Raw genomic sequence first — 56,734 nt, forward strand, 5'->3', positions numbered from 1 at the left:
CGCGGGCTCGACGGCGACCGGTTCGTGCTCTACGCGGACCGGTGGGTCGACCTCGTCAACGGCCTGGTGCTGGTCGCGGTCACCGCCCTGCTCAGCTGGTCGCTGCTCGCCGGTGCGGTGCTGCTGTCCGTGCTCGTGGTCAGCGCGGCGTGCGCGTTGGTCGGCCGGCCGGTCGCCGGGCGGTCCGCCACCCGGTCCGCGGCGGCGCGTGCGGGGTTCGGCCGGTCGCTCGTGTCCGCGCTGGACGCCGCGCGGACCGTGAAGCTCGCCGCCCGCACGCCCGAGGTGCATGCGCACCTGCGGTCCGTGGACGCGGGCCGGGTCGAGGCCGCGGTGTTCGAGCACCGGGTGCAGGCCGTCCTCGACGGCGTGCCGATCGTCATGGTCCAGGCCGGCGTCGTCGCCGCGTGGGGCGTGTTCCTCGCGGGCGGCTGGGACCTCGGCAGCACGCTGCTCGTGGCCGGCGCGGTCGCCGGGTTCAACTGGTTCGGGCAGGTCGCGGGCGCCGTCATCACCGAGGCACCCGGCACCCGCAGCTGGCAGCGGATCACCGCGGAGCTCGCCGGCGGCGCCGACCTCGCCGCGCTGCCCGACGACGTCGACCTGGCCGCCGGCACCGCACCCCGGCCCGCGCCGGACCACCGCGACCGGCTCGACCGCCTCGAGGTGCGCGGGCTGTCCGCCGTGCACGACGACGGGACCATCGGCGTCAGCGGCGTCGACCTCGCCGTCGACCGCGGCGACCTGGTGCTGCTGCTCGGGCGGGTCGGCGCGGGCAAGTCGAGCCTGCTCGCCGCGCTCGCCGGGCTGATGGAGCACACCGGCCGCGTCGTCTGGAACGGCACCGAGGTCACCGACGCGCAGACGTTCCTGCGCCCCGGGCGGGTCGCGCACGTCGCCCAGGTGCCGCGGGTGCTGTCCGGGACGTTCGCGGACAACGTGCGCCTCGACCACCCCCGTGACGTCGCCGGACCCCTCGACGCCGCCCGGCTGACCACGGACGTCGCGGAGGCCGGCGGCCCGGACGCGCTCGTCGGGCACCGCGGTGTCCGGCTGTCCGGCGGCCAGGTGCAGCGCCTCGCGCTCGCCCGAGCCCTCGCGACCGACGCGGAGCTGCTGCTCGCCGACGACGTGTCCAGCGCCCTCGACGCCGCCACCGAGATCGAGCTTCTGGCAGTCCCTGCGCGAGCGCGGCACCACGGTCATCGGCTCGACGTCCAAGCGCGCCGCGCTGTCCCGGGCAGACCGGGTCGTCGTGCTCGAGGACGGGGCGGTCGCGGCCGTGGGACCGTGGACGGATCTCGCCGCGCGGTGGGGCCACCTGGCGGGCTGAGACCTGGCAGGGTGGCACGTGGCGCGCCGGGGACCCGGCAGGTCGGGAGCACGGGCGCGGGGCTGGTCGACGACGAGGGGGACGGCATGGCGGAGCACGAGGACCGGGACCGCGGCGACGACCACCCGACGTCGGACACGCGGCTGCCCGGCGAGCGGCCCGGGCTCAACGGCGACCCCCTCGGTGCCGCCTTCCGCGACGGACCGCGGCGCCGGCCCAGGGCGTCGGCGCGCAGCTGCTGACCGCCCTGCCGTTCGTCGTGCTCGCCGTGGTGGTCCTGGTCGTCGCGACGCGCTGACCGGCCCGGTCCCGCGGGTGGTCCGGCTGGGTAGCCTCGGGCCATGACGACGCTCATCGCCGAGGACCTGCTGCTCCTGCTGCTCGACGACGTGAAGGGCACCCCCACGTCCTCGTACCTGGACACCGCGCTCGGCGGCGCGCTGCTGGTCGAGCTCGCGCTGGCCGAGGCCGTGCACGTGCAGGAGCGGACCAGCGTCTGGTCGTCGGCGAAGGTCCTGGTCGACCCCGGTGCCGCCGTCGCCGACCCGGTGCTCGGCGCGGCCCTGACCCGCGTGGCCGAGCGGGAGCGGTCCGCGTCGGACCTGGTCAACCGCCTGGGCAAGGGCGCGAAGGACGCGCTCGCCGACCGCCTCGTCGAGCGCGGCCTGCTGACCCGGCACGACGACCGGGTGCTCGGGCTGTTCCCGCGCACCCGGTGGCTCGCGGCCGACACCCGCCACGAGGGCGCGGTCCGGGGCGCGCTGACGGCCGTGCTCGTCCAGGGGCTCGCGCCCGACGCGCGGACCGGGGCGCTCGTCGCGCTGCTCGCGGCCGTCGACAAGGCCCCGTCCGCCGTCGACCACCCCGGCGTCCCCGCGCGGGAGATCAAGCGCCGGGCCAAGCAGGTCGCGGAGGGCACCTGGGCCGCGAAGGCCGTGCAGGACGCGATCGCGGCGTCCGTCGCGGCGATCACCGCGGGCATCACGGCGGCGACGGTCGCCACGACGGCATCGTCCTGACGCTGCCCGCCCGGGCGGACGCGCCGAGACAGGACGTCCGCGCCGAGATCGGGCCGCGGGAGGCCCTGCTTCGGCGCGGGAGTCCGGTCTCGGCGGTGACGCCCGGCAGCAGTGCCGAGACAGGGCGTGCGCGCCGAGACAGGACCCTGCAGCGCCCGATGTCGACGCGCAGGTCCTGTCTCGGCAGCCGACCGGCGGCTGCGGGCTGACGACCGCGGGCTGGCGGGCAGCCGGCGCCCGCGGGGGTCAGGGGAGGAGGGACTCGATCGCCTGGACGACCTCGGGGGCGTCGGGGAGCGTGCGGGGGCGGAAGCGGCGGGCGCGGCCGTCGGGGGCGACGAGGAACTTCTCGAAGTTCCAGGTGATCCGCCCGGCCTTGCCGTCGTCGTCGGGGACCTGGGTGAGCTCGGCGTAGAGCGGGTGCGCGTGCCGGCCGTTGACCTTGGCCTTCTCGAGCATCGGGAACGTGGTGCCCCAGGTGGTCGAGCAGTACTCCTCGATGGCCTCGGCGGAACCGAGCTTCCTGGAGGAACTGGTTGCTCGGCACGCCGACGACCGTGAACCCCCGCGGGCCGTAGGCGCTGTGCAGGGCCTCGAGCTGCTCGTACTGCGGGGCCAGGCCGCACCGGGAGGCGACGTTGACCACCAGCGCCACCCGGCCCTCGGTGATCGCGCCGAACGTGGTGTCCTGACCGCGGAGCGTCCGGACCGGGATGTCGTCGAGCTGCATGGCGGCGACGCTAGCAGCGTCGGCCGGGCGCGGCCTCAGGGGTGGATCCACCCGGGGAGCAGCGGGGCGACGACGGTCCCCACGCCGACGACGCCGGAGACCACCGCGACGACCCCGGCGGCGAGCAGCGCGTCACGGCGGTCGAGGGGCACGGGCCGCCAGAGGGTGCGCGGCCCGCCGGAGAGCCCGCGCGACTCCAGGGCCAGAGCGGTGCGCTCGGCGGCCCGGACGGAGACGACCAGCAGGGCGAACGCGCAGCGGCCGAGGTCGGCCGGGCCGGTGCGGGGTCGGCCGTCGCGGCCCAGCGGCGCCCGGACCAGGTGCGCCGCGCGGATGTGCGCCCACTGCGCGGGCAGGGCGGCGAGCATCCGGTGTCCGGCCAGCAGCGCGTACGCGTACCGGGGGCTGAGCCGGGCGTGCTGCGTGAGGCTGACCATGAGGGCGCGCGGGGGCGTGCTGGCGAGGAACCCGACGGTGAGCACGCCGATCACCAGGCCGCGCAGCGCGAGCGCCGTGCCGATCACCAGGCCCTCGTGGGTGATCCGCACGGGCGCGCCGGTGAGCACCGGGGTGCCGGGTCGGCTCAGGGCGTTCACCAGGACGAGGCCGACGCCGAACGTCCAGAACGGCACCTGCGCCGTGAGCAGCGCGCGACCACGGACCCCGGCGGCGGCGCGCACGACGACCAGGCCCAGCAGGTACAGCGCCAGCAGGGTGACCGGGTCGAGCAGCAGCAGCGTCGCCAGCGAGACCCCGAGCAGCACCGCGGCCTTGACCGTGGGGTTGCGGGCCGCCAGCGCGCTCACGGGGCGACCCCCGCTGGCGCGTCGACGCCGCGCAGCGCCCGGTCGTCGAGCTCCCGCAGCGCGTGCCGTAGCTGTCCGAGGTCGTCGACCGCGTCGGCGAGCCAGCGCAGCACCCGCGGCACCCGCAGCCGGGCGGCGTCCAGCAGCCCGGGGTCGCGCAGCAGCGTGAGCGGCCCGACGTCCGCGATCAGGCGCCCGTCGGTGACGACCAGCACCCGGTCCGCGGTGCCGGCGACCGCCCGCAGGTCGTGGCAGGAGAACAGCACGCCGCGGCCCTGCGCCGCGGCGGCGGTCAGCGCCCGGAGCGCCGCGACGGTGCCGTGCCGGTCGAGACCGAACGTCGGCTCGTCGGCGAGCAGGAACGGCCGGTCGTGCACGAGCGCCGCGGCGAGGCCGAGACGGCGCTGCTGCCCGCCGGAGAGCTGGTGCGGGTGGTGGTCGGCGTGCCCGGTGAGGTCGAACCGGTCGAGCACGTCGGCGACCCGCGCGTCCGTCGCCGGCCCGCGGGGCAGTCCGGCGGCGACCTCGGCGCGCACGGTCGTCCGGGACAGCTGGTGCTCGGGGTTCTGGAGGACCAGGCCCGCGCGGGGTCCGGTCACCGTGCCCGCGGCGGGGCGGGCGACCCCGGCCAGGCAGGCGAGCAGCGTCGACTTGCCGCTGCCGTTCGGGCCGACCAGGGCGACCACCTCGCCGGCCCGGAGGGTCAGGTCGACGTCCTGCAGCACGGGGGCGACGTCCCGGCGGCGGCGACCGGGGGCCGGCGGGGGAGCGACGGCCAGCCCGCGGGCGACCAGCGTCGGACCGGCACCGCGGGGGACGACCGCCGACGCGGGTGCCCGGGCCGCGAGGTCCAGCACCCGCCGCTGGTGCTCGGGCGACCCGACGGGCCCGCCGAACGCCGCGGCGAGCTCCACGTCGAGCGGCAGCCAGCAGCCGCGGGCGAGCAGGTCGGCGCCGGCCCGGCTCGCGACGTCGGCGGCGGGGCCGTCGTGCGTGATGCGGCCCTGGCGGTCGAGCACCACCCACCGCCCGGGCAGGCCGGCCAGCCCCGCGTCGCCCGCGAGCTCGTCGAGCCGGTGCTCGACCAGGACGCAGCCCGCCCCGGTCCGGTCCCGGGCGGCGGCCAGTGCCGACCGGACCGCCGCGACCCCGTCGGCGTCGAGCATCGAGGTCGGCTCGTCGAGCAGCAGCAGCGCGGGCCCGGGCGCGAGGGCCGCGGCCAGGGCGACCCGCTGCAGCCTCTCCGCCGGACAGCCCGTCGGTGCGCCGGTCGCGCAGGTGCGCGGCGCCGGTGACGTCCAGCGCGCGGTCGACCGCGGCGCCGATCCGGTCGGGGTCGACGCCGAGGTTCTCCAGCGGGAACGCCACCTCCTCGTCGACGTCGGGCAGGCACACGCCGGTCTCGGGGTCCTGCGCGAGCACGCCGACGACGTCGGCCAGCCCGGCGACGGTCGTCGTGGCGACGTCCCGGCCGGCGACGCGGACCCGCCCGGTGACCCGGGCCGGCACGACGTGCGGGACGGCGCCGTGCAGGCAGCGCAGCACCGTGGACTTGCCCGCCCCGGACGGCCCGAGCAGCAGCACCTGCTCCCCGGGCGCGACGCGCAGGTCGACCGGCCCGACGCCGTCGCCGGTCGCGAACACCGCCTCGAGCGCCTCGGCGTGCAGGACCGGCACGGCGTCGTCGGTCGCGGCGTCAGCGGTCACGACGCACCACGGCGGGTTCGAGGTCCCGCTCCGCGCGGACGATCGCGAACCCGTCCAGCACCCCGGTCCGGCGCAGCGCGTCGACGAGCACCTTCGCGAGCAGCCCGCCGAGCAGCACCCCGGACGCGACCTGGAGGCCGAGCCGCAGCAGCAGGATGTCCTGCCCGTACCAGCCGAACCGCACCGCCGACCAGGCGAACACGAGCCCGGCGCCGAGCGCGCCCGACACCGCGAACCGCGCCCAGCCGAACCGCCGGTACCGGCCCAGCGCGAACGGCAGCTCGCTGCCGAGCCCCTGGATCGCGGCGGCGACGAGCAGCAGCGGACCGACGGGGGAGCCCAGGAACACCACCTCGACCACCGACGCGATCACCTCGGCGAGGATCCCGACGCCGGGGCGGCGGATCACCGCGACGGCCACGGGCGCGACGATCAACCAGCCGCCGAGCAGCACGTGCTGCGCGAGGTCGCCGGCCGGTCCCATCAGCACCGCGAGGGCGTTCCACGCCTGGACGAGCGCCCAGTACAGGAAGCCGAACACGACGCCCAGCATCACGAGCAGCACGATCTCCTTGAGCTCGAGACGAGCCCGCCGGGTCGGCCCCGGCCCCGCGTCACGCACCGGCGTGGGACGGGCTGTTGAGCGACAGGGTCAGGTGGCTCGTGACGTGCTGCACGCCGCGGCCCACCGTCGTCCACGCGCCGACGACGGCCTCGAGCACCGCACCGAGGTCGCCCTCGAGGCGGGTGACGAAGTGCTCCGAGGCGCGGACGGTGCCGCCCGCCCGGGCGAGGGCGATCGCGGCCTCGATGTCGCGCATGTGGTCCGGCTCGACCCCGGCCCGGACGTCGTCGGCGAGCGGGTACAGCGCCCACTCGGCGGCGGCGAACCGGCCGGTGCGCCGACCGGTGGGCGGCTCGACACCGCGAGGTCCGGCGCCGCCGGGCAGGTCGCACCGGACCTCCCCGGGGCAGCCGCGGGACAGGTGCACGGTGACGGCGGCGTGCTCGCCGGACGCCGCGACGGCCTCGGTCAGGTCGGTCAGCCAGCGCAGCAGGTCGGCCTCGTCGCCGCCCGCGTAGGTGCTGACGTCGCCGGTGCGCAGGACGAGCCCGGCGGGGTCGGCGGCGGCGAGCGCGCCGCGGATCACGTCGACGTAGCGGTCGGCCATCACGGCGACCGTGACGCGCGCGCCGACGCCGAACCGCACCGGGTCGGCGGTCAGGTCGGCGGCCGGCCCGGCGATCGGCCCGGCGGCGCGGGCGAGGGTGGTGGGGGCGGTGTCGGTCATCGGCGTCCTCCGTGCGTCGGTCAGCACGGGAGGACGGCGGACGGGTGCCCGGCGCCCTGCATTCGCTTCCTGCGCTGGCATGACCCAGATCAGGTTCAACGGTCGGAGTTCGAGTACTCCCTCTCAGCCCGGCTCACCGGACTCCCGTGCTTCGACCGGAACGCTAGCACCCGGCCGCGCGCACGAGCAGGGGTCAGACCTTCCCCTGGATCAGCCGGTGCCAGTAGATCTGCGGCTCGAGGTACCGGTCGAACAGCAGCAGGCTGCGGCGCGGCCGGGCGAGCTCGGGGAACGGCAGGGTCGGCAGCGGGCGGCCGTCGCGGTCGTGCTCGGCGAGCAGCAGGTGCCGCAGCGAGGTGGTGACGGGCGCGACCGTGTAGCCGTCGTAGCGCCGCATCCCGCCGCGGGTCCGCCGGGCCCGGATGTTGCGGGCGACGACCGGCACCTGGCGGCGCAGCGCCCCGCCGGAGGGCACCGTCGCGACCGCCGCCGCGTCGCCGAGCCCCCACACCCGCGGGTGGGTGCGGTGCTGGAGGGTGCCGGGGTCGACGTCGACGAAGCCCTCGGCGTCGCCGAGCCCGCTGTCCGCGACCCACGCCGGCGCGCGGTGCGGCGGGGCGAGGTAGAGGGCGTCGTAGGGGAGGGTCGCGGGGCCGTCGTCGCCGGACACGTGCAGCGCGCGGTCGTCGGGGTCGACGGCGTCGAGGCGCACGCCGGTCCGCACGTGGACGCCGAAGTCCGCCGCGGCCGCGCGCAGCTCGCGGTCCGCGCGGGCGTGCTGCACCAGGTGCGGGGCCTCGACGAGCAGGTCGACGCGGATGTCCCCGAGCACGCCGGTGCGCCGCCAGTGGTCGGCGGCGGCGAACAGCGGCTTCAGCCCGACCGGGGCGCACGGGGTGTGCCGGTCCGCGATCGCGAACACGGCGCGGCCGGCGGTGAGGGCGGACAGCATCGTCCAGGTCCGCTCGGCGAGCTCGGGCAGGTCAGCTCGTCGCGGCGTGCGGGGTGGCGACGGCCGCACGGGACCCGGGGACCGCGTCCCAGTCCACCTGGGACCCGGGGCAGACGGCGAGGTCGCCGTAGCCGAGCTCCGTCCCGTCGGCGAGGTGCACGACGGACCGCCCGGGGTCGACGCGCACCACGTGGTCGGCGTAGCGGTGCACCCCGGCGGGGACCACCTCGTCCTGCGGCCGGCGCAGCTCGTCGAGGGTCGCCGTGCCCGACGCCACGTACGACAGCATCGGGCGGTAGTGGTGGACGCTCGCCGGCTCGACCACGGCGACGTCCCGGCACCCGTCGCGCCGCAGCCGGCCCGCCAGGGACAGGCCGGCGTTGCCGCCGCCGATGATGAGGACGTCGTGCCGCTGGGGGGTGCTCATGGTGCGCCTCGCTCCGTCGTCGTGCGGGGCCCGGGTCCTGAGCCTCGGGGTGCTGCGGCCACGCTAGGCGAGCCGGGACGTGCCCGCCGGTCGGGACGCGGATTGCCAGATGAGGTAAGGCTTGGCTAATGTCCCGCACGTGCCCGCCCACCCCGCCGCGATGACCGCCGCCGACGTCAGCATCGGCTACGGCGGCGACCCCGTCGTCACCGGCGCCACCGTCGACCTCGCCGCCGGCCGCGTGACCGCGCTGGTCGGCCCGAACGGGTCGGGCAAGTCGACGCTGCTGCGCGGCATGGCCCGGCTGCAGCGGCTGTCCGCCGGCGACGTGACCCTGGGCGGCGCCGACGCGTCCCGGCTGTCGGCCCGCGACTTCGCGCGCCAGGTGACCCTGCTCGCGCAGCAGCGGCCGACGCCCGCCGGGATCACGGTGCGCGACGCCGTCGAGTTCGGCCGGCACCCGCACCGGCAGGGCTGGCGCGGCACCGACCCCGACGGGCACGACGCCGTCGACCGGGCTCTGGAGCTCGCCGGGATCGCCGACCTCGCGGGCGACGACATCGACGCCCTGTCCGGCGGCCAGGTGCAGCGCGTCTGGTTCGCGTCCGCGCTCGCGCAGGACACCGGGGTGCTGCTGCTCGACGAGCCGACCAACCACCTCGACCTGCGCTACCAGGTGGAGGTGCTCGAGCTGATGCGCGCGCTCGCGGACGTCCACGACGTCGCGGTCGGCGTCGTGCTGCACGACCTCGAGCAGGCCGCCGCCGTCGCCGACCGGGTGCTGGTGCTCAGCGCCGGCCGGGTCGTCGCGGACGGGCCCCCCGAGCAGGCGCTCACGTCCGCGCTGCTCAGCGAGGTGTACGAGATCGACGTCGACGTGCACGCCGACCCCCGGACGGGCCACCTCGCGGTGCGCACCCCGCGGCTGGCGCTGCGGCGGGTCGCCGCCGTGGAACCGGCGCCCGTCGGCGCCTGAGGCACCCCGACCAGACCACCGCCGCACCACCGGTGCGGCGCCGAGGGGCGAGACGCGCGGAGCCCCGGAACCCACCCGCGCAGACACGAGGAACCATGACCACGCGACGCACGCTGACCGCCCTGGTGGCCGTCGGCGCGCTGGCTGCCCTGGCGGCCTGCGGCACCACCGACGAGCCCACCTCCGACGCCTCCACCCCCGCGGCGGACGGCGCGGGCGCGGTGTCGATCACGGACGACCGCGGCGAGACCGTCGAGCTCGACGCCCCCGCGACCCGCGTGGTGTCGCTGGAGTGGATGCAGACCGAGATGCTCACCTCGCTCGGGATCACCCCGGTCGGCGCGGCCGACGTCGAGGGCTACACCTCGTGGGTCGGCACCAGCGTGCCGCTGGTCGGCGAGCCCGAGGACGTCGGCACCCGCGGCGAGCCCTCGGTCGAGGCCATCGCCGCGCTCGAGCCGGACCTCATCATCGGCGTCACCTCATCGATCCCCGAGGGCGCGATGGAGCAGATGGAGCGGATCGCCCCGGTCGCGCTGTTCGACGGCGCGGACGCCGCCGACCCGATCGGCTACGTCGAGCAGACCTTCCGGTCCGTCGCCACGCTGGTCGGCGAGGACGACGCGGCCGACGAGGTCGTCGCGGCCTCCGAGGCGAAGGTGGCCGAGAACGCCCAGACGCTCGCCGACGCCGGACTGGCCGGTACGCCGGTCGTGTTCGCCTCCCCGTACGCCGAGGGCGCGAACGTGACCATCCGGATGCACGGCCCGCGCACCGCGTTCCAGGCCGTCGCCGACGCGATGGGCCTGACCGCCGCGTGGACCGACCCGGGCGACGACGCGTACGGCCTGTCGTACGTGGACGTCGAGGGCCTGACCGCGCTGCCGGCCGAGACCCGGTTCCTGTACTGGGGCAACGACTCCGAGGACGACGTCGTCGAGACCTCCCTCGCGTCGAACCCGGTCTGGCAGTCCCTGCCGTTCGTGCAGCAGGGCCACGTGTCCCGCGCGGGCGTCGGCATCTGGGCCTACGGCGGCCCCGAGTCGCTGGCCGGCTGGTCGGACGACCTCGTCGCGCAGCTCACCGCCGCCGAGTGACCCGCACCCGCTGAGCACGCCGTGACGACCCCACCGACCACCGCCTCCCGGCGGCCCGACGCCCCGCGCGTCCGGGCCGCCGGCCCCGGCGCCGTCCCGCCGGCCCGCGCGGGTGTCCCGGACGGCACCGGGCGCGACCGGCAGCCGGTGCGGGTCGTCGTCGTGCTCGCGCTCCTGGTCGCCTGGCTGGCGGCCGCCGCCGCGTGGCACCTGACCCAGGGCACCGCGGACGTGACCGTCGCCGAGCTCTGGCAGGCGCTCACGGGGCAGGGCGACCTCGACCAGGCGGCCGCGGTGGTCACGGCGTCGCGGCTGCCGCGGCTCGCGGCGGGCGTGCTGGTCGGCTGCGCGCTCGGCGCGTCGGGCGCCGCGCTCCAGGGCGTGGCACGCAACCCGCTGGCCGCCCCGGACACGCTGGCGGTCAACGCCGGCGCGTACGTGGCGGTCACCGCGGCGGCCGTCTTCGGCGCGACGCTCGGGGCGATCCCGAGCGTCGTCGTCGCGTTCGTCGGCGGCCTCGCCGCGGCGGGGCTGGTCATCGCCCTGTCCGGCGGGGCGGCCGCGTCGCCGGTCCGGCTGGTGCTCGGCGGCTCCGCGATCACCCTCGGCCTGGTGTCGGTGACCCAGGCGATGCTCGTGCTGTTCCCCTGGGAGACCCAGGGCCTGTTCGCGTGGGGTGCCGGGTCGCTCGGCCAGAACGGCATGGGCACCGTCCGCGCCGTGCTGCCGGTCGTGCTCGTCGCGCTCGCCGGGCTGCTGCTGCTCGGCCGCCGGATCGACCTGCTGCAGCTCGGCGACGACGCAGCCCGGTCGCTCGGCGTCGACGTCGGCCGCACCCGGCTGGTGGGGGTCGTGCTGGCGGTGCTGCTCGCCACCTGCGCGGTGACGGTGACCGGGCCCGTCGGGTTCGTCGGGCTGTGCGCGCCGCTGCTGGTCCGGCTGCTCGCGACGTGGGTGCGGCCGCTGGCGCGCCACCGGCTGCTGATCCCCGCTGCGGGAGTCGCCGGAACGGCCCTGGTGCTGACCTCGGACGTCGCCCTGCGCGCGGTGTTCGGCCCGGTGAGCGGCGTGACCGTGCCGACCGGCGTCGTCACCAGCCTGATCGGCGCCGTCGCCCTCGTCCTGCTCGCCCGGCGCGCCCGCGCCGCGCTGGAGCCGGACACGCTCGTCACGCTGCGGGCCGGGACCGCGCTGTCCCGCCGCGCGCCCGCCGTGGTGCTCGGCGTCGTGGCCGTCCTGGCCGTCGCCGCGCTGGTCGCCGGCGTGCTGCTCGGCGACTCGACCGTGCTGCTCGGCGACGTGCAGAACTGGCTCGCCGGCCGCGCGTCGGTGCGGCTCGACATCATCCTCGACTCCCGGGTGCCGCGCGTGGCCGCCGCCCTGCTCGCCGGCGCGTGCCTCGCGCTGGCCGGCGGGCTCGTGCAGGCCGTCACCCGCAACCCGCTGGCCGACCCCGGTGTGCTCGGCGTCGCGCACACCGCGGGCCTCGGCGCGGTGCTGGTCATCGTGCTCGTCACCGGGCCGTCGTTCGCCCTGGTGTTCACCGGGGCGCTCGTCGGGGCCGTCGTCGCGGGCCTGCTCGTGTTCGGGGTGAGCGCCGGGACCGGCGCTGCCGCCGGGCGGATGGTCCTCGTCGGCCTCGGCACCGGCGCGGGCGCCAGCGCGATCACGACGCTGCTTCTGGTCCGCACCGACCCGTGGAACCAGAACCGCGCGATCACCTGGCTCGGGGGCTCGACGTTCGGCGCGGGCACGCCGCAGCTGGTGCCGATGGCGGTCGCGCTGCTGATCGGTGTGCTGGTCGTCGCCCGGACGCACCGCGACCTCGACCTGGTGCAGGTCGACGACGTCACCCCGCGGGTGCTCGGCGTCGACGTGCCCCGGTCGCGGTACGCGCACCTCGCCCTGGCCGTGCTGCTCACCGCCGCCGCGACCGCCGCCATCGGGCCGATCGCGTTCGTCGGGCTGGTCGCGCCGCACGCCGCGCGGATGCTGATCGGCAAGCGGCACCGCTGGCTGCTCCCGACGACCGTGCTGCTCGGCGCCACCCTGGTCGCCGTGGCGGACGCGGTGGGCCGGACGGCGATCGCCCCGGCCCAGCTGCCCGCGGGGCTGGTCACGGCCGTCGTCGGGACGCCGTACTTCCTGTGGCTGCTCTGGCGCATGCGCGCCCGCCGCTGACCCGCCCCCGCGCCGCTCGCCGGTGGCGGGGGGCGGGTGCCCGGGGTAGAAGGGACGCACCACCGTCCCTCTCGAACGGCAGGAGCCTGCGATGGCGCAGCGCACCCCCTGGTCCCCGCGGCGCGCTCTCGTCGCCGGAGCCGCCTCCTTCCTGATCGCGCTGCCGCTGCTCGCGGTCCCGGCCGCGGCCGGCGCGGGCGGTGCGGGCGGCCCGTCCGGCGGCGGGCACGGCGGTGGCGGACCCGGTGGCGGGGGAGCGGTCGGGACGTACGCCAACCCGGTGAGCGCCGGGTTCGCGGACACGTACGCCGACCCGGCGGTCGTCCGCGGGCAGGACGGCTGGTGGTACGCGTACGGCACGACCGACCCCCTGCGCGAAGGCGAGGGCACCCGGCACCTGCTGCCGGTGTCGCGGTCGGCCGACCTCGTGACCTGGGAGTACGTCGGCGACGCGTTCACCGAGGCGACGCTGCCCACCTGGGCGGACACCGACCCGGACCGGCTCGCGGCGCTCTGGGCGCCGGACGTGCGCTACGTCGACGGCGAGTACCGGCTCTACTACGTCGTCACCCAGACGACCCTGACCCCGGGCGCGGCCGACGGGGCGATCGGGGTCGCGACCGCCCCGACCCCCACCGGCCCGTGGACCGACTCCGGCGACCCCGTCGTCGACCCGCGGCCCGGCGGCGGCGGACCGGACGACTTCCTGTGGACGTTCGACCCGCACCACGTCGTCGGCCCGGACGGCACCGAGCACCTGTTCTACGGGTCCTACTACGGCGGCATCTGGGTCACCGAGCTCGACGCGACCGGGACCGAGGCGGTGGGCGCGCCGACCCGGGTGGCCGTCGACAACAAGTTCGAGGGCGCGTACGTCGTGCAGCGCGACGGGTTCTGGTACCTGTTCGCGTCGAGCGCGAACTGCTGCGCCGGGCCCACGACCGGGTACAGCGTGCAGGTCGGCCGCGCGACGGACCTCACCGGGCCGTACCTGGACCGCGAGGGCGTGCCCCTCGACGGGTCGCGCGCGGGCGGCACCCCGGTGCTGACGCCGAACGGGAACGCGTGGGTCGGCACCGGGCACAACGCCGTCGCCACCGACCTGGCGGGCCAGGACTGGATCGTCTACCACGCCATCGACCGGGCGGACCCGTACCTGGACGGCACCGACGGCGTGAACGAGCGCCCGATGCTGATCGACCGGCTGGACTGGGTCGACGGCTGGCCGGTGGTGAACGGCGGCGCGGGCGCGTCCGAGGGTGAGCAGACCGCACCGGTGACGGACGGCCGCGCGGTGACCGGGTTCGACGCCGGGACCGGGTCCCCGTTCCGGGGCGCGTCCTGGCGCACGGAGCCGACGGACCCGCAGGGCGGCCCGCACGCCGTGTCGCGGCGCGCGGGAGCGCTGCTCACCCGCGAGCCGCAGCGTGGCCCGGTGCGGGTCGAGGGCGATCTCCGGCTCGACGGGACGGCGGCCGGCGGAGTGGTCACGGGCCAGGCGGGCTCGGGCCGCGGCGACCGGCACGACGACGCCGACTGGTCGCGCGCGGACGGCGGCCGGGGCGGCAGCGGGCGACCGTCCGGCGTGAGCGCGGTGGTCGACCCCGGCGCCGGGCTGCTCGTGCTGAGGTCCGGGTCGGGCGAGGCCACCGCTCCGCTGCCCCCGGGCGTCGACTGGTCGACCTGGCACGCCGTGGTCCTCGAGCTCGACGGCCGCACGGCGCGCGCGGAGGTCAGCCAGGCGCGCCTCGGCGACCCGCTGGCCGCGGTGGCGCTCGACCTGCCGCGCCGGGTCGGCGCCGGTGCGGCGGGTGCGGTCGCCCGCGGCGCCGGGGTGCACGTCGACGACCTCAGCGTCGTGCCGCTCGCGGGCGACGACGTCGTGCCCGTGCCGCTGCCGACCACCGGGACCCTGACGGACGAGGTGACGTACGACGCGGACCTCGGCGCGGGCTGGACCGCGCTGCGGGCGCCCGAGGTCACGGTCGCGGACGGCGCGCTGGTCTGGCCGGTGGAGCAGGCCGATCTCACCGGCAGCGGGAACGACGCGGGGGTGCTGCTGCGCGCGGTGCCGGACGGCGACTGGACCGCCGAGACGCAGGTGACGACCGACCTGGGCGTCGACGACGTCCGGAACTACCAGCAGGCCGGGCTGGTGGCGTACGGCGGCGACGACCTGTTCGCCCGGCTGTCGCACGTCGCGATCTGGAACACCCGGCAGACGGAGCTCGGGTACGAGACCCCGTACGCGGGCCGGCTCGCGTACGGCGGCACGATCGTCGGGCCGCCCGGCGACACCACCTGGCTGCGCCTCGTGCACCGGACCGACGACACCGGCGAGCACGAGGTCCGCGGCCTCACCAGCACCGACGGCAGCACGTGGGTCGCGGGCGGGGTATGGACGTTCCCCGCGGGCACCGACCTGCGGGTCGGGCTGGTCGCCCACGGCTGGAACGGGACCGACCCGCGCGCCACGGCCCGCTTCGAGCACCTGCGGATCTGGGCGGACTGAGCGCGACGGCCGACCGCGTGACCGAGACTGGGGCCGTGGACCTCGCGCCGGACGACCCCTGGACCCTGATCGCCGACGACTGGGCGCGGCTGTGGGCCCCGTCGGCCGAGCCGGTCCGGCGCGCCGTCGTCGCGGCGGCGGGCGTGGGCCCGGGGACGCGGCTGCTCGACGTCGGGTGCGGCAGCGGGGAGCTGCTGGCCCACGCGGCGTCGCTCGGGGCCGCGGTGTCCGGGGCGGACGCCGCCCCGGGGATGGTCGAGCGGGCCCGCGCCGTCGCACCCGGGGCGGACGTGCGGGTCGCGGAGGCCGAGGCGCTGCCCTGGCCCGACCGGGCGTTCGACGTCGTCGCCGCGGTCAACGTGCTGCAGCTCGTGCCGGACCCGGAGATCGCACTGGCCGAGGTGGCGCGCGTCGTCGCACCGGGGGGCCGCGTCGCGGTGTGCGGCTGGGCCGAGCGCGACCGCAACGAGCTGGACGTGGTCGAGGCCGCCCTCGCGCTCGACGACGGCGAGGCGCTCGGCGACGAGCACCCGCTGCGGGAGGAGGCGCCGGTGCGGACGCTGCTCACCGCCGCGGGCCTGACCGTCGAGACCGTGACCCTGGTCGACGTGCCGTGGACGGCCGCCGACGAGGACGCGCTGGTCCGCGGGGTGCTGCTCGGCGAGGACGCCGCCGGGCTGCGGGAGCGGGGCCCGGTCGTCGTCGACGCGGCGGAGCGGTTCCGGACGCCGGGCGGGGGGTTCCGGTTCCGGAACACCTACCGGCTGCTGGTCGCGCGCGCCTGACGGGCGCCGCAGCCCTCCGCCGCCCTCAGCCGGCCGCTCTCAGCCCGCGGCGTGCCGGTCGAGGAACGCGTCGACCGCCGCGGCGGCACCGGCGCTGTCGAGGTGCAGCCCGTGCCCGGCGCCGGGCACCGCGACCAGCTCGGCGCCGGGGATCGTGGCGGCCAGCCGCTCGGCCGACGCGAGGGCGGCGAGGCGGTCGTGCGTACCGTGCACGACGAGCGTCGGCGCCGTGATCCGCGGCAGCACGGCGAGCGCGTCGTGCGTCGTGCTCGCCCGGTAGAGCGCGCGCAGCGTCGGGCGGTCGGCGTCGAGCGTGAAGAACCGGCGCACCTCGTCGGGGTGGGCCGCGACCCAGTCGTCGGCGAAGAACAGCCGGCGGCGCTCGACCGGGTCCCCGCCGAGCAGCAGCCGGTGCGCCGCGGCGTCCCGGGGTACCCCGTCGCCGGCACCGGCGCTGGTCGCCAGCAGCACCAGGGACGCCACGCGGTCCGGGGCGTCCACCGCCAGCCACTGCGCGATCTTGCCGCCCATCGAGTGCCCGACGACCTGCGCGCGGTCGACCCCGGCGGCGTCCAGGACCGCGCGCACGTCCCCGGCCAGCGCCCGGGTGGTGAACCGGGCGTCCGCGTCCTCGGGACGTCCGGGCGCGCTGCCGCCGGTGCCGCGCTGCTCGGTCCGCAGCACCCGGAACCGGTCCGCGAGCCGGTGCACGACGGGGTCCCAGCCGGCCGTCGGCGTCGCCTGGCCCTGGAGCAGCAGGACCGGCGGTCCGGACCCCAGCTCGGTCCACAGCAGGTCGACGCCGTCGTCGGCGGGGGCGGTGCGGCGGGACGCGGGCGGGGCGGAGGTCACCGGGCGACGCTAGCCCAGGCGCCCGCCGTCGTCCGCCGCCGTCGCACGCCCGCACCCGGGCCCGCGTGAATCACCCGTTCCCCGGCATCTCTCACCCGGTCGGTGCGCCCGCGCCGGCATCCGCTTTCCCATACTGGGGCCATGCCGGCGACCGACGAGCGACCGCACGTCGAGCGGGACCGCGAGCTGCGGCCCAGCTCGCGGCCGCGTTCCTGGTCGTGTCGCTGCTGGTCGCTCTCGGCGGGCTGACGCCGGCCGACCCGGACACCGCCGTCGGCCGCTGGGTCGCGGTGGCGTCCCTGTACGCGGTGCTCGCCGTGCTGGCGCTCGCACTGCCCGCCGCCCCGCGGACCACGCAGGCGATCCTCGTGACCGGGGTGCTGGGCGCGGGCGTGGTGACGGGGAGCTGCCACAGCGCGCAGGGGGTGTTCACCGGGTGCCTCGGGATCATCCTGGCGGGGCAGCTGGCCGCGTACGCGCTCGACGTGCGCCGGGCGCTGGCCGTCGGGGCGGTGTGCGTCTCGACCATCGCCGTGGCCGCGAGCGTCGCCCCCGCCCCGGTGCGGCCGAGCAGCACGGTGGTCGTCGTGGTCCTGGGGCTGATGACGTCGGTGCTGCTCGGGCGGCAGACGCACTGCCTACGGGTCGACGCGGGCACCGACCACCTGACCGGCGCGCTCAGCCGCGGGGCGTTCTACGAGCGGCTCTCCAGTGCCGTCGACCGGGCGCAGCGCACCGGCCGGCCGCTCGCCGTGGTCGCCCTCGACATCGACGACTTCAAGGTCGTGAACGCGACGCACGGCCACCTCGGGGCCGACGACCTCATGACGTCCCTGGTCGGGGCGTGGCGGGCGGACCTGGACAGGCACGCGTTCGTCGGCCGGGTCGGCGGCGACGAGTTCGTGGCCGTGCTCCCCGGTCACGACGCCGACCTGGCCCGCGGCTGGGCCGCGCTCGCGAGCAGCTGGACCGCCCTGCCGAGCAGCGCCGGGGTCGCCGAGCTCCGCGCCGACGACACGATGCGCACGCTGCTGGCCCGGGCGGACGCCGACCTGTTCGCGGCGAAGCAGCGCAAGGCCGACGCCGAGGCGACCCGCACGGTCGTGACCGACCCGGTGGCGTGACGCCCGGACTCGACCCGGTGGCGTGACCGGCGACGCGATCCGGGACGTGACCGGGTGACGTGCGCCGGGCAGGGCGCTCCCGGCCCGGCACTCAACGCGCGAGGCGCTCGACCGCGCCGGCGAACACCGGCGGCAGCCGCACCGCCGCCGGGACCAGCGCGCCCCGCAGCGGCGACGTCGCGGCGGCCACCAGGGCGGAGGTGAGCAGGCGGTAGTCCCGGGTCTCGGTGCGCCAGGCCCGCTCGTACCCGGCGGCGTCGTCCAGGTGCGCGACCGCGGCGCGCGCCTGCGCGAAGCCGAGCCGCAGGCCCTCGCCGGTGAGGGCGTCGACGTACCCGGAGGCGTCGCCGACCAGTCGCACCCGGCCCGCGGTCCGCGCGCGGGTGCGCTGGCGCAGGGGACCCGCACCCCGGTCCGCCGCGTCGACGGCCGCCCCCGCGAGCCGGTCGGCGAGCGCCGGCACCGCCGCGAGCTCCGCATCGACGTCGACCGGCGCGGCGCCGAGCAGGGCGACACCCACCAGGTCCGGGGCGACGGGGGTCACGTACGCCTCGGTCCGGCGGCCCCAGTGCACCTCGACCAGGTCGGTCCACGGGGCCACGCGGTAGTGCCGGCGCACGCCGAACCGACGGGCCGTCCCGGGCCCGGAGCGTGCCAGGACGCGGGACACGGCGGCGGGCACGGCGCGCGGCGGCCTCGCCTCCAGGCCGGTCAGCCGCCGGACCGTCGAGTGCAGGCCGTCGCACGCGAGCAGCCACCGCGCGTGCACCCCGCCGGCGACCACGCCGTCCGCGTCCTGGGTGACCTGCAGGACCCGCCCCCCGACCCGCTCGACCCCGAGCGCGTCGGCGCGGTCCGCGAGCGCCGCGTGCAGGACGGTGCGGCGGACCCCGCGCCCGGGCGGGCCGGCGAACCGGTGCTCGGCGCGCAGGTCGTCGCGCACGTAGGCGATGCCCGCGAGGTCGCGCCCGGCGGGGTCGACGCCCAGGCGGTGCAGCGCCGTGACGGCCCGGGGCATCAGGCCCTCGCCGCACGCCTTGTCGATCACGCCGGACCGGGGCTCCACGACCAGGGCGGTGTACCCGGCGAGCCGGGCCTCGATCGCCGCGACCAGGCCCACCGGGCCGCCGCCGACGACGAGCACGTCGGCGTCGTACGCGGTCACGGCCGGGCGGGTGCGGTGGTGGGTCCGTCGGCGACCCCGGTGGCGGTCGCGGCGCGCAGGGCGCGTTCCTCGGCGGGGATCCGGAACCCGAGCAGGAGCACCGCGTTCAGCACCGTGAACGCCAGCGCGGTCACCCACGCCGTGTGCACGAGCGGCAGGGCGATGCCCTCGACGACCACGGCGACGTAGTTGGGGTGCGGGATCCAGCGGTAGGGGCCCGTCGACACCAGCGGCAGGCCCGGGACGACGATCACGCGGGTGTTCCACCGGGGTCCGAGCGTCGCGATGCACCACCAGCGCAGCGCCTGGCTGCCGATCACCAGCGCGAGCGCGACCCAGCCCAGCCACGGGACGAACGGCCGGTCGGCGAGGTGCACCTCGAGCACGCACGCGAGCAGCAGGCCGGTGTGCAGGGCGACCATCGGCGGGAAGTGGCCCCGGCCCGACTCGACGCCGCCGCGGGCCACGGACCAGCGGGCGTTGCGGGCGGACACCACCAGCTCGGCGAGGCGTTCCAGGGCGGTGAGCGCGACCAGCAGGTCGAACCACGCGACGGAGGCTCATGCGGTCTCCTCGGTTCCGGGGGCGGGGGCGGGGGCGGGGGTAGGTGTCGGGGTGTCGGGCGTGCCGGGCCAGCGGAGCGCGACGAGCTCCGCGCCGACGCCGGGGCCGAACGCCACCAGGGCGCCGATCCCGCCGGGTCGGGGTGGTGGGCCGGCGAGGGTCGCGGCGAGCACGTGCAGCACCGCGGCGGACGACAGGTTGCCGGTCCGGGCCATCGTCGCCCGGCTGACCGCGAGCGCCGCCTCGGGCAGGTCGAGGGCGTCGCGGACCGCGTCGAGGATCCTCGGCCCGCCGGGGTGAACGACCCAGCGGTCGACGTCGGCGACCGTCGCGCCGAGCGGGGCCAGCAGCGCGTCGACGTCCGCGGCGGCGTGGGCGGCGACCGTGTCGGCCATCGCGCCGGACAGCACGATGCGCAGCCCGGACGCGCCCACCTGCCAGCCGAGGTCCCCGGCGGTCCCGGGGTAGAGCACGCTGCGGGTGCCGACGACCGCGGGTCCGTCGAGACCGAGCGCGTCCGCGCGGCGGTCGCCGAGCACGACGACGGCTGCGGCCCCGTCGCCGAACAGGCCGCTCGCGACGAGGTTCGCGGTCGAGTCGTCGTCATGCTGGAGCGTCAGCGAGCAGAGCTCGACGGACAGCAGCACGGCGACGTCGTCGGGGTGCCCGTCGAGGTGGTCGTGCACGAGGGCGAGGCCCGCGGCGCCGCCCGCGCAGCCCAGCCCGAAGCTCGGCACCCGGCGCACGTCGGGGCGCAGCCCGATCCGCTCGACCAGCAGGGCGTCCAGCGAGGGCGCGGACACCCCGGTGACGGTGGTGAAGAAGAGGTGGTCGACGTCCGCCGGGCGCAGGCCGACCGCGTCGAGGGCGTCGTGCACGGCGCGAGCGGCCAGCTCGGTGCCCTCGCGCAGGAACAGGTCGTTCGTCTCGCCGAAGCTGGACAGCCCCGCGTACTTCTCCAGCGGCAGCACCAGGTGCCGGGTGTCGATGCCGCTCGACCGGTGGACCCGCTCGAGCACGGCGCGCCGGCGCGGGTCGCGGGTGACGATCCCGCCGATCTCCGCGGTGATGTCCGCCTGGTCGTAGACGTGCTCGGGCAGTGCGGGGACCACGGCCACGACTCGGGACATGCGCGGATCCTCTCGCGGGGGGTCGCGGCCCGCGACCGGTGGCGGGGTCTCAGCCGGTGGTGACCAGCAGGACGACCGCCAGACCGGCGACGAGCATCGCGGCGGTGAACGGCCAGCGGCTCGTCGGGCGGCGGAGCGCGACGAGGACGGCGGACCCCGCGAGCGCCCCGGCTCCGCCCAGCGCGGCCACCCCCGGCGGTCCCGGCGCCCCGGGGCTGCCGAGCACCACGACGAGCACCGCGGCGAGCAGCACGGCGGCCGCGCCGAACGCGGTCCCGCGCCGACCGAGCCGGTGCGGCAGGCCCCGCACGCCCGTGGCCGCATCGTCCTCCAGGTCGGGCAGCACGTTCGCGAGGTGCGCGCCGACGCCGAGCAGCGCCCCGCCGGCCGTCACCCACCAGGGCGCGGCACCGGCACCCGCCCCGGAGCCGAGGGTGGCGACCGACGGCAGCCCGCCGAACGCCACCGCGTAGGGCAGCGCCGACCACGCCGTCGACTTCAGGCGCGCGTTGTACGCCCACGCGGCGGCGACCAGCACGCCGTGCAGGAGGGCGGCGCGGATCCCGAGCGTGAGCGACAGCCCCGCGCACGCCGCGACGGCCAGCAGCGCGGCGGTCCGGAGCGCGGCCGGGGTGACGTCCCCGCGGACGACGGGCTTGTCGGTGCGCCCGACCGCCCGGTCGCGGGCGGCGTCGATCCAGTCGTTGGACCACCCCACCGACAGCTGCCCCGCCAGGACCGCGGAACCGACCAGCGCCGACCGCCCGGGCCCGGCGTCCGCGGGGCCCGCCGCGTACGCGGTGGCGAAGACGGTGACCGCGGCGGCCGGTGCCGCGTGCGCGGCGCGGACCAGCGCCGTCACGGGACGGACCAGCGCCGTCGCGGAGCGGACCAGGGTGCGCGCGGCGCCGGCCGGTGCGCGGCGGGGCGGCGGGGCGGGCGCGGCGGTCCGCGGCATGGCGTCCCCCCGTCCCTGCGTCGCTCGGCGCGGCCATCCTGCCGCAGGCCGCTCGCGGCAGCACCCCGTCCCGCGTGCGCGCAGCCGGGGGAGCGGTCAGTCCGGCAGGTGCGGCACCTCCGTCCCGCTGCCGCCGCGCAGCAGCGCCCCGCGCTGCACCGCCCCGGAGCCGAACTGCGCCCGCACGGCGTCGAGCGCCCCGTCCAGCCCGGACCGGTCGCGGCCGTCGAGGTCCAGCTGCGGCTGCTCCCACGCGTCGGTCTCCAACCCGGTGAGCGCCACACCGACCAGGGTGAGGCCGCGCTCGGCGACCAGGGGCGCCGCCTCGGCGAGGAGTGCAGCGGCGACCGCGGCCAGCCGCTCGCCGGACGCGGTGGCGTGGGGCAGCGACCGGGACCGGGTCGCGGCGGTGTAGTCCGCGAACCGCAGCCGCAGCACCACCGTCCGCGCGAGCCGGTGCGCCCCGCGCAGCCGCCGGGTCACCCGGTCGACCAGGCCGAGCAGCGCGGCGTGCACCTGCTCGGGCCGGTGCGGTCCGCGGCCGAGCGCGCGCTGGGCGCCCACGGACGCGCGTCGCCGGTCGGTGCGGACCCGCTCGGGAGTGCGCCCGTGCACCACCGCGTGCAGGTGCCGGCCCATCGCGGGCCCGAGCGCCGCGACGAGGACGTGCGGCGGGAGCGCGGCGACGTCACCGGCGGTCGCCAGGCCGTAGGCGCGCAGCTTGCCGGCGGTGACCTCGCCGACGCCCCAGAGCACCTCGAGCGGCAGCGGGTGCAGGAACGCGTCCTCGCGGTCCGGCTCGACGAGCAGCAGACCGTCGGGCTTCGCGACCCGGCTGGCGACCTTCGCCAGGAACGGCGTGCGCGCCACCCCGACGGTGATGGTCAGGCCGACCTCGGCCCGCACGCGCGCCCGCAGCCGCGCGCCGATCTGCACCGGCGGGACGTCGATCCGGTGCAGGCCGTGCACGTCGAGGAACGCCTCGTCGATCGAGACCCCCTGCACGGCGGGCGTCGTGTCGGCGAAGATCGCGAACACCGCCCGGCTGGCCGCGGTGTACGCGTCGAACCGCGGCGGGACCACGACGAGCCCCGGGCACAGCGACCGGGCCTCCCGGCCGCTCATCGCGGTCCGCACCCCGCGCCGCTTCGCCTCGTACGACGCCGCCAGCACCACGCCGCCGCCCACGGCGACCGGCCGCCCGCGCAGCCGCGGGTCGTCGCGCTGCTCGACCGACGCGTAGAACGCGTCCAGGTCCGCGTGCAGCACCCCGGCCCCTCGAGTCGACCTCTCCATAGAACACATGTTCGACCCGCCCTCTGACACGCGCCAGCGCCCGCCGACGAGCGGTCACGACACGCTGGTCCGCGGGGGTGCGCGCCAGCGTGTCGTGACCACTCGCCCCCGGTCGACGAGGGGGCGCGCGGGGAGAGGGGGCGGGCGGGGGGAGTCGGGTCAGGGGAGGAGGTGGCGGGTGAGGCGGCGCAGGGTGGGGAGACCGTCGGCGGACAGGACGCTCTCCAGGTGCCCCTGGACCGACGCGACCGCCCGGCCGCGCAGCGCGTGCACCACGCCCGTGGCCGGGTCGGCGCCGACCTCGAGGTCGAGCAGCGGCGTCCGCGTCGTCCCCGGCGCCACCCGCGCGGCGAACGTGTTGTAGAACCCGATCGCCGCGGGCTCGCCGAGGACGTCCACCTCGAGCCGCACGCCCTGGCGCGGGGACTCCAGCGGCGCGACCGGCAGCCCGGCCTGCAGCGCGAGCACCTGGTGGCTGAGGCAGACGGCGAGCAGCGGCAGCCCGGTGCTCAGCCGCGCCGCCAGCAGGGCGTGCAGGCGCGCGACGCGGGGGTCGTCCAGGCGGCGCGCGTCACTCGGCCCGGGGCCGAGCACCAGCAGGTCCGCGTCGGGCTCGTCGGGCACCTGGTCCCACGGGACGACCCGCGCGTCGAGGCCGAGGTGCCGCAGCTGGTGGGCGAGCATCGTCGTGAACTGGTCCTCGGCGTCCACGACCAGGGCGGTGCGGCCCGCGAGGCCGGGCTCGGGGTCGGCGGCCTGGGGTCGGAGCCAGAACGTCGCGAGCCGGTCGTTGCGCGACGCCAGCGCGGCGGCGACGCCGGGCTCGTCGGCGAGCACGGGGGCGGGCCCGGCGGTCGGGCGCGGGACGGCGCCGATGGCGGTGAGCACCCCGGCGGCCTTGGCGTGCGTCTCGGCGACCTCGCCCGCGGCCGAGGAGTGCCGGACCAGCGTCGCGCCGACCGGCACGGTGACCCGGCCGGCGTCGTCGAGGTACGCGGTGCGGATCAGGATCGGCGCGTCGAGCGCGTACCCGCCCGCGGCGTCGGGCTCGAACAGCGCGAGCACCCCGGAGTAGTACCCGCGCGGCGTCGTCTCGTGCCGGGCGATGACCGTGCAGGCGTTGCCCATCGGCGAGCCCGTCACCGTCGGGGCGAACATCGTCAGCCGCAGCACCTCGCGCACGTCGAGGTCGGTGCGCCCCTCCAGCACGTACTCCGTGTGCGTGAGCCGGGACATCTGCTTCAGGTACGGCCCGAGGATGCGACCGCCGTCGGGGCAGACGGCGCTCATCATCTTCATCTCCTCGTCGACGACCATGAACAGCTCGTCGCTCTCCTTGGCGTCCGCGAGGAACGCCAGCAGCTCCGCGCCCGTGGGGGCGTCGGCGCCGTGCCGGAACGTCCCGCTGATCGGGTTCATCCGGGCGACGCCGCCGGAGACGGACACGTGCCGCTCGGGGGTGGCCCCCGCGGCCGCGAGCCCGGGGGTGCGCAGCGCGAACGTCCAGTACGCGCCCTGCTCGCGCTCGACCAGCGCCCGCAGCCACGACAGCACGGCCGTGCCGGGCGCGGCGTCGGTGCGGGCCACGAAGTCGCGCCGGATGACGAAGTTCGCGCCCTCCCCGCGCCCGATCTCGTCGTCGATCACGCTGCGGACCTGTGCGCCGTAGGCCTCGTCGGGCACGTCGAAGCCGACCGGGTCGATCGCGACGGGCTCGGCGGGCAGCAGCGCGAGGGCGTCGGCCAGCGGCACCTGCTCGCGGTCGCGGACGACGAGGCAGCGCAGCGGGGCGCCGTCGTCGTGCGCCACGAACCCGCGCTCGCGCACCTGCCGGAACGGGACGAGGGCGAGGACGGTCGCGCCGTCGAGGGGGATGTCGGCGAGGCGGTCGACGTCGAGGACGTCCCCGACGAGCACGTCGAGCACGGGGGCGTCGCCGCGCCGGAGCACGACGAACGGGGGTGCGTCCTCGGTCAGGAGGGTGCGGAGCAGGGGAGCGGTGGTCATGCGGGCAGCCGATCGGGTCGGGGATCGGCGCCCGCCCGCCACTGCTGGCACGACCGCCGGTCCGGGCGGTCGTCGACGCGTCGAGGTCCGCCTAGGAGGCGGGCCACCAGGAGGTCTGCGACGCGAACATGGCGCACACCGTAGCACCGGGCGCACAGCAGCACCGGGCGCACGGCGACGAGCCAGGGGGCGGCGTGGTGCCTTGCCGCGTGCGGTGCTACGCATTAGCGTCCCAGTGCCGTCGCGGGAGCGACCGGCAGCACCCGAGGAGCACAGATGGCTCGCAGCAGCGGCGGACGCGTCACCCAGCGCCAGATCGCGGAGCTCGCCGGGGTGAGCCAGGCGACCGTCTCGCTCGTGCTCAACCACGGCGGCGCCGGTGAGACCCGGATCCCGGAGGAGACCCGCGCCCGCGTGCTGCGGGTGATCGAGGAGACGCAGTACGTCGCGGACCCCTCGGCACGGCGCCTGGCGGGCATGGACAACCGGATCATCGGGGTGTTCACCTACGAGCCGGCGTTCCCGTCCCGGATCCAGGAGTACTACGGGCCGCTGCTGACCGGCATCGAGCAGGCGGCCGAGGAGGTGGGCTGCGACCTGCTGATGTTCACCAGCGCGCCGGTCACCGACGGGCGCCGGAAGATCTTCCACGAGGGCAGCCGGCTGCGGCTGGCGGACGGGGTGCTGCTGCTCGGCGTCGAGATGGACGCGGGCGAGCTCGAGCGGCTGGTCACGGGCGGGTTCCGGGTCGTCGCCGTCGGTCGTCGGGACACGCCCGGCATCCCGTCGGTCGGCGTCGACTACGCCGGCGGCGCGCGCCGCGTGGTGGCGCAGGCGCTCGACCTCGGGCACCGGCGGGTCGTGCACCTGCACCTGCCCCGGGAGGGCGAGTCGGTGCGCGACCGGTTCGCCGGGGCCGGTCAGGCGTTCGCGGCGGCCGGTGTGGATCCCGTGGTCGTGCCCGCCGGCCCGGAGGACGCCGAGGCCGCGTGGGCGGCGGTGCGGGCCGCCGACGACCCGACGCTGCTCGTCGTCGAGGACGCCGCCCTGGCGACCGCGCTGGTGCTGCGGGCGCGCGACGCGGGGCTGCGGGTCCCCGAGGACCTGAGCGTCGTCTCGCTGCTCCCGCCCGCGCGCGCCGACGCGGCGCTGGTGGACCTGACCCGGCTCGACCCGCCGCGCGGCGAGATCGGCCGGCAGGCGGTCCTGCTGCTCGCGCGGATCCTGCACGGCGACCCGCCCCCGGAGGACGGGCTGCGCACGCTGGTCGAGTGCCCCGTGGTCCCGGGCACGACCCTCGCGCCGCCGCGGGCAGGATGAGGCGATGAGCACCGACGCGCCCGACGCACCCCCGACCCCCTCGCTGCGCACCGTCCGGCTGGTCCGCGACGTCCGTCCGTGGGGCGGCGCCCCCGTGGACCTGCACCTCGACGGCGGCGTCATCACCGCGATCACGCCGACCGGCCCGTCGCCCGCCGGCGCGGCCGAGGTCGACGGGGGGCGGGCGGGCGGCGACGCGGTGGGCGGCGACGTGGTGGACGGCCGGGGCCTGCTCGCGCTTCCCGGGATCGTCAACGCCCACGCGCACGTCGACAAGTCGTGGTGGGGGCTGCCGTGGCAGTCCTACGGCGGCGAGGGCGGCACGGACGGCCGGATCCGGCACGAGCGCGCGCGGCGCGACGAGCTCGGCATCCCCGGCGTCCGCACGACCGCGGCGGTGCTGGCGGAGCTGGTGCGGCACGGCACGACCGCCGTCCGCAGCCACGTGGACGTCGACCTGGGCGTGGGCCTGCGCGGCATCGAGGCGGTGCGCGAGGCCGCCGCGGCGTACGACGGCGCGCTGCACGTCGAGGTGGTCGCGTTCCCGCAGGACGGCGTGCTGCGCCGGCCCGGCGTGCTGGACCTGCTGCACGCGGCCGCCCGTGCGGGTGCCGAGCACGTGGGCGGGCTCGACCCGGCGTCCATCGACCGCGACCCCGTCGGCCAGGTCGACGCGGTCCTGGGCCTGGCCGCCGAGCACGGCGTGGGCGTCGACCTGCACCTGCACGACCCCGCGGAGCTCGGCGCCTTCCAGATCGAGCTGGTCGCCGACCGCACGGAGCGGCTCGGGCTGCAGGGCCGCGTCACCATCGCGCACGGCTTCGCCGTCGCGCAGCTGCCCGACGCGCAGCGCGCGGACCTGCTGGCGCGGATGGGCGCGCTCGGGATCGCGATGACGACGGTCGCGCCCCTGCGCCTGCCGCAGCTGCCCGTCGCCGAGCTGGCCGCGGCCGGCGTCCGCCTCGGGCTCGGCACCGACGGCATCCGGGACCTGTGGAGCCCCTACGGCACCGGCGACACCCTCGGCATCGCGTGGCAGCTCGCCCGCGCCTCGAGCCTGGTGCGGGACGAGGACCTGCTGCGGGTGGTGCGGCTCGCGACGACCGACGGCGCGTGGGCGGTCGGCCGGGACGGGCACGACCTCGTCGTGGGTGCGCGCGCGGACCTGGTGCTGCTCGACGCGGAGAACCCGCTGGACGCGCTGGTGCGGACCCCGCCCCGCGAGCTCGTGCTCGGCGGCGGGCGGGTGCTGGCCGAGCGGGCCTGAGCGCACGCCGGGTGCCCGGACGCCCGGCGTGCGCCCGGGCACCCGGCGTGGTGAGGATGGCGGTATGACCCGCGCGCACGAGGACGTCGCCGGCGGCGACGCCGAGCACCCCGACCCCGCTCACCTGCCGCCTGCCGGCGTGCCCGACGACGTGGTCGAGGCCGTCGGCGGCGTCACCGCGGCGTTCGAGGTGGTCGAGCACGCGCGCGGGATGCTCTACGCGTTCCACCGGCTCGTCGGCCGTGCCGACGCCGAGCTCGCCGAGGCACTCGACCGGCTCGCCGCCGCCGGCCACCCGCAGATCGCCGACGAGCTGCGCGCGGAGGTCGTCGGCCGCAACGTCCTGGCGGGCCGGTGGACGTTCCAGGTCGTCGAGGAGTTCGACGACGGGTACTACCGGGCGTTCGCCGACGCCGAGCGCCGCACCCGTGACCGGCTGCTCGACGGGCGTCGGCACGTCCACGAGTCCCAGCTGAAGGAGCGCAACCGGACGCAGGGCCGGCCCGGGCACGAGGCGCGGCCGGAGGCCTGACCGGCCGGTGGTGGGGGCGGCGTGCGGCGCGCGGGTGACGCGCCCGTCCGGGGCTGCCCTGCCGGGTCGTCCGCGGGATAGCATCCGCACGCGTCGCACCCGAAGGAGAGGCCGCCGTGCAGCACACCGTCGTGGACGAGCTCGGTGCGCGCCTCGCCGCGCCCGAGGAGTTCGGCCGGGAGGCGCTGGTGGTCTGCGACGCGGTCGTGCGGATCTTCCGGACCGGGGGCGTCGAGGTGCAGGCCCTCCAGGGGCTGGACCTGCTGGTCGGGCGCGGGGAGATGATCGCGGTCGTCGGGGCGTCCGGCTCCGGGAAGTCGACGCTGCTGCGGATCCTGTCCGCCGCGGACGCGCCCAGCGCGGGCACCGTGCGGGTCGGACGGTGGGACCTCGGGGCGCTCAGCGCGCGCGACCGCGTGACGTACCGCCGGACGGTCGTCGGCACGGTCCGGCAGCAGACCGCCCGCAACCTCGTGCCGTACCTCACCGCGCGGCAGAACGTCGCGCTGCCGCTGACCCTCGCCGGCCGCCCGCACCGCACCGCCCGGACCCGGGTCGACGAGCTGCTGGAGCTGGTCGGCCTCACGGAGGCGCGCGACCGCCGACCCGCCGGGCTGTCGGGCGGCGAGCAGCAGCGGGTCGCGATCGCCGTCGCGCTGGCCAACGGCCCGCAGGTGCTGCTCGCCGACGAGCCCACCGGCGAGCTCGACACCACCACCGGTCAGCAGGTGTTCGAGGCGCTGCGCGCGGCGCAGCGCGAGGCCGGCACCACGGTCGTCGTCGTCACGCACGACCCCGCGGTGAGCGGGCAGGTCGAGCGGACCGTCGCGATCCGCGACGGCCGGACGAGCACGGAGGTGCTGCGGCGGGCGCACGTGGGCACGGACGGGGCGCACGGGTTCGTCGCCGAGGAGTACGCCGTGATGGACCGCGCCGGGCGCGTGCAGGTCCCGCGCGAGTACCGGGAGGCCCTCGACCTGACCCGCCGGGTGCGGCTCGCGCTGGAGGACGACCACGTCGCGGTGCGACCGGACACCGCACGGGCCGACACCGGCACGCCCCCCGCCCCCGAGCGGCGCCGCCGTCGCCACGGTGCCGCGTGACGACGAGCCCGACGACGACCCCGATGGTCCGCGTCCGGGGCGTGCGCCGCACCTACGGCACCGGTCGCGCCGCCGTGCACGCGCTGCGCGGCATCGACCTGGACGTGGCCCCCGGTGAGCTCGTGGCGCTGGTGGGGCGGTCGGGGTCGGGCAAGACGACCCTGCTCAACCTCGTGGGCGGGCTGGACCGGCCCGACGAGGGCACCGTGCACGTCGACGGCACGGACGTCGCCACCCTGGACCGCGCGGGCCAGGTGCGGCTGCGCCGCGACGTCGTCGCGTTCGTGTTCCAGACGTTCGGGCTCGTGCCGGTGCTCAGCGCCGCGGAGAACGTCGCCGTCCCGCTGCGGCTGCGCGCCCTGCCGGTCGCCGACCGCGAGCGCCGCGTCGCGCTGCTGCTGCGCCTGGTCGGGCTGGAGGGCCACGCGGCGCTGCGGCCCGACGAGCTGTCCGGCGGCCAGCAGCAGCGGGTCGCGATCGCCCGCGCGCTGGCCGGGTCGCCGCGGCTGCTGATCGCGGACGAGCCGACGGGTCAGCTCGACACCGAGACCGGGCTCGCGGTGATGGCGCTGATCCGGGCGGTCGTGGAGGCGGAGGGCATGGCCGCCGTCGTCTCCACGCACGACCCGGTGATGATCGGCCTCGCCGACCGGGCGGTCCGGCTGGTCGACGGGCACGTGCAGCCCGCATGACGGCCGGGTGGGCGGCCGCCGCGCCGGGCCTCGTGCTCCGGCGTGCCCGCACGCAGGCGCCGCTGCTGCTCGCCGTGCTCGCGACCGCGCTGGTCGCGCTCGCCGTGCTCGGCACGGGGACGCTGCTGCTCACCGCCGGGCGCCAGGACGCGCTGAGCACCGCGCTCGGCGACGTCGACCCCGCCCGGAGCCAGGTGGTGGCCCGGGTGGTGCCCGCGGACGGCGCGGCGGACCCGGCGCCGCTCGCCGCTGCCGTGGCCGGTGCCGTCGAGGCCGCGGCGACCCCGCTGCCGGTGCGCACCACCACCTGGGTCGAGTCGCCGCTGCTCCGGCTGCCGGCGGGCGTGGGCGCGGGCGGGACGACGGGGTCCTTCGCGTACCTGGTCGACGCGCCGGACGTCGCGCAGGCCGGTCGCTTGGTCACGGGGCGCTGGCCCGCACCGGGGGCCGTGGCCGGCGGCGTCGCCGAGGACGCTGCCGGTGGGGACGAGGCCGTGGAGGTGGCGGTACCGCTCGCGGCCGCGGACGCGCTCGGGCTGGCCGTCGGCGACGTGCTCGACCTCGGTGCCACCGCGGACGGCCCACCCGGCGCCGACCCGGTCACCGCGGTCCGGGTGGTGGGGGTGTGGTCCCCGCTCCCGGGCACCGACGGCGCGGTCTGGGACCGGGACCGCCTCCGGGGCGCGGGCGTCGACCTCGACCACGACCGGCCCGGTACCTCCGGTCGGCAGCGCTCGCCGGCGTACGGGCCGTTCGTGCTCGCCCCGGGCGCGCCGTCGACGGCGACGGGTGCCGGCACGGTCGCGGTGCTCGTCCGCCCGGACGCGGCGGACGCGCGGCCGGCCGACCTCACCGCGGTGGCCCGGGCGGTCCCGGGGCTGCGGGCCCGGCTGGTCCGGGACCTGGGCGACCGGGCCGACCGCGTCGTCGTCCGGTCCGCGCTCCCCGACACCCTCACGGGGGCGCTCCGCCAGCACGAGGTGACCGGGTCGGTCGTCGTGGTGGGCGGGCTGGTCGGGCTGGCGCTCGCCGGCGCGGCGCTGCTGCTCGCCGGCCGGCTGGTGGCGACGCGCCGGTCGGCGGAGCGCGACCTGCTGCGCGACCGCGGGGCGAGCACCCGGCAGCTGCTCGGCCAGCAGGGCGTGGAGGCGGTCGTCCTCGCGGTGCTCGCCGCGGTGCTCGCCGTGCCCGTCGCGACCGTCGGGTACGGGCTGGTGGTGCGGGTGCCCGCGCTCGCCGCCGCCGGGCTGCGGCCCGTGGGGACGGGCGACGTCGGGTCCGCGCTGCCGGCGGTGGTGGGCGCGGGCGCGGCGGTGCTCGTCCTCGCGCTGCTGCTGCCCGCGCCGCGACCCCCGGGCGGCCGGCGGGCCCGTGCGCGCGCCGGGCGACGGCTCGCGCGGTCCGGCGCCGACGTCCTCCTGGTGGTCCTGGCCGTCCTCGCGGTCCTGCGCCTGCGGTCCGGCGACGGGACCGGACCGGTGGCGGGCGTCGGCGCGGTCGCGGGGGTCGTCGGCGGCGACCCGGTCCGGGTGCTCGCGCCGGTCCTGGCCCTGGTCGCCGGGTCGGTCCTGGTGCTGCGCCTCGTGCCCCCGGCCGCCCGTGCCGGCGAGCGGTGGGCGGCCCGGTCCCGCGGGTTCGTGCTGCCGCTGGCCGCGCTGGAGGCCGCACGCCGGCCCCGCTCGGCGACGGCGCTGCTGCTGCTCGTGCTGGCCACGGCCACCGCGACCTCGGGCGTGGCGTGGGCCGCCACCTGGGACCGGTCGGCCGGTGCGCAGGCCGCGGCGCGGGTGCCGGCCGCCGCGACGGCGGTCGACGTGCCCGGGCAGCTCCTCGGCCAGGGTGCCGCCGTCCGCGCCGCCGACCCGGCAGCGCTGCCCGTCACCGACCGGGTCACCGGGCTGGGCACGCTCGTCACCGGCGAGGACGCCACCCGGCTCGTGGGTGTCGACACCCGCGCGGCGCTCACCGCCGACCTCCTGCCCGGCGGCGCGGACTGGGCGGCCCCCTTGACGGCCCTGGCGCCCGACGCCGCCGACCCGCCGGTGCTGCCCGCCCGGGTCGAGGACGACGGGAGCGTCGCGCTGCGGGTCTCCGGCAGCACCGACGCGCCCGTGGCCCTGCACGCGACCGCGACCCTCGTGCTCGACGACGGCCACGGCGCCCGGGTCGCCGCACCCGCGGACGAGGTGCCGCTCGACGGGGCGGCCCACGGCGTCCGGGCGGCCGTCCCGGGCGGCACCGCGGGCCCCGCGCGGGTGGTGGCGGTGCTGGTCACGCTGGCGTCTCCCGACCTCGCCGGGCTCGACGCCGGGCGGACCGCGGACGTCGCGGTGTCGGTGGGCTGGTCGGCCCCGGATGCCGAGCGGACGGGGGCGGGCGCGGCGGGTCCGGACGCCGCGGACGTCGCCGCCTGGACCGCGGCGGTGCCGGCACCCCCCACGGGGGAGCCCGCGACGGTGCTGGACCCGACGCTGGTACCCGACCCGGCGGGGGCCGACGGGGGCGTCGGGCTGCTCCTCGCCGCCGAGGTGGACGTCCCCTACCTCACGCTGCGACCCGCGGACGTGCTGCTCGCGGGGTTCGCGGTGCCGGAGGCGCTGCCGGTCGCGGTGGGCGCCGGCCTTGCCGCCGACGCGCGGCTCACCACCGGGGACGACCTCGACGTCCTCGTCGGCCGGACGCCGGTCCCGGCCCGGGTCGTCGGCGTGCTCCCGTACGTCCCCGGCGCGCCGGACGGTCCCGCGGTGCTGGTCGACCTCGACGCGCTGTCACGCGCGGCGCTGGCCGCGGGGGAGACGGCGACGCTCGTCGACGGCTGGTGGCTCGGCTCGTCCGCCGGGGCCGCGCCGCTGCGTGCGGCGGGCGCGGACGTCACGGTCCGGACCGAGGTGGCGACGGCGCTGCGCGACGGACCCCTGCGCGTCGGGGTCCTGGCGGCGCTGGGTCTGCTGGTCGTCGGGGCCGTCGCGCTCGCGCTGGTCGGCTCCGCGCTGCACGGCGCGCAGACCGCCGACGACCGGGGTCAGGAGGTCGCGCGGCTGCTCGCGCTCGGTGCGTCCCCGCGGGCGGTGGCGGCGACCCACCTGACGCAGCACGTCGCCGTCGACCTGCTCGCGGTCGCCGCGGGGACGGCGGTCGGGGCGGTGGTCGCCCGCGCGCTCACCCCGGCGCTCACGGTGTCCGAGTCCGGCGCGGTCGCGGTGCCGCGGGCGCTCGCCGTGTGGCCGTGGGGCGCCGAGGCGACGCTGCTCGCGGTCGTCCTGCTCGGGTCGACGGTCGTGGTCGTGCCCGTCGTGCGCGGACTGGTGCGGCGCGCGACCGCCGCGCACCTGCGGCTGGGGGACGCCGAGTGACCGCCCGGCACCGCGACAGCACGCGCCGTCGCGTCGGCAGGCGGAGCCGGGACGTGGTACGTCCGGGGGCGCTGGGCCTGGACCTGCGGACGCTGCCGCGGCGCGCACGGGCGCAGGCGGGTCCGCTGCTGCTCGTCGTGCTGCTGCTGACCCTCGTGACCGCACTGGCCTCCGCCGGGCCGCGGGCGGTGGCACGGGTCGCGGACGACGCCGTCGCGGACGCGCTCGCGCGCGCCGGGGACTCGGCGGACGTCGTGCTCACCGCCGCCGTGGGGTACGCGCAGACCGGGCAGGCCGCCGACCCGGAGGCGGCCGCGCACGCCCTCGATGCCGCCGACGCCCTCGCGACGGGTCTGGGCGCCCGGATCGGCGACGTGCTCGCACCGCCGGTGACGCTCGTGACCTCGGGACCGCTCGCGCTGCGGGCGACCGCGGACCCCGGCGGCGCCGCGGCCACGCCCACCACGGGGGAGACGACCGTACGGCTCGCGTGGCTGCACGGCGACGGCACGGGTGTGACGTGGACGGCGGGGCAGGCCCCCGCCGCGGCGGGCACGGGTGCAGCGGCGGCCGGCACCGACGCCGGCACCGCGGCCGCCTCCGGCCCCGGCACCGCAGCGGCACCCGTGCAGGTCGGACTGGCGGGTGACGTCGCCGAGGCGCTGGGCGCGCGGGTCGGTTCGACCCTGACGACCGAGTCGTCCGACGGCGGCGGGGTCACGCTGCTCGTGACGGGGGTGTTCGCCCCGGAGCGGCCCCGGGTGTGGGACGTGCTCGACGAGGCCGTGGTCGCGCGCGTCACCACCTCGGGGCCCGCGACGACGACGGAGGCGGTCGCGGTGCTGTCCGACGCGTCGCTGCCCGACCTGCTCGAGGCGGTCGACCCGCGCCAGGTCACCCGCACCGTGCGGCTGTCGCCGGCGCCGGGTCTCGGTGCGGGCGCCGCGCGGGTCGTGCTGGACGAGCTGCCGGCGGTCCGGGCGTCGCCCTCCGTGCTCGGCCCGGCGGCGTCCGGTGTGTCGGTGCACACCGGCCTGGGCACGACGCTCGGCGGCGCCCTCGACGACGTCGAGCGGGCGCGCGCGCAGGCCGGGGCCCTCGTCCACGGGGTGGTCGCCGTCGGCGTGCTGCTCCTGCTGCTCACCGCCGGGCTGCTCGCGCTCCGCCGCAGGGGCGAGCTCGCCGCACGCCGGACCCGCGGCGCCCGGCTCCTGGCGCTCGGCGTCGAGCAGGGCGTCGAGGCGCTGGTGGTGGTCGTGGTCGGCGTCGGTGCCGGGCTGGCGGTCGCGGCGGCGGTCCTGCCCGGACCACCGCCGGGGCCCCTCGTGTTGCCTGCCGCGGTGGTGGCGCTGCTGGCGCTGCCCGGGGCGGCGCTGCTGACCGCGCGCCGGGTCGCCGACCCCCCGGGCACCCCGCACGGCGGGACGGCCGGTGCCGCGGGTCGGCGCACCGCCGTCGAGCTCGCCCTGGTCGCGCTCGCCGGGGCCGCGGTCGTGACCCTGCACGGGGGGACCCGGGGGACCAGCGGCGGACCGGACGCGCTCGGTGCCACCGCTCCCGCGGCGCTCGCCGCGGTCGGTGCGGCCGTGGTCGCGCGCCTGCTGCCGGTGGTCCTGCGTCGGCTCGCGCCCGTGGTCGAGCGGTCCCGGCGCGCGGTGCCGGTGCTCGCGCTGGCGCGGGCCAGGTCGGACGGGCTGGCGGCGCTGCCGCTGCTGGCGCTCGGGACCGCCGCCGCGCTGCTGGTGGTCAGCGTCTCGGCCGCTCTCGCGGTCGACCGGGACCGGGTCTCCGCGTCCTGGGACGAGGTCGGGGGCGACGTGCGGGTGACCGGACCGGCCGCCGACCTGGCGGCGCTCGCCGCGACGTGGGCGGACCAGCCCGGGGTCGACCTGGTGGTGACGGCCGAGCGGCTCGACGGACCGCGGGTCCGCACCGCCGACGGGCGGACCGACGCGCAGGTGCTGGTCGGCGACCCTGTCGCGTTCCGTGCGCTGGCCGCCGCGGCGGGCGGTGCGGCACCCTCGGCCGCCGGCGAGGTCGAGGTGCAGGTCGACGGGACGACCCGGACCGTCGCGGCGACCGAGCTGCAGTTCGCCGGCGCCGGCGACGGTGCACGTGGGGGTGGGGACGCCCAGGTGCTGCTCCTGCTCCCCGCCGAGGTCGATGCCGGCACGCCGTCCGCGGACCGCGCCCAGGGCGTCGCGTGGCTGGTCGGACCCGGGTCGGCGGCGGCGGTCGCGGACGGCGGCCGCGCGGCGGCGTCCGACGGCGGCGGCCTCGCCGTGACCGAGCGCGCGGTGGTCCTCGCCGAGCTGCGCGCCGAGGTGCTGCCCCGGGCGCGCGCCGCCGCGGGCTGGGCGAGCGCCGGCCTCCTGGGCATCCTGGTCGCGCTCACGGTCCTGGTCGGGGCCGCGCGCGGTGGTCCGGCGCGCCGCCGGGCGCTCGACACGCTGCGCACGGTGGGGCTGGGCGATGCCGAGGCGTGGCGGGTCGCGGCCGCCGAGCTGGCACCGGGCGCCGTCGTCGCGACGGTGGCGGGCGCGGCGACGGGCTCCGTCGTCTCGGCGGTGGTCCTCGGCCCGCTGGTCGGCGGGGACGGGATCCGCTGGGCGGACGTGGCGTGGGCGGCCGGTGCCGTCCCCGTGCTGGTGGCGGCCGTCACCGCGGCGGCGGTGGTGCTGGTCGAGCAGGGACGCGGCGGCACGCACCGGCTCGGGGACGTGCTGCGCGCCGCCGACTGACCGCGGACCACCTACGCAGTCCGGACCCGGTCGGTGCGACGGCGGTACTCAGGTCCCCGCGCCGCCCAGGCTGGTCGCGACCCGCGGCCACCCCACGGCCCGGGCGACCCAGCAACCCGGGGAGACACCCATGCCCACCGCCGTCGGCCAGTCCGCCGTCCTCACCGGCACCGCACCGCCCCTGACCAAGGCCCGCCTGCTGGCCGCCCTGCTGCCGGGCGCGATGAGCGCCGCGGACGCCCGGACGTGGGTGGACCGTCACCAGGGCGTCGACGCGGTCGCCGAGCTCGTCGCGGCCGGCTCGGTGCGGCGCACCGCCGACGGCGGCCTCGCCCTGGACCACGGCCGGCGCGAGTCAGCCCTGGGCGCGCTGGGCCGCGACCTGCGCGGGTGACGGCCGGGGACGCGGACGGAGGGCGCCGGTCCACCACCTAGTCCCGCTGGGGCCCACCACGCAGGCCGCGCCGCCACGACCACCCAGTTGGCCGCGGGCGACCACTCAACGCTCGTCGGACCCGGATCAGCCGCTGGACTGTCGCGCGGCGTCGACGCACCCCACACTGGGTGACGACCCCCGTCCGACGTCCCCTGGAGCACCGGCGTGACCTCCCGCCCCCCGCGCGCCCGTCGCACCACGACGAGCGGACGCGTCGCGCCCGCGGACGAGCGCTCCGCCGGGCCGCGGACCCGGTGGACCGGGTCCCGCACCGTGCAGGTGCTCTCCACGGTCGCCGTCGGCGCGCTCACCGTCGGGCTCCTGCTGCACGACGTGCCGTCGTCGGCACCCGAGCCGCCGCAGGTCGCAGCCGACGCCCCCGCCGGCCCGTCGCCGCGTCCCCGTGCGGTCCCGACGGCGGGGAGCACCGCACCGCCGATCACGCCCGCCCCGACGGTGCCCACGGGTGCCGCGGACCGCACCGGGGACCTGCTGGCCGGACCGTCCGCGCCGTCCGCGCCGGCCCCGACCGCACCGCTCCGGGTGCCGGTGCCTCCCGCGGCCGCGGGCCTCGACCTCGCCCGGTACGCCACCACGGACCCGGCCAGCCCGTGGGTGGTCGTGAACAAGGCGCTGCCGCTCGCGCCCGCGGACTTCGCCCCGACGGACCTGGTGGTCGTCGGCGGCTACGAGGTCCGCGCCGCGCTCCAGGACCCGCTGACCCGGATGCTCGCGGCCGCCGCGGCCGAGGGGGTGCGGCTCGAGCTGCGCAGCGGGTTCCGGTCCGCCGCCTACCAGCAGCAGGTGCACGCCGACTGGGCGTCCCGGGTCGGCCCGCAGCGCGTCGACGAGGTGTCCGCGCGGCCCGGGCACAGCGAGCACCAGACCGGGCTCGCCGTCGACGTCGGCAGCGGCAGCCGGCCGGAGTGCGACTTCCAGTCCTGCTTCGACGCGACGCCCGAGGGCACCTGGGTCGCGGCGCGGGCGGCGGAGTTCGGCTTCGTGGTCCGCTACACCGCGGGCAACCAGGCCGTCACCGGCTACGCGCCCGAGGGCTGGCACCTGCGGTACGTGGGGACCGACCTGGTCGCGGAGATGCAGCGGCGCGGGGTCACGACGCTGGAGGAGCTGTTCGGCGTCCCCGGGGGCCCGGACTACCGCTGAGGCGGGGAGGGCGGCGTCGCCGACCCGGCGGCGTCGGCCTGCTGGCGCAGCCACTGGCTGTCGTCGTTGACGTAGGCGTAGTAGAGGCCGATCAGCAGCCCGCCGCCGATGAAGTTGCCGACCAGCGCCAGCCCGACGTTGCCGGCTGCGGCCGCGAGGTCGATGCCCTCGCGGAGGCCGACGATCGAGAACAGGACGGTGTTCGCGACCGAGTGCTCCAGGCCGAGGAACGCGAAGATGAACACCGCCGTGATCATCACCAGGCACTTGGTCAGGTCGCTCTTGATGAGGCCGTTGTAGACGAGCAGCATCGCGATGTTGATGCAGAAGTTGCAGAGCACTGCGCGCAGCAGCAGGTCCACCCAGCCGGCCGGCCCGTCGGTGACGTAGGCGAGCTTGTGCGCGACCGAGTCGACCATCTGCTGCTCCGGTCCGCCGTCGGCCAGGGTGGAGAACCGCAGCAGCACCGCGACGAACAGCCCGCCGACCAGGTTGCCCAGGTAGCACAGCCCGAGCATCCGCAGCGCGCGGAGCCACGAGGTGCGCCGGTGGTAGGCACCGATCGAGACGATCATCATGTTCGAGGTCAGCAGCTCGGACCGCGAGTAGTAGATGAACACCAGCGCCCAGCCGAACACCACCGCACCGACCAGCCGACCGACCGGTCGCAGCGTCGCGTCGCCCGCCGGCACGGCGTCGAACGCCGCGATCACGGCGTAGTACGTGGCGTACATGAGGCCGATCAGGACACCCGCCATCGCGGCCCGCTGCAGGTAGCGCCGCGCGAGCCCGCCGGACATCGCCGTCTTGGTCTCGAGGGCCTCCAGGGCGGTGCTGATGAACTGCTTGCCCGGGAACAGGGACTGCGGGTCGGCGATGCTCACGCGCACACCGTGCCACAGGTCGGGCGCGATCGCCGTCACTGCGGGTGAACCGCGCGCGGGTCCGGGTGAAGCGGTCCCGGGAGCCTCATCGCCGCAGGTGGGCGGCCCGATGCACAGGGTGACCCGCGACGGACCGCGGGCAGGACGAAGGACCATGACGGCGACACTCACCGAGGCGACGGGGACCACCGCGCCCCTCACGGACTGGGACACGGCGGTCGACGAGCTCGCCCTCCTGGCCGACTCCGACGCGGCGGCCTGCGCGCGCCGCGCCGAGCAGCTGCTGCCCGCGGCGACCGCCCAGCGGGCCGGCGGCGCGGAGATGCGGCTGCGCTACCACGCGGCGGTCGCCCACCACGCGCTGGGGGAGGACAGCCGTGCCCTGGCGCACGCGGTCCGCGCCGAGCACCTGGCGCGCGAGCGCGGCGCGCTGGTCTGGGAGTCGCGGGCGCTGGCGCGCCAGGGCGTCGTGCACCACGACCTCGGGCAGCTCGAGGACGCCGTGGACCTGCTGACCCGCGCCGCGGAGCTGCGACGCGAGGCCGACGACACCGAGGGTACGGCGGACGTCCTGACGATCCTCGGCTCGGTCTACACGTCGATGCCGCACTTCGCCCCGCAGGCCGCGGGCGTCCTGACCCAGGCCCGCCGGCTGTGGCTGGCCGCGGGCGACCCGGACCGTGCCTCGATCGCGCTCGCCAACCTCGCGCGCACGTTCGTCGAGGCGAGCCGCCGGCTGGCGCAGGACAACCCCCGCGGTGCGCGCGCCTCGGCGCGGCGTGCGCTGGCGCTCGCGCTGGAGGCGGTGGACGAGGCGGACGCCGCCGGTCTGAGCCGCACCGGCGTGGACGCCCGGCTCACGGTGGCGACCGCGCACCTGCTCGCCGGTGACGCGGTCTCGGCGGCGGCCGTGCTCGACGCCGCGGAGTCGATGCTCCGCCGGTTCCCGTCGACCGGTCAGCTGCTGACGCTGCACCGGATCCGCGCGGGGCTGCTCGCCGAGGCGGGACGGTTCGAGGACGCGGTCGCGGAGGCGCGCGCGGGCATGACGCTCAGCGACGCCGTCAGCCGGCCCGCCGAGCGGATGGAGCTGCTGCGGGTGCTGTCCGACGCGCACGAGGTCCTGGGCGACACGGCGGCGGCGTTGGCCGAGCTGCGCGAGCTGTACGCGCTGACCGTGCGGATGGGCGACGCGCAGGCCGAGCGCCGCGCCACGCTGCTCGGCGCGCGGATGGAGGTCGAGCAGGCCGAGCGCCAGGCCGAGGCGGAGCGCCGCCGGTCGGAGGCGCTGGAGGAGAGCAACGCGCGCCTCGCGCACGAGGCCGCGCACGACGGCCTCACCGGGCTGGCGAACCGGCGCACCCTCGACACCGAGCTCGAACGGTGGTCGCTGGAGCGCTCGGCGTTCACCGTCGCGCTGGTCGACGTCGACCACTTCAAGCGGGTAAACGACACGTGGTCGCACCAGGTGGGTGACGCCGTGCTGGTCCGGGTGGCCGACGTGCTGCAGCGTGCGCTGCGACGCGACGACCTGGCCGCGCGGTACGGGGGTGAGGAGTTCGCGGTGCTGCTCGACGGCCTCAGCGGACCGCCGGCCCACGACGTCTGCGACCGGCTGCGCGCGACCGTGGCCGGGCTGCGCTGGGACGACCTGATGCCCGGCGCCACGCTGACCGTGAGCATGGGCGTCGCGGTGCGGCAGGCGGACGAGACGGTGGCGCAGCTGCTCGCACGCGCTGACGCCGCGCTGTACCGGGCCAAGGCCGAGGGCCGCAACCGGGTGTGCCTCGCCGGACCGCCCGCGGCCTGACCACGCCGGTGCCGACGGCCCGACCCCGTCGACGGGGTCGGGCGTCGACGTCGCGTCGGGCGCCCGGGTCCGGCGCAGCGGGACTCACTCCCCGGCGGCCTCCCGGGCGCCCGCCTCGACGCGGGCCCGGTGGGCCGCCCACGCCGCGGCGTCCCGGTCCGGCACGTTCGGGTCCTGCGGCCCGTTGCCGAGCGACCCGCCCGTCGGGCCCCCGTCCCGCGCGTCGTCGAGGAGCTCGCGGAGGATGTCCGCGTGCCCGGCGTGCCGCGCCGTCTCCGCCACGAGGTGCACCAGCACCTGGTGCAGCGTCACGGTCGCGCTCCGCTCCGACCACCACGGCACCCGCCCGGTCGCGTCGAGCGGCAGCGCCTCCACGGTGGCGTCGGCGTGCGCGGCCGAGAACGCGTGCAGCTCCCGGACCTCGGCCAGGGTCTCGTGCGCGGGCACCCACAGGTCGGCCTCGGGCTCCGCGTCGTCGGCCAGCCAGGGCAGCGCGCGACCCGAGGGCCGGTCGAACACCACCCCGAGGTAGTCGAGCTGCACGCTCGCGACGTGCTTGACCAGGCCCGCCAGGTTCGTGCCGGTCGGTGTCAGCGGCCGGCGCGCGTCGTACTCGCCGAGCCCGTCGAGCTTGCCGAGCAGGCCGTCGCGCTGCTCGCGGAGGTAGCGCAGGAGGGTCGTCTTCTCGTCCATCCGGTCAGTGTGCCCGTGACCACCGACACCCGACCGGGCGGGTCCCGTCACCCGGGCGGCGGAGCCCGTCCGGCCCGACGTGCGACCTCCGCCGCCCCGGCTCAGACTGGCGCCGTGACGGACCGGTTGCTGCTCCTGGAGGAGCTCGCGCGGGCGGTCGCGACCCCGTCCGGGGCGCCGGCCGCCGAACGGGCGTGCCGTCGCGCGGTCGACCTGCTCGGCGCCCGCGGTGGCGTGCTGACGGCGGCCCCGTGCGACGTCGGGGGCACCCCGGCCTGCGCCACCGACCCGGTGGCGGCGCGGCTCGGCGAGCTCGAGCAGATGCTGGGCGACGGCCCCGGGGCGCGGGCGTACCGCGAGGGCCGGTCGGTCGAGGTCCCGCTGGGGCCGGGGTCGCCCGAGGACGGACCTCGCGACGCACGCCCCGCCGACGCGCTGCCCGTGTACCGCGTCCTCGCGGCCGAGATCGTGGTCGAGACGGCGCCGGGGTCCGGACCGGTGGCGGTGCGGTCGTGGCCGGTCCGGTCGGGCTCCGGCACGCTGGGCGCCCTGACCGTGCACGGGCTGCCGTCCCCGCGGCGCGGCGAGGTGGTGCACGACGGGCAGGTGCTCGCCGACGCCCTGGCGCCGGCGCTGCACGCGGGCGCGACGGACGCGGTCCACGACGCGGGGCACGTGCGGCGCGCGGTCGGCATGGTGGTCGCGCAGACCCAGCTGCCGCCCGCCGACGCCGCCGAGCTCCTCCGGGCCCGGGCGTGGGCGCTGGGACTGAGCGTCGTCGACCTCGCGACCGCGGTCCTCGCGCGCTCGGTCGACCTCGTGGACGAGGACCCGGACGGGACTGCGCCGCCGATCCGGTGACCCCCGGCGACCGGGTGAGCCGCGCGCGACGCGCCGGCCGCGCCGTCACCCGCCCGGGCGACGCGGTGCGGCAGCCGGGTCGCGACCGGGCCGGAGGCGGTTGACAGGCGAGGTCGCCGTGCCACCATGTGCGTGCGTGCCGGCAGCGCACGCACGGCGCCGCCTCGGTGAGGAGGACGGCCCCCATCCCGCTGCCGCAGGGGGCGGACGATGGCAGAGGTGTGTGCGGTGTGGCCGGGCGCGGAACCGGCGCGGAGCGTGGTCGCGGTGCTCGACGACCTCCTGGAGATCGTCGCGGGACGCACGGGCAGCGTCGTCGAGGGCACCGTGCACGCGCGTCGGCGCGGGACGGACTGGTTCGTCGGGGGCTCGGGCGACCGGGTCGTCGGCGGCGGGCCGGCGGCAGGACCGTGGCGGTCCGTGCTCGACGCGCGCGTCCCGGTCGTGCTGCCCGACCTGCGTGTGGCCGACGCGGCGGTCCCTGCCGTCGACGGGGCGGCGGCGGGGGACCCGTCCTGGTGGCGGCCCGTGCTGGACGACGGGTTCCGCTGCGTGGTGGCGGTGCCGGCCGCGCTCGCCCGGGGCGGCGGTGCCGTGCTGACCCTGTACCTGGAGGACGCCGGGGCCGCCGGGCCCGAGATCGTGCGGCGCGCCGAGGGCTTCGCGGAGCAGGCCGCCTCGCTGATCGACCTGCACAGCACCATCCCGGCCCGCGACCGCCTGCCGCTGCCGGGTGGCGTGGCGGGGCGGACCCGCGCGACCGTGGACCACGCCGTCGGCGTGCTCATGGAGACGCGCAGCTGCGACGAGGACACGGCCCGTCGGGTCCTGGACGTGCTCAGCGCGGACCAGGGCCGGCCGCTGGAGGTCGTCGCGCTCGCCGTCGTGCAGCACGCGGTCCGCCGGGCGGCGGACGGCCGGGCGCTGCCCACCCGCCGGTCCTGACGCGCACGCCGAGCCCGGACACCGCACGCGGCGGGCCCGGCGCGTACGCTCGCGGACGGACGACGGCGCACCCGGCGCCGGCGGCGTGGACGGGAGCGACGGTGGACGTGACCTCGACGGTCTTCTGGGTCAACGGCGCGCTGGTGCCCGAGGCCGAGGCGACGACCTCGGCCCGCGACCACGGGTTCGTGGTCGGCGACGGCGTCTTCGAGGCCGTCAAGGTGGACCACGGCCGGATCTTCGCGCTGACGAGGCACGTCGACCGCATGGCGCGCTCGGCGGCCGGGATCGGGCTGCGCGGCTTCGACCCGGAGACGGTCCGCCGGGCCGCGCACGAGGTCGTCGACGCCAACCGCGAGCTGCTCACCAGCGGGTTCGACGTCCTGCGGATCACGTTCACCGGCGGGCCCGGTCTGCTGGGCAGCGGGCGGGTCGACGGTCCGCCGACCCTCGTGCTCGGCCTGACGCCGGGCCACGACCCGGACCCGCAGACCTCGGTCATCACCGTGCCGTACCGCCGCAACGACGTCGGCGCCCTCACCGGGCTGAAGACGACGTCCTACGGCGAGAACGTGCTGGCGCTCGCCCAGGCGCACGCCGCGGGCGCGAGCGAGGCGGTGTTCGCCAACACGCGCGGACTGCTCTGCGAGGGCACGGGGACGAATGTGTTCGTGGTCCGCGACGGCGAGCTTGCTGACCCCCCCGCTCGCGTCGGGCTGCCTCGCCGGGGTCACCCGCGCGCTGGTGCTGGACTGGTCCGGCGGCCGCGAGGTCGACCTGCCCTACGACGCGCTGACCACGTCCGACGAGGTGTTCCTCACCTCGACCGCGCGGGACGTCCAGCCCGTCGTCGCGGTGGACGGCGTCGTGCTCGGCGCCGGCACGCCCGGGCCGGTCACGCGGGAGGTCGCCCGCGTGTTCGCGGAGCGGCAGCGCGAGCACGACGACCCCTGAGGCCGGTGGCGCGCGTCCTCAGGCGCCGCGGCCCTCCGCGCCGAACCGCCGCAGCAGCGACTGCGCCGCCTCGGCGACCAGCCCGTGGTCGTACGTCACCGCGAACTCGAACGTTCGGCCGGCGTCGCGCTCGCTCCCGGGTCGGCCCGCGCGCCCGTCGCCGATCTCGCGCGCGACGAGCGCGACGGACTCGTGCGCGCCGAGCACCAGCACGATCCACTCCCGCGCCAGCGGCTCGGTGGGGTCGATCGACGCCCAGCGCACGCCCGCGGGCAGGCCCTCCGGCCGCCCGGTGCCGAGCGCGCCGACGAACGGCAGCTGCTGGGCGAGCCGGCCGTAGCGGCGTGCCGGCCGGCCGGTGAAGAACCGCTCGTCCTGGAACGCGCCGAGCACCAGCGGGGGCACGCGGTGCGTGACCGCCGCGGTCTCCAGCGTCCGGGACAGGGGGAGCAGCAGCTGCTTGGGCGCGACGCGCACGGCGCGGCGGGACGCGACGATCTCGAACGGCGTCGACCGACCTCCCAGGGGCGCGTGCGGCCGGGGGATCCGGCCGGCGTGCCGCTCGCCGTCGGGCAGGGACGGGGCCGGGCGGCCGAGGAACCAGCCCTGGCCGAGGTCCGCGCCCAGCACGAGCGCGCGGGTCAGGTCGTCGCGGGTCTCGATGCCCTCGGCGACCACCCGGGCGCCGGTGGCCTCCGCGCGGGCCCGGACCGCGCCCGCGACGGTGATCGTCTCGGGGTCCTCCAGGGTCCGCAGCAGCTGCAGGTCGAGCTTGATGACCTCGGGTGCGAGCAGGGGGATGAACGCGAGCGACTCGGGGACCACGCCGACGTCGTCCAGCGCGATCGCGCAGCCGACGGACCTCAGCCGCGCGGCCGCGTCGAGCATCCCGGCGGGGTCGAGGGCGAGCGCGCGCTCGGTGATCTCCACGACGACGCGCACCTGCGGGGCGCGCTGCGCCAACGTCTCGAGCACGAGCGGCAGGTGGCGGGACAGCGTGCGCGGCTCGATGTTGAGGAACAGGGTCTGCGCGACGCCGCCGGACGCCTGGGCGGCGTCGGTGAGGGCGTAGGTCATCGCGGCGCGCTCGAGCTCGCCGAGCATCCCCGCGTCCTCGGCGGCGTCGAGCACGTCGAGCGGCGAGCCCCAGCCGGACCCCTGCGGGGTGCGCAGCAGCGCCTCGCGCCCCAGCACGGCGCCGGTCGCGAGCTCCACCACGGGCTGGTAGGCGCAGTGCACGGCGCCGGTCCGCAGCAGCTCCGGCACCGGGACCCGGTCGGGGAGCGGCTCGGCGGACAGAAGGGTCACGCCCCCCTCATCGGCCACGACGGCGCAGACCTGAAGGTCCTGGGGCGTCGGGTGCGCCACGCCGCCACGCCGGAACCCTCCGACCGCGTGACCGCCGGTCGATGGGTAGCGTGACACGCACACCACCGGGGGACAGGAGCGGGCGTGGCACGCCACCAGCAGGACCGACGCATCGGCGACCACCTGGTCGACCGCGGCCTCGTCGGCAAGACCACCCTGGACGCCGCCGCGCGGGTCGCGCAGGAGTCGGGCGCCTACATCGGCGAGGTGCTGGTCTCGATCGGCGCCATCGACTCCGAGTCGCTCACCCGCGCGCTCGCCGACCTCTGGGAGATCCCCTACGCCGTCCCCGGTCGCACCGCCGCGGCGCTCGACGCGCTGGACACGCCCGGCGTCGACGTCGGCACGGTGCTCGGCGACCACTGGCTCCCCCTGGAGCGGCGCGCGGACGGCGTGCTGGTCGTCGCGATCACCGACGAGCCGACGCCCCAGCGGCGGGCGTCGATCGCCGCGACGCTCGGCGAGGAGCCGTTCCTCGTGCTCGCCGACCGCTGGGAGTTCCAGCAGGCCGTGCTGGACCGGTACGGCAGCGACCTGCGCGACCGGGCGAGCCTCGGCCTGTGGGGCCGCTCGCCCGCGCACTCCGCGCGGCAGGTGCTCGTGCCGTGGCAGCGCGTCGCGCTGGTGCTGGCCGTGATCGCGGTCGCGCTCGCCGCCGTGGCCAGCCCGCGGGCCGTCGTGGTCACGCTGTCGGTGGTCGTCGGCCTGGCGTTCCTCGTGGGCACGGGCTTCAAGTTCTGGGCCTCGCTGCGCGGCGCCCGGATGGAGCACGTGACGCGCACGGACGCCGCGGCCCTCGCGGCGCTGGCCGACACCGACCTGCCCCGGTACACGGTGCTCGTGCCCGTGTACAAGGAGGCGAACATCGTCGCCAACCTGATCGGGAACCTGGGTGCGCTCGACTACCCGGCGCACCTGCTGGAGGTGCTGATCCTCGTCGAGGAGGACGACACCGAGACGCGCGCCGCGGCGGAGGCGGCGAACCCGCCCGCGCACTTCCGGTTCATCACGGTCCCGGCGGGCGCCCCGCAGACCAAGCCGAAGGCGTGCAACGTCGGTCTGGAGTTCGCCACGGGGGAGTTCCTGGTCATCTTCGACGCGGAGGACAAGCCCGAGCCGGACCAGCTGAAGAAGGCGGTCCTGGCGTTCCGGGACGCCGGCGAGCAGCTGGTCTGCGTCCAGGCGGCGCTCAACTACTTCAACGCGGACGAGAACCCGCTGACCCGCATGTTCACGCTGGAGTACTCGTTCTGGTTCGACTACATGCTGCCCGGGCTGGAGTACGGCCGGCTGGCGATCCCGCTCGGTGGGACGTCCAACCACTTCCGGGTCAGCGGCCTGCGCCGGCTCGGCGGCTGGGACCCGTACAACGTCACCGAGGACGCGGACCTCGGCATCCGCGCCGCCGCCGAGGGGATGCGGGTCGGCGTGATCGACTCGACCACGTACGAGGAGGCCAACACCTCGTACCCGAACTTCGTGCGCCAGCGGTCGCGGTGGATCAAGGGCTACATGCAGACCACCCTCGTGCACCTGCGCAACCCGTTCCGGCTCGTCCGGGTCGCGGGGCTCCGCCAGACGCTGTCGTTCCTGTTCCTGGTCGGCGGGACGCCCGCGACGTTCCTCGCGGTGCCGCTGCTCTACGGGGTGTTCCTCGCGTCGCTGTTCCTGGACCCCCAGCAGCTCGCGTTCCTGTTCCCCGGGTGGGTGCTCTGGCTGTCGATGTTCAACCTCGGCGTCGGCAGCGCCCTGATGATCTACGTCTCGATGATGGGTGCGTTCAAGCGCCGCCGGTACCGGCTGGTGATCTGGGGCGTCGCGAACCCGGCGTACTGGGTGCTGCACTCGGTCGCCGCGTACAAGGGGCTCTGGCAGCTCATCACCAAGCCGCACTACTGGGAGAAGACCGCACATGGCCTCACCGGCGTCTCCGGCGCTGCCCCGCACGCCGTCCCGTCGCTCCGCGGCTGACGACTGGCCGCGGCACCCGGGCGCCCGCTGGGGCGTCCGGGCGGCGTTCGCGCTGCCCTTCGTCGCGGTGGCGCTCCTGTCGCGGGACTCGCCCTGGCAGCCCGCCGCGAACACGGCGCTCGCCGCGCGCGGCGACCTGGTCCGCTGGGGCGACACCGACCCGTCGTGGATGGCGGACGTGTTCCCGCCGCTGTCGGCCGCGCTGTCCTCGCTGGTCGGCGGGAGCGCGCTCGCGCTGAACCTCGTCGCGGCGGTCGTGCTCGGCTTCACGCTCCAGCGGCTCGCGGCGGTGCTGGTGCGCGAGGGCTTCGGCGCGTGGGCGACGGGCGCGGTGCTGAGCATCCTGGTCCTGACGCCGCCGCTGTACTACCTGGCCGCGAACGACCTCGAGTCGCTGCTCGGCGTCGCGCTGCTCGTGCTCGCGCTCGACGGGATCGCGTCGTTCGTCGAGCGGCGGTCCACCGAGGCCGGGTTCCGGGCCGGTCTCGCGCTCGGCGTCGCGGTGATGGTCGACCCGGGCGCGTGGCTGTACGCGCTGACGCTCGGTGCGGTCGCGCCGTTCTTCACCCGCCGGGCCGGGCGCTCGGGCAGCGGCGCGAACACCGCGACGGTCGCGGTGCTGCTGTTCCCCGCCGTCGCCGCGCTGCTGTTCTGGCTCTACATCTCCTGGTGGTTCGCCGACGACCCGCTGGGCGGGATGGCGCACGCCGCCGCCGGCGGCTGGTTCCCCGGCGGGGTCGCCGCCTCGGCCGCCGACGCCGGCCGGCTCGTCGCGCTCGCGCTGCTGAGCGCCCCGCTGGTGCTGATCGGCTCCACGGTCCGGGCCGTGCGCGACCCGTGGACCCTGATCGCCCCGGGCATCGCCCTCGCGGGCCTGTACCTGTCGCTCTGGCTCGGTCTGCGCGAGGCCGCGGGGCAGACGTACGTCGTGCTGACCGCGATGTACGTGCTGCTGATCGCACCCCGGGCACCCAGCCGGCGCCGGCAGGTGCTGATCGTGGTGGCGGCCGCGGCGCAGCTGGCGATCGGCTGGGCGGTGGTGCTGACCTCCGGCGGGGTGCTGGGGGAGTGGGTCCGGGCGGTCACCGGCCTGGCGTGACCCGGAGCGCCCGCAGGACTGGTCCCGCCGCCCGCGACGCGGTACAACCGGAGGCATGACCTCCCGCCCCCGCGACCTCACCACCGACACCGCCAACCCGCACCGCAGCGAGCCCCCGCGGTCCGAGGCCGAGCTGCGCGCCGCCGACGTCCGCTCGGGCGGCGACCCGAGCCGGGCCCCCCGCACCCTGGGGGACAGCGAGCTCCAGCCCGACGACGAGGCCATCGCCGCCTCGGACGACTGGGACGACCCCGAGCGGCTCTGACCCCCGCCGCGCCCCCGCGCGCAGCACGACGCCCCGGTCACCTCGTCGGTGACCGGGGCGTCGGCGTCGTGGGGGTGGTGGTCAGGCGGCGCCCTTCGCGGCCTTGCCCGCGTCGCTCGCGGCCTCCTTCTCGCCGTGCGAGGCGTGCGTGCTCAGCTCGCCGCCCGCGGACTCCAGGTGCGCGCGGACGAACCAGTGGAACAGCTCGAGCTCGTGCAGGTGGCCGACCAGGAGGTCGTTGGTCACGGTGTCGAGGTCCTCGGTGTCGTCGGCCGCCTTGCGGTGGTCGGTGATCACGCCGACGTAGACCTCGTCGAGCGCGCCCAGGTGCTCGATCGCGCTCGCGCGGCCGATCGAGTAGTCGTCCCAGCTGCGCGCGGCGACCAGGGCGCCGGGCGTACCCACGGGCGCGACGCCCAGCGTGGCGATGCGCTCGGCGATGGCGTCCACCATCGCCCGGACCGCGTCGACCTGCGGGTCGATCATCTCGTGCACCGCGATGAAGTGCGGGCCGGTCACGTTCCAGTGGATGTGCTTGAGCGTGAGGGCGAGGTCGTTCAGCGCGTTCAGGCGGTCCTGCAGGATCTCGGCGACCGCGCCGCCGTCCTCCACGGACAGGGACGGGACGGTGTACTTCGGGAGATCGGTGCGACGAGCCATGGCGATGTCCTCCTCGTGACGTCTCGGCGTCCGACGACGCCGGCTGGCTCCACGCTGCCCCGCCCCGGGCCCGGCCGCAACCGCAGGTGAGGACCGGTGCGCGCGGGCGCTCAGCCGGCCGCGAACGGGTCGCCGTCGGCGTCGAGCCGGTCGAGCACCTCGGCGGGGGAGAGCTGCGCGAGGCCGGGGCCGATCTCGTCCCACCACCGGGGCGCCGCGACCGCCGGACGTTCGCGCCCGCGCAGCGAGTAGGGCGTGATCGTGGTCTTCGCCGGGTGGTTCTGCGACCAGTCGAGCAGCACCTTGCCGCCGCGCACGTCCTTGCGCATCACGGCGACGACCAGGTCGGGGTGCGCGGCGGCGAGCTCGTGCGCGAGGTCCCGCGCGTACTGCCGCACCTGCATGGCGGTGCGGGGTCGGGGCAGCGGCGCGTAGAGCTGCATGCCCTTGCTGCCCGAGGTGACGGGCACGGTCGTGAGACCGTCCTCGCGCAGCCGGTCGGCGACGAGGTGCGCGACCCGGGCGCACTCCGCGAGCCCCGCCGGTGCGCCGGGGTCGAGGTCGACGACCAGGCGGTCCGGGTCGCGGAGCCCGCCGCGCGGCCCGACGGTCCACTGCGGCGTGTGCAGCTCCAGCGCCCCCGCGTTCGTCGCCCACACGAGCCCGGCGACGTCGTCGAGGAACGGCAGCTCCAGGTCCTTTCCCTCGTCGTCGGTGCCGGGCGCCGCGGGCAGGGTCTGCCGCCGCAGCCACGCCGGGGCGCCGCGCGGGGTGTTCTTCTCGAAGAACGTCTCGCCCCCCACGCCGGACGGGAACCGGATCCGGGTGACGGGCCGCTCGTGCAGCTGGGCGAGCAGCGCCGGCGCGGCGCGCACGACGTAGTCGATGGCCTCGGCCTTGGTGAACCCGGTCGACGGGTAGAGGACGCGGTCCAGGTGGGTCAGGCGCACGTCGCGGTCCCCGACGCGGACGGTCTGCGGCGGGTCCTGCGGTCCGGCGGGGGTCACGGCTGCTCCCAGGGGTCGACGGTGGTGTCGTCACGGAGCCCGCGGACCACGGGCTGGCGCAGGCGCCCGGACGGGGTCCGGGCGAGGTAGCGGACGTCGAGCAGCAGGACCGGGTCGACCCACACGGTCCCGCGCACGTCGACGGGGTCCAGCCGGTCCGCGAACGGGGAGCCGGCGCACGCCAGGGGGCCGAGCAGCGCGGTCAGGTCACGGGCGAGCGGCCCGGCGATCCCGCTGCCGGCCCGCCCCAGGAACCGCAGGTCGCCACCGGCGTCGGGCGCGCCCAGCAGCACCGCCCCGAGTCGACCGCTGCCGGTGGACTCGGGCCGCCAGCCGCCCACCAGCGTCGTCCGGGTGCGCCGGTGCACGGCCTTCACCCAGTCGGGGGACCGCACGCCCGGGCGGTACGGCGAGCGCGCGCGCTTCGCGACCACGCCCTCGAGGCCCTGCGCGAGGGTCGCCTCCCAGAGCAGGTCGCCGTCCTCGTACACGGGCGACCGCTGCACGTGGTCGGGCAGGGCGAGGTCGTCGAGCGCGGCACGCCGCTCGGTGAACGGCCGCGCGGTCAGGTCCTCGCCCGCCAGGACGGGCACGTCGAACACGACGTAGGTCACGGGGGTCCGGCGGGCGAGCGCCGCTGCCCGCGCCCGGTCCCGGACGTGCATCCGCTCGGCCAGCGCCGGGAACGACGGGACGCCGTCGCGCATCGCCACCACCTCCCCGTCGACCACGGTCCCCGGCGGCAGGACGTCCGCGAGGGCGTCGAGCTCGGGGTAGGCGGCCGCGGCGTCGGCACCGTTACGGCCCAGCAGCCGCAACCGCTCCCCGCGCGTGTCGGCGAGGACCCGCACGCCGTCCCACTTGACCTCGTACCGCCACTCGGGACCGTCCGGGAGGCGCGCGGAACCCGTCACCGAGGCAACTGGGGTGGCGAGCATGGGCTGCACGGGTCCATCCTGCCCAGTGCACGTGTCGTCGTCGCGGGGAGGCCCGCACCAGGAGGGTGGTCCCGATGCGCGCGATCTGGAAGGGCGCCGTGGCCTTCGGCCTCGTCAACGTGCCCGTGAAGCTCTACGCCGCGACCGGCGAGCACGAGGTCCCGCTGCACCAGGTGCACCGCAAGGACGGCGGGCGGATCCGGTACCGCAAGGTGTGCAGCATCGAGGACGAGCCGGTGGAGTACGCCGAGATCGCCAAGGGCTACGAGACCGACGACGGCCAGCTGGTGGTGCTCACCGACGAGGACCTGGCGCAGCTCCCGCTCGCCACCGAGCGGGAGATCGAGGTCCTGGAGTTCGTGCCCGTCGACCAGGTCGACCCGATCCTGCTCGCCAAGACCTACTACCTGGAGCCCGACAAGACCGCAGCCAAGCCCTACGCCCTGCTCCGCGAGGCGCTGACCAGCACCGAGCGGATGGCCGTGGTGAAGGTCGCGCTGCGGCAGCGCGAGTCCATGGCCGTGCTCCGCGTCCGGGACGACGTGATCTGCCTGCAGACGCTGCTGTGGCCCGACGAGGTGCGGGAGGCGGACTTCCCGATCCTCGACCAGGACGTGACGGTCAAGCCCCAGGAGCTCGCGATGGCGTCCTCCCTCGTGGAGTCGCTGGCGGGCGACTTCGACCCGTCCGGGTTCGAGGACCGGTACCGCGCCGCGCTCGAGGCCGTGATCGAGGCGAAGGTGTCGTCCGGGCGCACCCAGTCCGTCCCGCAGGCCGAGGAGGCGGGCGAGGGCGGGGACTCCGGCGAGGTCGTCGACCTGCTCGCCGCCCTGCAGCGCAGCGTCGAGAAGGCGCGCGCGGGACGCGGCGAGGAGCCGACGCCGGAGAAGAAGGCACCGCGCAAGCCGGCCGCGCGCTCGCGGGCGTCGGCGGACGAGGACGGGACCGGCACCAAGCCGCCCACGAAGGCCACGCGGTCGCGCTCCAAGAAGTCCGAGCCGGACGAGCAGGCCCCGGACGAGCAGGGGCAGGACAAGCCCGCGCGTCCCCGTCGCAAGCGGGCGTCCTGACCCGTGGCGGCCCAGGACCGGACGGATCCGCAGCAGATCCAGGACGTCGTCGTCGCCGCGTTGCGCCGGGCCGCGTTCCTGCTGGAGCGCGGCGGCGCGTCGTCGTACCGCGCGGAGGCGTTCCGCACGGCCGTGCGCAGCATCGAGCGGCTGCCGGCGGCCGAGGTCGGCGCGCGGGTGGCCGCCGGGACGCTGACCGACCTGCCCGGTGTCGGCGCGCGCACGGCGGAGGTCGCGACCGCCGCGGCGCACGGCGGCCCCGTGCCCTACCTCGACGACCTGGAGCAGAAGTACCCCGCGGTCGAGGCGACCGGCGCGGGCGCGGAGCTGCGCGCCGCGCTGCGAGGTGACCTGCACGCCCACTCGGAGGCGAGCGACGGGTCCACCCCGATCCAGGAGATGGTGCTCGCGGCGATGGAGCTCGGCCACGAGTACCTGGCCGTCACCGACCACTCGCCGCGCCTCACGATCGCGAACGGCCTGTCGCCCGCCCGCCTGCGCGCCCAGCTCGACCAGGTCGCCGCGCTGAACGCCGCCATCGCGCCGTTCCGGGTGCTCACCGGCATCGAGGTGGACATCCTCGACGACGGCTCCCTCGACCAGGAGCCCGAGCTGCTCGACCGGCTGGACGTCGTCGTGGCCTCGGTGCACTCCAAGCTGCGGATGGACGCCCCCGCGATGACCCGGCGGATGCGGGCCGCCGTCGCGAACCCGCTGGTCGACGTGCTCGGGCACTGCACCGGGCGGCAGCTGACGGGCAAGCGGCAGCGCCCGCAGAGCGAGTTCGACGCGGCCGCGGTGTTCGCCGACTGCGCCGAGCACGGGGTCGCCGTCGAGGTGAACTGCCGGCCGGACCGGCTCGACCCGCCGCACGCGCTCCTCGACGTCGCGGTCGCCGCGGACTGCCTGTTCACCGTCGACACCGACGCGCACGCGCCCGGCCAGCTGTCGTGGCAGGCCGTGGGCTGCGACCGGGCCGCGGCGCACGGGATCGGGGCCGACCGGGTGCTCGACGCGTGGCCCCTGGACCGCCTGCTGGGGCACCTGGAGGCCCGGCGCACGGGCTCGTGAGGCCGCGCCGAGCCCGTCCTGAGCCCGTCCTGAGCCCGTCGTGGCCCCGTTCCGGGCGACACACCACCCGCGTGGCGTTGTGGGAAGCGGCCCACCTGCCGTTATGGTCGTGCGCGTCGGTCCGCCGGATGCTGACGCCCCGTCGAGGGCGCCGCGCGGCCCGAACGCCCCGTTCGATCCACAAGGAGCACATCCGTGAGCGTGAACCGCACCGAGCTCGTCCAGGCCATCGCCGCCAAGGCCGGGCTCACCAACACCGCTGCCGACGCGGCCCTGAAGGCCTTCCAGGAGGTCCTCGTCGAGCAGCTCAGCGCCGGCGAGAGCGTGACCATCCCGGGTCTGCTCGCGGTGTCCCGCGCCGACCGTGCCGCGCGCACCGGCATCAACCCGCAGACCGGCGAGAAGCTCGACATCCCGGCCGGCTTCCGCGTGAAGCTCACGGCCGGCAGCGCCCTCAAGCGCGCCGTCGCCGCCAACTGAACCACCCGCGCGGGCGGGCCTCGGCCCGCCGGTGCACGACCACGAGCCGGGGACCTGCACGGGTCCCCGGCTCGTGGCCTATCATGGTCAGCCGCCCGCACCGGGCGGAGCGGGAGGGAGCACGCACGATGGCCGTCGCACAGCGCACCACCAAGCAGCGCACCGAGATCCTCGGGCTGCTCGACGACCTCGACGAGTTCCGCAGCGCCCAGCAGCTCCACGACGTCCTGCGCGGCCGGGGGTCCACCACCGGGCTGGCGACCGTCTACCGGGCCGTGCAGACCCTCGCTGACGCCGGTGAGGTCGACGTGCTCCGCTCGCCCGACGGCGAGGCCGTCTACCGCCGGTGCCAGCGCCGCAGCCACCACCACCACCTGGTGTGCCGGTACTGCGGCAAGGCGGTCGAGATCGACGGCCCCGGCGCCGAGTCCTGGGCCGCGCAGATCGCCGCCACGTACGACTTCTCGGACGTCGAGCACACCATCGAGCTTCCTCGGCACCTGCGCCGAGTGCCGGGCCGAGCGCGCCGCGGCGGCCGCCGCCGCGGGCTGACCGCGGTCGGACCACCCGCCCGGCTGCGGCAGGATGGTCCGGTGGACAGACTGCACGACCCCGCCCGCCGCGAGCTCGGCTCCGACAACTACGCCGGGGTGCACCCCGAGGTCCTGGCCGCCCTGGCCGCCGCCAACGAGGGGCACGTCGCCGGGTACGGCGCCGACCCCTACACCGAGCACCTGCAGCAGGTGCTGCGCGGGCACTTCGGTGCCGACGCCACGGCGTACCCGGTGTTCAACGGCACCGGCGCGAACGTGCTGGCGCTGCAGACGATGCTGCCCCGGTGGGGCGCGGTGATCTGCGCCGAGACGGCGCACATCAACACCGACGAGAACGCCGCACCCGAGCGGGTCGGCGGCCTGAAGCTCCTCACCGTCCCGACGCCCGACGGGAAGCTCGCCCGGAGCTCGTGGAGACCCGGGCGCACGGGTTCGGCGACCAGCACCGGGCCCAGCCCGGCGTCGTGTCGATCACGCAGGCCACCGAGCTCGGCACCGTCTACACCCCCGACGAGATCCGGGCGATCACCGGCCACGCCCACGCGCTGGGCCTGCGGGTGCACCTCGACGGGTCCCGCCTGGTCAACGCCGCCGCCGCGCTCGACCTGCCGTTGCGCGCGCTCACCACGGACGTCGGCGTCGACGTCGTCTCCCTCGGCGGCACCAAGAACGGCGCGCTGTTCGGGGAGGCCGTGCTCGAGCTGACGCCGGGGTCGACGCCGGGCATCGCGTACCAGCGCAAGGTCGACATGCAGCTGGCGTCGAAGATGCGGTTCGTGTCCGCCCAGCTGATCGCCCTGTTCGAGGGCGACCTGTGGCTGCGGTCCGCCCGGCACGCGAACACGATGGCCGCCCGCCTGCGGGCGGGCGTCGAGCAGGTGCCCGGCATCCGCGTGACCCAGCCGACCGACGCCAACGCGGTGTTCGTGTCGCTCCCGGCCGCGTCCGCGGACGCGCTGCGGGAGGTCCGCCGGTTCTACGACTGGGACCGCGCCACGGGCCAGGTCCGGTGGATGTGCTCCTTCGACACCACGGAGCACGACGTCGACGACTTCGTGGCGGCGGTCCGCCGCGAGCTCGCCGCGGCCGCCTGACCCGGGCGCCGACGCCGGACCCTCCCGCTGACGCCGGACCCTCCCGCTGACGCCGAGATCGGTCCGCCGCGCCGAATCAGGGCCTCCGGGCGTCCTGTCTCGGCGCGGCGGCCCTGACTCGGCGACGGTGGCCGGCGCCCGACGCCCGACGCCGGACGCACGACCCCGGACGCGCGACACCCCCGGGACCTGCGTGCAGGTGCCGGGGGCGTCGTCGGGGGGTGCGGGGTCAGCGCGGGGTGCTGGTGCGGCGACCGTCGCGGCTGCCGTACGCGTCCCGGCCGCCGTCGCGGCTGCCGTAGGAGTCGCGGCGCGGCGCGCTGTGCGCGGAGTGGTGCTGCGACGGGCCGCGCGAGGCACCGGTCTGCGGGCGCGGGGCGCGGGGGCCCTCGTCGACCCGGATCCGCAGCGGGCGGCCGGCGACGCGGGCGCGCCCGATCCGGTCGAACGCCTCGGTGCTGAGCCCCTGGGGGATCTCGACGAGCGAGAACGTCGAGAAGATGTCGATCTTCCCGAGGTCCTTGCCGGTGAGACCACCCTCGTTGGTCAGCGCGCCGACGATGGCACCCGGCTGGGCGCCGTGCTGCGAGCCGACCGCCAGGCGGTACCGCGGGCCGGTGCCGGCCGAGCGCGGACCGCTGCTGCGGCGGCTGTCGGCGCCGTCGCGGCCCCGGGGGGCGCCGCCACGCTCCGGCGCGAGGTGCGCACGGGACAGGGCGTCGTCCAGGTCGTCGCCCTCGGTCGGACGGGGCGCGGGGCCCTCGTCGCCGACGGCGAGCGCCGCGAGGACCGCGACGAGGTCCGCGGTGTCGACCTCGGGGTGCGTGGCCAGGAACTCGGACGCGGCGGTGCGGTACATCTCGAGGCGGCCGAGGTCGCGACGCGCCGGGACGCGGTCGAGCAGCTGGACCACCTTGTGCGCGGAGACGTCCGCGGGGGAGGGGATCTGGATCTGCTCGAGCTGCTGGCGGGTGGTGCGCTCGATGGCGCGCAGCCGGCCCTGCTCGTTCGGGGTGACGAAGGTCAGCGCCTCGCCGGTGCGGCCCGCGCGGCCGGTGCGGCCGATGCGGTGCACGTAGGCCTCGGGCTCGCCGGGGACGTCGAAGTTCACGACGAGGCCGATGCGGTCGATGTCGAGCCCGCGGGCCGCGACGTCGGTGGCGACCAGGACGTTGATCGCGCCGGAGCGGACCCGCTCGACGATCTTCTCGCGGTCGCCCTGGGCGACGTCACCGGAGATGTAGGCGGCGGCCACGCCCCGCTCCACGAGGGAGACGGCGACGTCCTCGGCGGCGCTGCGGGTGCGCACGAACACGATCGCGGCGTCCGCCGAGCTGATCGCGAGCACGCGGGCCAGCGCACCGGCCTTGTGCCGGAACGGCACCACGGCGTAGGTCTGCTTGACGCTGGTCACCGTGGACGACTGCCGCGAGACCGTGATCTCGACCGGGTCGGTCATGTGCTGCGCGGCGACCCGCTTGATCCCGGC

The 56,734-nt window shown here is 77.3% G+C and carries 48 protein-coding genes, 5 pseudogenes and 1 riboswitch (2 of these 54 cut by a window edge); of the genes and pseudogenes, 31 read left to right on the forward strand and 22 right to left on the reverse strand.

Going from position 1 to position 56,734, the window contains the following annotated elements:
- From AC1VL8_RS13730 to AC1VL8_RS13740, 3 genes and pseudogenes are all read left to right on the forward strand, one after another.
- A pseudogene (locus tag AC1VL8_RS13730) lies at window positions 1–1,333 on the forward strand (ATP-binding cassette domain-containing protein) (it extends 2,280 nt beyond the left edge of the window).
- 11 nt (window positions 1,334–1,344) lie between these two features.
- Window positions 1,345–1,575, forward strand: coding sequence for a hypothetical protein (locus AC1VL8_RS13735; protein WP_483075539.1), 231 nt, complete (start codon window positions 1,345–1,347; stop codon window positions 1,573–1,575).
- 99 nt (window positions 1,576–1,674) lie between these two features.
- Window positions 1,675–2,352, forward strand: coding sequence for a GOLPH3/VPS74 family protein (locus AC1VL8_RS13740; protein ID WP_483075540.1), 678 nt, complete (start codon window positions 1,675–1,677; stop codon window positions 2,350–2,352).
- 246 nt (window positions 2,353–2,598) lie between these two features.
- On the opposite strand, the pseudogene AC1VL8_RS13745 reads toward AC1VL8_RS13740, so the two are convergent.
- From AC1VL8_RS13745 to AC1VL8_RS13780, 8 genes and pseudogenes are all read right to left on the reverse strand, one after another.
- A pseudogene (locus tag AC1VL8_RS13745) lies at window positions 2,599–3,082 on the reverse strand (glutathione peroxidase).
- A gap of 35 nt (window positions 3,083–3,117) precedes the next feature.
- A complete protein-coding gene (locus AC1VL8_RS13750; protein ID WP_483076257.1) occupies window positions 3,118–3,888 on the reverse strand; it encodes an energy-coupling factor transporter transmembrane component T family protein in 771 nt (256 codons plus the stop codon).
- On the reverse strand, window positions 3,885–5,054 hold the full coding sequence (locus AC1VL8_RS13755) for an energy-coupling factor ABC transporter ATP-binding protein (RefSeq protein WP_483075541.1): 1,170 nt from the start codon (window positions 5,052–5,054) through the stop codon (window positions 3,885–3,887). Before AC1VL8_RS13755 ends, AC1VL8_RS13750 begins: the two co-directional genes overlap by 4 nt.
- An 82-nt stretch (window positions 5,055–5,136) precedes the next feature.
- Window positions 5,137–5,595 (reverse strand): annotated as a pseudogene (locus tag AC1VL8_RS13760) (ATP-binding cassette domain-containing protein); the annotation flags it as partial.
- Complete coding sequence (locus AC1VL8_RS13765) at window positions 5,585–6,160, reverse strand: ECF transporter S component (RefSeq protein ID WP_389228657.1); 576 nt, start codon at window positions 6,158–6,160, stop codon at window positions 5,585–5,587. The pseudogene AC1VL8_RS13760 and the gene AC1VL8_RS13765, both read right to left, overlap by 11 nt.
- A gap of 49 nt (window positions 6,161–6,209) precedes the next feature.
- Window positions 6,210–6,887 carry a YkoF family thiamine/hydroxymethylpyrimidine-binding protein gene (locus AC1VL8_RS13770; protein ID WP_483075542.1) on the reverse strand — a complete coding sequence of 226 codons (678 nt, stop codon included), beginning with the start codon at window positions 6,885–6,887 and terminating at the stop codon, window positions 6,210–6,212.
- Between the two features lie 49 nt (window positions 6,888–6,936).
- A riboswitch (TPP riboswitch) is annotated at window positions 6,937–7,045 on the reverse strand.
- A gap of 35 nt (window positions 7,046–7,080) precedes the next feature.
- The gene (locus AC1VL8_RS13775; protein ID WP_483075543.1) at window positions 7,081–7,908 is read right to left on the reverse strand and encodes an NAD(P)/FAD-dependent oxidoreductase; all 828 of its coding nucleotides are present in this window, start codon (window positions 7,906–7,908) and stop codon (window positions 7,081–7,083) included.
- Entirely contained in the window at window positions 7,871–8,266 is a 396-nt protein-coding gene (locus tag AC1VL8_RS13780; protein ID WP_483075544.1) for an FAD-dependent oxidoreductase, read from the reverse strand. Before AC1VL8_RS13780 ends, AC1VL8_RS13775 begins: the two co-directional genes overlap by 38 nt.
- A gap of 160 nt (window positions 8,267–8,426) precedes the next feature.
- On the opposite strand from AC1VL8_RS13780, the gene AC1VL8_RS13785 reads away from it, so the two are divergent.
- The 5 genes from AC1VL8_RS13785 to AC1VL8_RS13805 all read left to right on the forward strand — a co-directional run bounded on the left by AC1VL8_RS13785 (window position 8,427) and on the right by AC1VL8_RS13805 (window position 15,817).
- Window positions 8,427–9,242 (forward strand): ABC transporter ATP-binding protein, encoded by an 816-nt coding sequence (locus AC1VL8_RS13785; protein ID WP_389230482.1) that lies wholly within the window; start codon window positions 8,427–8,429, stop codon window positions 9,240–9,242.
- Between the two features lie 95 nt (window positions 9,243–9,337).
- A complete protein-coding gene (locus tag AC1VL8_RS13790; protein ID WP_483075545.1) occupies window positions 9,338–10,339 on the forward strand; it encodes an ABC transporter substrate-binding protein in 1,002 nt (333 codons plus the stop codon).
- Between the two features lie 21 nt (window positions 10,340–10,360).
- Entirely contained in the window at window positions 10,361–12,520 is a 2,160-nt protein-coding gene (locus AC1VL8_RS13795; RefSeq protein ID WP_483075546.1) for an iron ABC transporter permease, read from the forward strand.
- 91 nt (window positions 12,521–12,611) lie between these two features.
- A complete protein-coding gene (locus tag AC1VL8_RS13800; RefSeq protein ID WP_483075547.1) occupies window positions 12,612–15,032 on the forward strand; it encodes a glycoside hydrolase family 43 protein in 2,421 nt (806 codons plus the stop codon).
- A 17-nt stretch (window positions 15,033–15,049) separates the two neighbouring features.
- On the forward strand, window positions 15,050–15,817 hold the full coding sequence (locus AC1VL8_RS13805; protein ID WP_483075548.1) for a class I SAM-dependent methyltransferase: 768 nt from the start codon (window positions 15,050–15,052) through the stop codon (window positions 15,815–15,817).
- A 39-nt stretch (window positions 15,818–15,856) separates the two neighbouring features.
- On the opposite strand, the gene AC1VL8_RS13810 is transcribed toward AC1VL8_RS13805, so the two are convergent.
- Window positions 15,857–16,669, reverse strand: a complete 813-nt coding sequence (locus AC1VL8_RS13810; protein WP_483075549.1) for an alpha/beta fold hydrolase — start codon at window positions 16,667–16,669, stop codon at window positions 15,857–15,859.
- Window positions 16,670–16,887: 218 nt separating this feature from the next.
- Here AC1VL8_RS13810 and AC1VL8_RS13815 point away from each other — a divergent pair, with 218 nt between their 5' ends.
- A complete protein-coding gene (locus tag AC1VL8_RS13815; RefSeq protein WP_483075550.1) occupies window positions 16,888–17,793 on the forward strand; it encodes a GGDEF domain-containing protein in 906 nt (301 codons plus the stop codon).
- Window positions 17,794–17,884: 91 nt separating this feature from the next.
- Here AC1VL8_RS13815 and AC1VL8_RS13820 read toward each other — a convergent pair whose 3' ends face one another.
- From AC1VL8_RS13820 to AC1VL8_RS13845, 6 genes are all read right to left on the reverse strand, one after another.
- Window positions 17,885–18,958, reverse strand: coding sequence for an NAD(P)/FAD-dependent oxidoreductase (locus AC1VL8_RS13820; RefSeq protein ID WP_483075551.1), 1,074 nt, complete (start codon window positions 18,956–18,958; stop codon window positions 17,885–17,887).
- A complete protein-coding gene (locus AC1VL8_RS13825) occupies window positions 18,955–19,455 on the reverse strand; it encodes an isoprenylcysteine carboxyl methyltransferase family protein (protein WP_483075552.1) in 501 nt (166 codons plus the stop codon). Before AC1VL8_RS13825 ends, AC1VL8_RS13820 begins: the two co-directional genes overlap by 4 nt.
- Window positions 19,456–19,518: 63 nt before the next feature.
- The gene (locus tag AC1VL8_RS13830) at window positions 19,519–20,652 is read right to left on the reverse strand and encodes a type III polyketide synthase (protein WP_483075553.1); all 1,134 of its coding nucleotides are present in this window, start codon (window positions 20,650–20,652) and stop codon (window positions 19,519–19,521) included.
- Window positions 20,653–20,701: 49 nt separating this feature from the next.
- The gene (locus tag AC1VL8_RS13835) at window positions 20,702–21,610 is read right to left on the reverse strand and encodes a UbiA family prenyltransferase (protein ID WP_483075554.1); all 909 of its coding nucleotides are present in this window, start codon (window positions 21,608–21,610) and stop codon (window positions 20,702–20,704) included.
- A 96-nt stretch (window positions 21,611–21,706) separates the two neighbouring features.
- The gene (gene dinB / locus AC1VL8_RS13840) at window positions 21,707–22,906 is read right to left on the reverse strand and encodes a DNA polymerase IV (RefSeq protein WP_483075555.1); all 1,200 of its coding nucleotides are present in this window, start codon (window positions 22,904–22,906) and stop codon (window positions 21,707–21,709) included.
- A gap of 159 nt (window positions 22,907–23,065) precedes the next feature.
- Entirely contained in the window at window positions 23,066–24,913 is a 1,848-nt protein-coding gene (locus AC1VL8_RS13845; RefSeq protein WP_483075556.1) for an anthranilate synthase family protein, read from the reverse strand.
- 276 nt (window positions 24,914–25,189) lie between these two features.
- Here AC1VL8_RS13845 and AC1VL8_RS13850 point away from each other — a divergent pair, with 276 nt between their 5' ends.
- The 9 genes from AC1VL8_RS13850 to AC1VL8_RS13890 all read left to right on the forward strand — a co-directional run bounded on the left by AC1VL8_RS13850 (window position 25,190) and on the right by AC1VL8_RS13890 (window position 37,521).
- Window positions 25,190–26,233 carry a LacI family DNA-binding transcriptional regulator gene (locus AC1VL8_RS13850; protein WP_389228702.1) on the forward strand — a complete coding sequence of 348 codons (1,044 nt, stop codon included), beginning with the start codon at window positions 25,190–25,192 and terminating at the stop codon, window positions 26,231–26,233.
- Between the two features lie 4 nt (window positions 26,234–26,237).
- The gene (locus tag AC1VL8_RS13855; RefSeq protein WP_483075557.1) at window positions 26,238–27,500 is read left to right on the forward strand and encodes an amidohydrolase family protein; all 1,263 of its coding nucleotides are present in this window, start codon (window positions 26,238–26,240) and stop codon (window positions 27,498–27,500) included.
- A gap of 64 nt (window positions 27,501–27,564) precedes the next feature.
- Window positions 27,565–28,032, forward strand: a complete 468-nt coding sequence (locus AC1VL8_RS13860) for a hypothetical protein (protein ID WP_483075558.1) — start codon at window positions 27,565–27,567, stop codon at window positions 28,030–28,032.
- 116 nt (window positions 28,033–28,148) lie between these two features.
- The gene (locus AC1VL8_RS13865) at window positions 28,149–29,135 is read left to right on the forward strand and encodes an ABC transporter ATP-binding protein (protein WP_483075559.1); all 987 of its coding nucleotides are present in this window, start codon (window positions 28,149–28,151) and stop codon (window positions 29,133–29,135) included.
- A 23-nt stretch (window positions 29,136–29,158) separates the two neighbouring features.
- Complete coding sequence (locus AC1VL8_RS13870; protein WP_483076258.1) at window positions 29,159–29,827, forward strand: ABC transporter ATP-binding protein; 669 nt, start codon at window positions 29,159–29,161, stop codon at window positions 29,825–29,827.
- Window positions 29,824–33,180 (forward strand): hypothetical protein, encoded by a 3,357-nt coding sequence (locus AC1VL8_RS13875; RefSeq protein WP_483075560.1) that lies wholly within the window; start codon window positions 29,824–29,826, stop codon window positions 33,178–33,180. The genes AC1VL8_RS13870 and AC1VL8_RS13875 overlap by 4 nt, the downstream gene beginning before the upstream one ends.
- 53 nt (window positions 33,181–33,233) lie before the next feature.
- Window positions 33,234–35,921, forward strand: a complete 2,688-nt coding sequence (locus AC1VL8_RS13880) for a hypothetical protein (RefSeq protein ID WP_483075561.1) — start codon at window positions 33,234–33,236, stop codon at window positions 35,919–35,921.
- A 130-nt stretch (window positions 35,922–36,051) separates the two neighbouring features.
- The gene (locus AC1VL8_RS13885; RefSeq protein WP_483075562.1) at window positions 36,052–36,315 is read left to right on the forward strand and encodes a hypothetical protein; all 264 of its coding nucleotides are present in this window, start codon (window positions 36,052–36,054) and stop codon (window positions 36,313–36,315) included.
- 207 nt (window positions 36,316–36,522) lie between these two features.
- Entirely contained in the window at window positions 36,523–37,521 is a 999-nt protein-coding gene (locus tag AC1VL8_RS13890) for a M15 family metallopeptidase (protein WP_483075563.1), read from the forward strand.
- Here AC1VL8_RS13890 and AC1VL8_RS13895 read toward each other — a convergent pair.
- Window positions 37,512–38,405 (reverse strand): formate/nitrite transporter family protein, encoded by an 894-nt coding sequence (locus AC1VL8_RS13895; RefSeq protein WP_483075564.1) that lies wholly within the window; start codon window positions 38,403–38,405, stop codon window positions 37,512–37,514. The genes AC1VL8_RS13890 and AC1VL8_RS13895 overlap by 10 nt on opposite strands.
- Before the next feature lie 154 nt (window positions 38,406–38,559).
- Here AC1VL8_RS13895 and AC1VL8_RS13900 point away from each other — a divergent pair, with 154 nt between their 5' ends.
- A complete protein-coding gene (locus tag AC1VL8_RS13900) occupies window positions 38,560–40,215 on the forward strand; it encodes a GGDEF domain-containing protein (RefSeq protein WP_483075565.1) in 1,656 nt (551 codons plus the stop codon).
- Window positions 40,216–40,299: 84 nt separating this feature from the next.
- Here the strand turns inward: AC1VL8_RS13900 and AC1VL8_RS13905 are convergent, their stop codons facing one another.
- Window positions 40,300–40,908, reverse strand: coding sequence for a DinB family protein (locus tag AC1VL8_RS13905; protein WP_483075566.1), 609 nt, complete (start codon window positions 40,906–40,908; stop codon window positions 40,300–40,302).
- Window positions 40,909–41,022: 114 nt separating this feature from the next.
- Here AC1VL8_RS13905 and AC1VL8_RS13910 point away from each other — a divergent pair, with 114 nt between their 5' ends.
- The 4 genes and pseudogenes from AC1VL8_RS13910 (at window position 41,023) to AC1VL8_RS13925 (ending at window position 43,668) form a co-directional block, all read left to right on the forward strand.
- Window positions 41,023–41,769 (forward strand): ANTAR domain-containing protein, encoded by a 747-nt coding sequence (locus AC1VL8_RS13910; RefSeq protein WP_483075567.1) that lies wholly within the window; start codon window positions 41,023–41,025, stop codon window positions 41,767–41,769.
- 267 nt (window positions 41,770–42,036) lie between these two features.
- Window positions 42,037–42,714, forward strand: coding sequence for an ANTAR domain-containing protein (locus AC1VL8_RS13915; protein ID WP_483075568.1), 678 nt, complete (start codon window positions 42,037–42,039; stop codon window positions 42,712–42,714).
- A 221-nt stretch (window positions 42,715–42,935) separates the two neighbouring features.
- Window positions 42,936–43,337, forward strand: a pseudogene (locus tag AC1VL8_RS13920) (aminotransferase class IV); the annotation flags it as partial.
- A 67-nt stretch (window positions 43,338–43,404) separates the two neighbouring features.
- Window positions 43,405–43,668 (forward strand): aminotransferase class IV, encoded by a 264-nt coding sequence (locus tag AC1VL8_RS13925; protein WP_483075569.1) that lies wholly within the window; start codon window positions 43,405–43,407, stop codon window positions 43,666–43,668.
- 18 nt (window positions 43,669–43,686) lie between these two features.
- On the opposite strand, the gene AC1VL8_RS13930 is transcribed toward AC1VL8_RS13925, so the two are convergent.
- Window positions 43,687–44,976, reverse strand: coding sequence for a sensor domain-containing phosphodiesterase (locus AC1VL8_RS13930; RefSeq protein WP_483075570.1), 1,290 nt, complete (start codon window positions 44,974–44,976; stop codon window positions 43,687–43,689).
- A 144-nt stretch (window positions 44,977–45,120) separates the two neighbouring features.
- Between AC1VL8_RS13930 and AC1VL8_RS13935 the strand changes: the two genes are divergently transcribed.
- The 3 genes from AC1VL8_RS13935 to AC1VL8_RS13945 are packed head-to-tail and all read left to right on the forward strand — an operon-like array spanning window position 45,121 to window position 48,371.
- Window positions 45,121–47,007: a glycosyltransferase gene (locus AC1VL8_RS13935; RefSeq protein WP_483075571.1), complete on the forward strand. Its 1,887-nt coding sequence runs from the start codon at window positions 45,121–45,123 to the stop codon at window positions 47,005–47,007.
- Window positions 46,949–48,106 carry a hypothetical protein gene (locus tag AC1VL8_RS13940; protein ID WP_483075572.1) on the forward strand — a complete coding sequence of 386 codons (1,158 nt, stop codon included), beginning with the start codon at window positions 46,949–46,951 and terminating at the stop codon, window positions 48,104–48,106. Before AC1VL8_RS13935 ends, AC1VL8_RS13940 begins: the two co-directional genes overlap by 59 nt.
- A 55-nt stretch (window positions 48,107–48,161) precedes the next feature.
- Window positions 48,162–48,371, forward strand: coding sequence for a hypothetical protein (locus tag AC1VL8_RS13945; RefSeq protein WP_389228760.1), 210 nt, complete (start codon window positions 48,162–48,164; stop codon window positions 48,369–48,371).
- Between the two features lie 81 nt (window positions 48,372–48,452).
- Here AC1VL8_RS13945 and AC1VL8_RS13950 read toward each other — a convergent pair whose 3' ends face one another.
- The 3 genes from AC1VL8_RS13950 to AC1VL8_RS13960 all read right to left on the reverse strand — a co-directional run bounded on the left by AC1VL8_RS13950 (window position 48,453) and on the right by AC1VL8_RS13960 (window position 50,976).
- Window positions 48,453–49,031, reverse strand: coding sequence for a Dps family protein (locus tag AC1VL8_RS13950; protein ID WP_483075573.1), 579 nt, complete (start codon window positions 49,029–49,031; stop codon window positions 48,453–48,455).
- A gap of 110 nt (window positions 49,032–49,141) precedes the next feature.
- A complete protein-coding gene (gene ligD, locus AC1VL8_RS13955; protein WP_389228766.1) occupies window positions 49,142–50,038 on the reverse strand; it encodes a non-homologous end-joining DNA ligase in 897 nt (298 codons plus the stop codon).
- Entirely contained in the window at window positions 50,035–50,976 is a 942-nt protein-coding gene (locus AC1VL8_RS13960) for an ATP-dependent DNA ligase (RefSeq protein ID WP_483076259.1), read from the reverse strand. The genes ligD and AC1VL8_RS13960 overlap by 4 nt, the downstream gene beginning before the upstream one ends.
- A 74-nt stretch (window positions 50,977–51,050) precedes the next feature.
- Here AC1VL8_RS13960 and ku point away from each other — a divergent pair, with 74 nt between their 5' ends.
- From ku to AC1VL8_RS13985, 5 genes and pseudogenes are all read left to right on the forward strand, one after another.
- Window positions 51,051–52,046 (forward strand): non-homologous end joining protein Ku, encoded by a 996-nt coding sequence (gene ku / locus AC1VL8_RS13965; RefSeq protein ID WP_483075574.1) that lies wholly within the window; start codon window positions 51,051–51,053, stop codon window positions 52,044–52,046.
- Window positions 52,047–52,049: 3 nt separating this feature from the next.
- Entirely contained in the window at window positions 52,050–53,117 is a 1,068-nt protein-coding gene (locus tag AC1VL8_RS13970; RefSeq protein WP_483075575.1) for a PHP domain-containing protein, read from the forward strand.
- 195 nt (window positions 53,118–53,312) lie between these two features.
- On the forward strand, window positions 53,313–53,597 hold the full coding sequence (locus AC1VL8_RS13975; RefSeq protein WP_389228775.1) for an HU family DNA-binding protein: 285 nt from the start codon (window positions 53,313–53,315) through the stop codon (window positions 53,595–53,597).
- 128 nt (window positions 53,598–53,725) lie between these two features.
- Window positions 53,726–54,397: pseudogene (locus tag AC1VL8_RS13980) on the forward strand (Fur family transcriptional regulator); the annotation flags it as partial.
- Between the two features lie 38 nt (window positions 54,398–54,435).
- Window positions 54,436–55,245 (forward strand): threonine aldolase family protein, encoded by an 810-nt coding sequence (locus tag AC1VL8_RS13985; protein ID WP_483075576.1) that lies wholly within the window; start codon window positions 54,436–54,438, stop codon window positions 55,243–55,245.
- Between the two features lie 229 nt (window positions 55,246–55,474).
- On the opposite strand, the gene AC1VL8_RS13990 is transcribed toward AC1VL8_RS13985, so the two are convergent.
- Window positions 55,475–56,734, reverse strand: partial view of a DEAD/DEAH box helicase gene (locus AC1VL8_RS13990; RefSeq protein ID WP_483075577.1) — the 3' portion only. It continues 615 nt past the right edge of the window; only the last 1,260 of its 1,875 coding nucleotides appear in the window; its start codon lies beyond the right edge, outside the window — the gene reads right to left on this strand; its stop codon occupies window positions 55,475–55,477.

It is taken from the genome of Cellulomonas sp. KU4C, assembly GCF_056868065.1.

Excerpts from the sequence above, each read along its gene's own strand:
- AC1VL8_RS13740 (WP_483075540.1), top strand. The coding sequence starts at position 1,675 with ATGACGACGCTCATCGCCGAGGACCTGCTGCTCCTGCTGCTCGACGAC.
- AC1VL8_RS13755 (WP_483075541.1), bottom strand. The coding sequence starts at position 5,054 with ATGCTCGACGCCGACGGGGTCGCGGCGGTCCGGTCGGCACTGGCCGCC.
- AC1VL8_RS13770 (WP_483075542.1), bottom strand. The coding sequence starts at position 6,887 with ATGACCGACACCGCCCCCACCACCCTCGCCCGCGCCGCCGGGCCGATC.
- AC1VL8_RS13780 (WP_483075544.1), bottom strand. The coding sequence starts at position 8,266 with ATGAGCACCCCCCAGCGGCACGACGTCCTCATCATCGGCGGCGGCAAC.
- AC1VL8_RS13785 (WP_389230482.1), top strand. The coding sequence starts at position 8,427 with ATGACCGCCGCCGACGTCAGCATCGGCTACGGCGGCGACCCCGTCGTC.
- AC1VL8_RS13790 (WP_483075545.1), top strand. The coding sequence starts at position 9,338 with ATGACCACGCGACGCACGCTGACCGCCCTGGTGGCCGTCGGCGCGCTG.
- AC1VL8_RS13800 (WP_483075547.1), top strand. The coding sequence starts at position 12,612 with ATGGCGCAGCGCACCCCCTGGTCCCCGCGGCGCGCTCTCGTCGCCGGA.
- AC1VL8_RS13830 (WP_483075553.1), bottom strand. The coding sequence starts at position 20,652 with ATGTCCCGAGTCGTGGCCGTGGTCCCCGCACTGCCCGAGCACGTCTAC.
- AC1VL8_RS13835 (WP_483075554.1), bottom strand. The coding sequence starts at position 21,610 with ATGCCGCGGACCGCCGCGCCCGCCCCGCCGCCCCGCCGCGCACCGGCC.
- dinB (WP_483075555.1), bottom strand. The coding sequence starts at position 22,906 with ATGGAGAGGTCGACTCGAGGGGCCGGGGTGCTGCACGCGGACCTGGAC.
- AC1VL8_RS13845 (WP_483075556.1), bottom strand. The coding sequence starts at position 24,913 with ATGACCACCGCTCCCCTGCTCCGCACCCTCCTGACCGAGGACGCACCC.
- AC1VL8_RS13850 (WP_389228702.1), top strand. The coding sequence starts at position 25,190 with ATGGCTCGCAGCAGCGGCGGACGCGTCACCCAGCGCCAGATCGCGGAG.
- AC1VL8_RS13855 (WP_483075557.1), top strand. The coding sequence starts at position 26,238 with ATGAGCACCGACGCGCCCGACGCACCCCCGACCCCCTCGCTGCGCACC.
- AC1VL8_RS13860 (WP_483075558.1), top strand. The coding sequence starts at position 27,565 with ATGACCCGCGCGCACGAGGACGTCGCCGGCGGCGACGCCGAGCACCCC.
- AC1VL8_RS13870 (WP_483076258.1), top strand. The coding sequence starts at position 29,159 with ATGGTCCGCGTCCGGGGCGTGCGCCGCACCTACGGCACCGGTCGCGCC.
- AC1VL8_RS13875 (WP_483075560.1), top strand. The coding sequence starts at position 29,824 with ATGACGGCCGGGTGGGCGGCCGCCGCGCCGGGCCTCGTGCTCCGGCGT.
- AC1VL8_RS13885 (WP_483075562.1), top strand. The coding sequence starts at position 36,052 with ATGCCCACCGCCGTCGGCCAGTCCGCCGTCCTCACCGGCACCGCACCG.
- AC1VL8_RS13900 (WP_483075565.1), top strand. The coding sequence starts at position 38,560 with ATGACGGCGACACTCACCGAGGCGACGGGGACCACCGCGCCCCTCACG.
- AC1VL8_RS13905 (WP_483075566.1), bottom strand. The coding sequence starts at position 40,908 with ATGGACGAGAAGACGACCCTCCTGCGCTACCTCCGCGAGCAGCGCGAC.
- AC1VL8_RS13940 (WP_483075572.1), top strand. The coding sequence starts at position 46,949 with ATGGCCTCACCGGCGTCTCCGGCGCTGCCCCGCACGCCGTCCCGTCGC.
- AC1VL8_RS13945 (WP_389228760.1), top strand. The coding sequence starts at position 48,162 with ATGACCTCCCGCCCCCGCGACCTCACCACCGACACCGCCAACCCGCAC.
- AC1VL8_RS13950 (WP_483075573.1), bottom strand. The coding sequence starts at position 49,031 with ATGGCTCGTCGCACCGATCTCCCGAAGTACACCGTCCCGTCCCTGTCC.
- AC1VL8_RS13960 (WP_483076259.1), bottom strand. The coding sequence starts at position 50,976 with ATGCTCGCCACCCCAGTTGCCTCGGTGACGGGTTCCGCGCGCCTCCCG.
- ku (WP_483075574.1), top strand. The coding sequence starts at position 51,051 with ATGCGCGCGATCTGGAAGGGCGCCGTGGCCTTCGGCCTCGTCAACGTG.